We start from the raw sequence: 57,671 nt of genomic DNA, 5'->3' as shown, positions 1-57,671 counted from the left end.
TTGCCGGTGAAGTTGTGGCACGAGGCGCAGTTGAGGCGGAACAGGTCGCCGCCGCGGCCCAGGTCGGTGCCGCGCAGCGATTGCATCGCCAGGCTGCCGTCGGGGTTGCGGGTCACCATCGGACCGCCGCCTATCGACTGCACATAGGTGCCGATCGCGTCGATCTGGGACTCGTCGAAGATCGGATCCTTACGTGGGGCTTGGGCTTCACCGCGCATGGCCGGCATCCGTCCGGTGGACACCTGGAAGTAGACGGCCGCTTCGCCGACACCGATCAGGCTCGGTCCGTGGTCGGGCACGCCCTGCAGGCTGGCACCGTGGCAGGACACGCACGAGGTGTCGAACAGCTGCTTGCCGGTCCGCAGCAGCGCCTCCGAGGACTGGTCGGCCACCGCCACCTGCGGGGTGGGGGTGAGGACCGCGGCTATCCCCCCTGCGACGGTCAGGGCTATCAGCAGCAGCAGGCCACCCGACAGGCGACGCTGTAGCCGCCGCCGGGAACGCTGACTGCGCCGGCTCTGCGGCGCGCTGGCACGCGGCTTACGGCCACGGGATCGGGTGAATCCCAGATTTTTCAACCGATCACTCCTGTCGTTCCTGTTTGGGCCTGTAGGGGACCGCCGGTTCATCGGATGAAATAGATCACCGTAAACAGCGCGATCCAGACGATGTCGACGAAATGCCAGTAGTAGGAGACGACGATGCTGGCGGTCGCCTGCGCGGGGGTGAACTTGCTCATCGTGGTGCGGGCCAGCAGGAAGATGAACGCGATCAGACCGCCGGTGACGTGCAGCCCGTGGAAACCGGTGGCCAGATAGAACACGGTGCCGTAGGCGCTGCCGGGGATCGTCGTGCCGTGCGACACCAGGTGGTAGTACTCGTAGGCCTGGCCAAGGATGAAGAACAGCCCCATGAAGAACGTGATCACGTACCAGCGGCGGAGACCGAAGACGTCGCCGCGTTCGGCCGCGAACACGCCCATCTGGCAGGTGAACGACGACGCAATCAACACCAGAGTCACCGGCACGGCCTGGTAGAGATTCAGCTCGGTCGGCGGCGGCGGCCACTTCCCGCCGGACTGAGCGCGCGCGGTGAAGTACATCGCAAACAGGCCAGCAAAGAACATCAGCTCGCTGGAAAGCCAAACTATGGTGCCGACGCTGACCATGTTGGGGCGATTCAGCGAATGCACCCGCGACGTGATCGCAGTACCCGAAGTCCCCACAGCGCTCGTCACATCCGCAAGTATGACGCTTTGTAGTTGTCGAACTCTACCCGGGGCGCAAATTCAGTTGGCCCGCGTGTTGGCGCGCGGCGACTTCGCGCTCTTTGGGGAACACCACGACGAACGGTGGTGCCCGTGGGACCATCGGCGCGTGGCCATGTCGTCGGATGCTGCTCCCGCCGCGGCCCCGTCGTGGCCGAAGTTGCTGGGCAGGCTGACCGACCGTCAGGACCTGGCTCGGGGGCAGGCCGCCTGGGCGATGGACCAGATCATGACCGCCGCCGCCACACCGGCCCAGATCGCCGCGTTCGCGGTGGCCATGAAGATGAAGGTTCCGACCGCTGCCGAAGTCGGCGAGCTGGCCGACGTCATGCTCAGCCACGCGCGGCCGATGCCCGGCGAGGCGATCCCAGACGACGCCGTGGACATCGTTGGCACCGGCGGCGACGGCCTCAACACCGTCAATTTGTCCACTATGGCCTCGATCGTGGCGGCCGCCGCGGGCGTACCGGTGGTCAAACACGGCAACCGTGCGGCGTCCTCGTTGTCCGGGGGTGCCGACACGCTGGAGGCACTTGGCGTGCGCATCGATCTCGGGCCTGACCAGGTCGCCCGCAGCCTCGCCGAGGTCGGGATCGGGTTCTGCTTTGCGCCGCAGTTCCATCCCTCGTACCGGAACGCGTCGGCTGTGCGGCGTGAGATCGGCGTGCCAACGGTGTTCAATCTCCTTGGGCCGCTTACCAATCCGGCGAGGCCGCGAGCCGGATTGATCGGCTGCGCGTTCGCCGACCTTGCCGAGGTGATGGCCGGGGTGTTCGCTGCGCGCCGCTCGAGCGTGCTGGTGGTGCACGGTGACGACGGGCTCGACGAGCTGACCACCACGACGACGAGCACGATCTGGCGGGTGCAGGCCGGCACGGTGGACAGGCTCAAGTTCGATCCCGCCGGGTTCGGCTTCGCGCGTGCCGATCTGGCGGAGCTGATCGGCGGCGACGCGCAGGCCAACGCGGCCGAAGCGCGCGCGGTGCTGGCGGGGGCGCGGGGCGCGGTTCGAGACGCGGTGGTGCTCAACGCGGCTGGCGCGATCGTCGCGCACGCCGGGCTATCCAGCCGCGCTGAATGGTTGCCGGCGTGGGAGGACGGGTTGGCGCGGGCCAGCGCTGCCCTCGACACCGGAGCGGCCGAACAGCTGCTCGCGCGATGGGTGCGGTTCGGCCAGCAGCTCTGAGTCCCAGTCCCGCACGGCTTGTTCGCCGGCCAGCCGGGCAGAGCGTGCCGAGGCCGCCCACGCCGCCCAGGCGCCGGCAGACCGCAGCGGTGATGCCCAGCCCTCCTCAGCGACCGAGACGATGCGCACCCCCGGTGCGGCCAGCCAGCGCGCAATGAGTGCCGTCTCCTCGACCATCGCGCCGCCGAGCGGTGCCGTCGTCGGCAACACCGCCTGGGCGCCGGCCCGCAGTGCCTCGATCACCGGCATGGGCGGCACCCCTCGGCCGGCGTTGCCCGCAGCGGCGAGCCGACCGTGTCGGATGACGGCGAACTGGTAGCCGCTCTTGCCTTCTGTCCTGTCCGGTTTAGCTGCGATCAGCTCCGGCAGCGCGGACAGCGCGCGCAGCCGTTGGGAGCGCCACAGCGCCTCGATAGCGGCGGCGGTGTGGTCACGCAGCCGCGCGGCGCTCTCGTAGCGGCCAAGCCCGGCCAGCGCGGTCACCTGATCCACCGCCGCTCTCAACGGGGCGTTGTCCAGCCCGTCTATCAGGTCAGCGACGCGCGCCACCGCCGCCGCGTACTGGGTGGGCGTCACGCCGCGGGCGGCGGGGCAGGGCGACACCTCCAGCTCGGGGCAGCCCGGGCCGTGCAGCGCCGAACGGGCCAGCCGCGTGGTGCACGTTCGGAGCCCGGCGAAGCGCGCCAGCAGGGCCGCCGTCTCCGCGGCGTCGGCGCGGCACCGAAACGGACCCACGGCCCGGTCGTGCCGCGGCGCGCGGACCACCGCCAGGCGCGGAAACGCTTCGTCGGTCAAGGCCACCCACCACCAACGGTGCGGGAATCTGGACCGCCGGTTGTACGGCGGGGCATGTGCGGCCAGCAGCCGCAGTTCCCGGACGCCGGCTTCCAAAGAATGCGCGCATTCGACGTGGTCGACGCAGCCGGCCAGCGCGACCATCTCCTTCATCCGGCCGCGCGGGTCGCTGCCGTTGAAGTACTGACTTACCCTGCGCCGCAAGTCAATTGCGGTGCCCACGTAGAGGACTTCACCGGAGGCCGCACGGAACAGGTAGACGCCCGGCCGGTGTGGCAGCTGCTCTGCGAGCACCCGCTTGCGGCGTTGAGCCGGCGTGACATCGGGCAGATACGAGCGCAGTTCGGCGTAGGTGTGGATGCCCTGGTTGCCGACTCGCTCGATGAGTGCATGCAACACATCGACGGTGGCGCGGGCGTCGTCGAGGGCGCGGTGGGTGGGCTGAGTGGCGACGGTGAACAGCCGGGCCAGGGCGGCCAGCCGCACGCTGGGGGCCTCCTCGCGGGACAGCACACGGCGCGCCAGCCGGACCGTACACAGCACGCGTGGCCGCGGCCAGCTGATGTCGCAGCGCTGCGCGGCGGCTCGCAGGAACCCGACGTCGAACCCAGCGTTGTGAGCGACCAGGACGGCGTCACCGGCGAACTCGAAAAACATCGGCAGCACGGCCTCGATGGTCGGCGCGTCGCACACCATCGCGGTCGTAATGCCGGTGAGCTGCACGATCTGCGGGGGGATGCTGCGCTGCGGGTCCACCAGGGTGGCGAACTCGCCGAGCACGACGCCGCCGAGGACCTTGACCGCCCCAATCTCGGTGATGGCGTCGGGGGCCGCTCCCGGGGCGCCGCGCGCGCGTCCGCCAGTGGTTTCCAGGTCCACCACCACGAAGGTGGTCTCCCGCAACGACGCCTCTTCGGCCGCGTCGAGCCCCGCAAAACTCAGCTGAGTCGCGCCCGTCGTCGCCATGGCCGTGACGTTATTCAGCCGGACCGACACCCACCGGTTCCCACGCCGCGGGTACTTGTCGGCGCCTGCCGCTAGCGTTGCGACCGATCGACCGAGCGAGCCGGACGAAGAGAGGATTGACCCGCATGTCCATGTCGCACAGCAGCGGAGCCGACAGCAAGGGCGTCGCGGATCCCGCTCCCGGGGGATCGGTGGTGATCGATTGTGACGACTGCGCGGTGCGCGGTCCGGGATGTCGCGACTGTGTCGTCAGCGTGCTACTCGGGGTGCCCGAAACCCTCCTGCACGACGAGCGTGCCGCGCTCGAAGTGCTCGCCGAGGTAGGTTTGGCGCCGAGATTGCGTCTTGTCCCCATTCATCGCCACAAAAGTTCTGGTGTAGCCTGATTGCGGCGTGCGCCAAAACCCCTGGAACGCAAGGATATTCGTGGTTTCACAGAGATATGACAGAAATCTTTCTATTTTCTTAACGATCCGCTTTGGACAAACGCCGATATCGTTTCGTAACCTGTTTGAGACCTAAACCCCAGCTGGACCGCAATGCGTCTGTCGCGGTTCACGGCCGTTTAAGGAAGCAAATCTTGAAGTTCGACCGTAGGCATCCGGTTGCGCGTTTCATCACGTGTTCTCTCGTCGGGGCGGTAGCGGGCTTCGCGGTGTTATCGGGTGTTCTTTCCGCGAACGTGGTCGCCGATCCTGCCGAGGACGCCATAGCAAAACTCAACGAGCTGTCCCGCCAGGCCGAGCAGACCACCGAGGCGATGCACAGCGCCCAATTGGACTTGAACGCGAAGCTGGCAGTCCAGCAGGCGGCCGACAAGAAGCATGGGGATGACCAGGCCAGCGTGGACGCCGCCAAGGCGAAGCTGGCCATGTTCCAGACCGCGGTCAACAAGCTCGCCGCCGCGACGTACATGGGTGGTGCGACCGACGGCATGCAGGCCATGCTGACGGCGCCGTCGCCGCAGGGACTGATCGACAAGCTGACCGTCCAGCGGGTGATGGCACATCAGATGTCCGCGCAGATGGCGAGCTTCCGGGCCGCTCAGGAAGCGGCCGCCAAGGCCGAGCAGGAGTCCGCCCGGTCCGCTGCCGAAGCCAAGTCCGCCGCCGACAAGGCCGCCGAGGTGGCGGCCGGCCTGCAGCACAAGCAGAGCCAGTTGCAGGTGCAGATCGCCGTCGTCAAATCGCAGTACCTGGCGTTGACGCCGGATCAGCGCACCGCACTCGCCGCCCCCGGGCCGGTTCCCGCGGGCGCACCGGCCGGCGCCCCGCCGGAGGGCCTGCCACCGGGCACGCCACCAGGTGAGGCTCTGCCCGGGGCGCCGGGAGAGGCCCCGCCCGCCGGCGGACTGCCCGGCTTCGTGCCACCGCCCGGCGGGTTGCCCGGCTTCATGGCGCCACCGGGCGGTAGCGGGGACCGTGCGCAGGTCGTGCAGGCGGCGTTGACCCAGATCGGTACGCCGTATCAGTGGGGCGGTGCCGGACCCGGTGGATTCGACTGCTCCGGCTTGGTGATGTGGGCCTTCCAGCAGGCCGGTATCTCGCTGCCGCACTCGAGCCAGGCTCTGGCGCAGGGCGGTCAACCGGTTGATCTGTCAGACCTGCAGCCCGGTGACGTGCTGACCTTCTATTCCGACGCATCACATGCCGGCATCTACGTCGGCGACGGCATGATGATCCATTCCTCCACCTATGGCGTGCCGGTGCGGGTGGTGCCGATGAACTCGTCCGGCCCGATCTACGACGCCCGCCGCTACTGACAGCCTCGACGCCAGCCGGTTTCACCGGTGGCGGACGATGCTGCTGGCCTGTGTCTTTGTCGTTGAGCTGACGGTGGCCGCGGCTGTGGCGGCGCATCCGCAGCACCCTCGCGTCGCCGCGACGCCACTGGTTGTGCGTGATCGCACGGTACGGCTGGTCAACCTGGGTGGGCCAAGCAGCGAGCGGGTGGTGGCCGGCGTCGCGGCGAACATCGGCACCGCCGTCGACAAAGTTGAGTCCTTCTGGGGTGGCGATTGGTCGCCCGTTATTTCGGTGGTCGCCGCGGGATCTGACGATCAGTTTCGTGCAGCTGCCGGCGGAGGATCGGCGGCGCAGTGGGCCGATATCGCGGCCGTGACCGTCGTCGACCGCATCGACACCGCACACCGGGTGGTGCTGGGGGAGCGGATCGTCTTCGCGCCAGGTGCAGCCCGCATGAGTGACTCAGCGCTGCGAATTGTGTTGACACACGAGCTTTTTCATTACGCCGCGCGCGCCGACACCGCCCTGGATGCACCGCGCTGGCTTACCGAAGGCGTCGCCGACTTCGTGGCCCGGCCTAGCACGGCGCTGCCTGCCGACGCGGTAGGGGCGGCACGGCAATTGCCGTCGGACACCGACCTGGACACTCCCGGGTCGCAGCGGTCGCTGGCGTACGACCGTGCGTGGTGGTTCGTCCGCTTCGTCGCCGACACCTATGGGGCAGCCAAGTTGCGTGCGTTCTATCGCGCCGCATGCGGTGTCGGGCACACCGACTGGCTGACCGCGGCGCGTGGCACGCTGGGCATCGATTCGGCCGGCCTGCTCGCGGGGTGGAAGCGCTGGATGGCGGGGTAACTGTTGCCGCGAGAAGACGCAAAAGCACCCATTTCGTGCCGGTTTTGGGTGACTTTGCGTCTGCTCGCGCAAGGACGCGCGGGTCCGACCGGATAGCCTGACGCACGTGAGTCGGGTCCTGCTGGTAACCAACGACTTTCCGCCCCGACGCGGCGGCATCCAGTCCTACCTGGGCGATTTCGTCGGCCGGCTGGTGGACGGCGGTGAGCACACCGTGACGGTGTACGCGCCGCAATGGAAGGGCGCCGACGCCTTCGACGAGGCCGTCAGCTACCCGGTGGTGCGGCATCCCGGCACGCTGATGCTGCCCGTCCCCGCCGTCGATAACCGAATGCGCCGGATGATCGCCGAGCACCGCGTCGATACCGTCTGGTTCGGCGCGGCGGCGCCGTTAGCGTTGCTGGCGCCGCGTGCCAGGCAGGCCGGCGCCAAACGGGTGCTGGCCAGCACGCACGGACACGAGGTGGGCTGGTCGATGCTGCCCATCGCGCGGTCGGTGCTGCGAAGCATCGGCGACAACACCGACGTGGTGACCTTCGTGAGCAACTACACGCGGTCCCGGTTCGCACCGGCCTTCGGACCCGGCGCGGCACTGGAACATCTGCCGCCCGGGGTGGATAGCCATCGGTTCCGCCCGGATCCGGCGGCCCGTGACGAGCTGCGTACGCGCTACGGCCTGGGCGCGCGGCCCACCGTGGTGTGCCTGTCCCGGCTGGTGCCGCGTAAAGGGCAGGACATGCTGGTCCGGGCGATGCCGTCGATCCGGCGGCGCGTCGACGGCGCGGCACTGGTGATAGTCGGCGGTGGTCCGTATTCGGACGCGCTGCACAAGCTGGCCGGCGAGTGTGGTGTGGCCGGCGACGTGACGTTCACCGGCGGCGTGCCGGGCGATGAACTGCCCGCCCACCATGCGTTGGCCGACGTGTTCGCCATGCCCTGCCGCACCCGCGGCGCGGGAATGGACCTCGAGGGCCTGGGGATCGTCTTCCTGGAAGCCTCGGCCACCGGTGTGCCGGTGATCGCCGGCCGCTCAGGCGGCGCCCCGGAGACGGTGCAGCACAACAAGACTGGGTTGGTGGTCGACGGTCGCTCGGTGGACCAGATCGCCGACGCCGTCACCCAATTGCTGTCCGACCGCGACCGGGCCGCCGCGATGGGCGCCGCCGGCCGGGAGTGGGTGACCTCCCAATGGCGCTGGGACACGCTAACAGCGCGGCTGGGCGACCTGCTGCGCGCTTAGCCCGATGCCGACCGGAAACTCTTAAGGTCAGTCTTTTTCGTAGATCGCCTCGATGTCGGCGGCGAATTTCTCGGCCACCACGTTGCGCTTGACCTTCATGGTCGGCGTCAGCTCACCGGTGTCCTCGGTGAAGTCGACCGGCAGGATGCGGAACTTGCGGATCGACTCCGCATGTGACACCTGCTGATTTGCCTGCTTGACCGCCGCGTCTACCTCGGCGACCAGGTCGGGGTCGGTGGCCAGGTCACCCACCGACGCGTCGGTGCCCTTGTGGTTGCGCTGCTTCCAGCCGTCAAATGCCTCAGGGTCGATGGTGATTAGCGCGCCGATAAACGGTTTGGCATCCCCGACGACCATCGCTTGGCTGATCAGTGGGTGCGAGCGCAACTGGTCCTCCAGGACGGCGGGTGCGACGTTTTTGCCGCCCGCGGTGACGATCAACTCCTTTTTGCGGCCCGTGATCGTCAAGAAGCCGTCCTCGTCGACCGAGCCGAGATCGCCGGTCCTGAACCAGCCGTCGGTGAAGGCCTCCTCTGTGGCCTGCTCGTTGTGCCAATAGCCGCCGAACACCACGCCCCCGCGTACCAACAGCTCTTTATCGTCGGCGATACGTAAGCCGTTGCCCGGCACCAGCTTTCCGACGGTCCCGATCTTCAGCGCTTTGATCTGGTTGACGGTGACGGCGGCGCTGGTCTCGGTCAGCCCGTAGCCCTCGTAGATGGTCACCCCGGCGCCGCGGAAGAAGTGGCCCAGCCGTGCGCCCAGCGGCGCGCCGCCCGAGACGGCCGCATGGCAATCGCCCCCCAGGGCCGCCCGCAGCTTCTGGTACACCAGTCGGTCGAACACGGCATGCTTTGCGCGCAACAGCAGCCCGGGACGGCCACCGTCATCGTGGGCCCGGCTCCAGTCGACGGCGGTCTGCACGGCGGTCTTGAAGACCGGGCCTTTGCCGTCGTTGGAGGCGTTCTGCTCGGCGGTGTTGTACACCTTTTCGAAAATCCGTGGCACCGACACCACCACCGTCGGTTTGAACACCGCGAGCATCGGCAGCAGGTTCTTGATGTCGCTGGTAAACCCGACCGTCACCTTGCAGGCGTATGCGGACAACGTCAGGGCCCGGGCCAGCACGTGGGCCAACGGCAGGAACACCAGCAGCCGCTGGCCCTCGCCCAGCAGCGTCGGCAGGCACTCCTGCGTGCCCCGGATCTCGTGCAGCAGGTTGGAGTGTGTGAGCTGGCAGCCCTTGGGCCGACCCGTGGTGCCCGAGGTATAGATCAGGGTCGCCGGGTCATCAGCACGCAGCGCGTCGAGCCGGGCCGTCAACTCGCTCTCGTCGACCGACGCGCCCTGCTCGGCGAGCTGGTCGAGCGCCTTGGGCCCCGCGCCATTGATGTGCAGCACCCGGCGCAGCGCGGGCAGTTCGCCGGTGAGCTCCGTGACCATCGCCGCGTGGGCATCGGTCTCCGCGCACGCCAACACGGCTTCGGAGTTCTGTAGCACCCAGCGCACCTGCTCGGCCGACGAGGTCTCGTAGATCGGCACGGTGACCGCACCCACGGACAGGATCGCCAGGTCGAGGATCGCCCACTCGTAACAGGTCGCCGAGAAGATGGCCACCCGGTCACCGGCCTGCACCCCCATCGCAATCAGACCCAGTGCCGCAGAACGGATTTGGCCTGCCGCCTCGGCGCACGTGACGTCAGTCCACTCGCCGTCGATCTGGCGCTGGTAGATCACGAAGTCGGGGCAATTGCGCTCGTGCTCGAAAACGGCGGCGGCGACGTTGTCGTGCTCGTTGACGGAAAAGCGGGCGGGAACACTGTACTGGCGCACTTCTTTGACCTCGCTTGACCTAGTGAGAGGGTTGCTGCAAACCAGCCTAATGTGCGTATTTCTCCAGCACGGAGACGGTCCTGCGGGTCAGCGGCTCGGTACCTGGAGGCGGGCGGCCCGGATCCGAATCCCGAATGCATACGAGAGTCTCGAAGGTATGTCTCAGCCGGAGGCCGACAATCGGCGTAGTGAGATACCGGCTCCGACGGACGGTGGTCGCCCCTTCGACGACGGTAGCGAAAGTTGGCCTCGCAGATACGTATCCAGGCGGGTATGTGAAGCTGTGGCGATGAACAGCATCCAGGTCGCCGACGAGACGTACGTCGCCGCCGCTGGCGCACGCGTCGGCGCCGCCGTCGCCGACCGGTCCAGCTGGCGCCGCTGGTGGCCCGATCTGCATCTGAAGGTCGTGGAGGATCGCGCCGAAAAGGGGATCAGGTGGACGGTGACCGGCGCGCTGACCGGCACCATGGAGGTCTGGCTGGAACCCGTGCAGGACGGCTTGGACGGGGTGGTCCTGCACTATTTTCTGCACGCCGAGCCGACCGGAGCAGCCGCCTGGCAGCTGGCAAAGATGAACCTGGCCAAAATGACGCACCGGCGACGGGTTGCGGGTAAAAAAATGGCCTTCGAACTGAAAACGACCCTGGAACGGTCCCGCCCGGTCGGAGTTTCTCCGGTAGTTTAACCGGGTCAAGGTTTGGTACGAGTACCGTTTCTGCCGGGAGGCCGGGCGCTCCCGCAGGAGCCGGGGTCGACCCGCTTGCAGGGGGAGTGGGGCCCGCTTGCAAGGGAGAGGGATAAGCCAGGTGGCTGAGAAGACGACGCAGACGATCTACATCGATGCCGATCCGGCGACGGTGTTGGAAGTGATCGCGGATATCGACTCCTACCCGGATTGGATATCGGAATACAAGGAAGCCGAAGTGCAGCAAACAGGCGACGACGGCTATCCGAAAGTCGTGCGGTTTGTGATGGACGCCGGCGTCCTCAAGGACACCTTGGTCATGTCCTACGTGTGGCCAGAAGACCACAAGTCGCTGTCTTGGACGCTGGTTTCCAGCTCGCTGCTGCGCTCGCTTAACGGCACATATCGCTTGGCGCCCAAGGGCTCTGGCACCGAAGTCACTTACGAACTGGCAGTCGACCTGGCCGTCCCGATGCTCGGTTTGCTCAAACGTAAGGCTGAGCGCAGGTTGACCGACACTGCTTTAAAGGATCTGAAGAAACGAGTCGAGGGCTGAGTGATTCCAGTGAATTCCTGGCATCCGCCCCGGCCCGGATCAGTCTCTTCGTCGGTAAGGGCGGGGTAGGAAAATCCACCCTGGCGTCGGCGACCGCGGTCTGTGATGCCAGTGCGGGTCAGCGGGTGTTGGTGGTCTCCACCGACCAGGCGCATTCGTTAGGCGACGTGCTGGGCATCGCGGTGCCGCCGACAGGCGGGGGTGATCCCGTTCGCGTGCTGGCCGATGACCCGGACACCGGCGGTGGCTTTCTCGATGCGCTCGCGTTGGACACCCTGGCCCTGCTGGAGGATCGGTGGCGTGAGGTCGTCGACACTCTGGATCGGCAATTTCCCAACTCCGAGTTGAGCATCATTGCGCCCGAAGAACTTTCGGCGCTGCCCGGTGTCCAGGAAGTGCTCGGGCTGCATGCGGTCGGCGAACTCGCGGCCGCCGGGCGGTGGGATCGCATCGTGGTGGACTGCGCGTCGACCGCGGATGCGTTGCGGATGCTGACCCTGCCGGCCACCTTCGGGCTGTACGTGGAACGGGCCTGGCCGCGGCATCGCAGGCTTTCCGTCGCCGCCGACGATTCCCGGTCGGGGGCGGTGGTGGAGCTGCTGGAGCGAGTCAGCGACAGTGTCGGTGCGCTCAGCGCCGTGCTCACCGACGCTGCCCGGGTGACCGCGCACCTGGTGTTAACCCCCGAGCGGGTGGTCGCGGCCGAGGCAGTGCGCACGCTTGGTTCTCTGGCGCTGATGGGCGTGCGCGTCGAGGAACTGATCGTCAATCAGGTCCTGGTGCGAGACGAGTCGTACGAGTACCACAACCTGCCCGACCACCCAGCCTTCTACTGGTATGCCGAGCGGATCTCCGAGCAACGAGCCGTCCTTGACGAACTCGACGCCGCCATCGGTGACATTGAGCTGGTCATGACGCCGCACATGGCCGGCGAGCCCATCGGCCCCAAGGCGCTGGGCGAATTGCTCGACAGCGCCCGTCGTCGCCGCGGCGCGGCGCCTCCCGGCCCACTGCGCCCTATCGTGGACCGGGAATCCGGGTCCGGGCTGGAGTCGGTATATCGTCTGCGGCTAGCGTTGCTCCAGGTCGATCCCGGGACGTTGACGCTCGGTCGGGTCGACGACGACCTGATCATCGGCGCCGGCGGCATGCGGCGCAGGGTCCGGTTGGCGTCCGTGCTGCGGCGATGCACAGTGTTAGACGCAAATCTGCGGGGTAGTGAACTAACAGTTCGTTTCAGACCAGATCCGGAGGTGTGGCCAAAGTGAGTGGGGCACATCCCGATATTGGTACCGAGTTGCGCAGGCTCGCCCAGGCGATCCTGAGCGGGATCGATCCCGCGGTGCGATCGGCGGCCATGTTGGCATCCGGCGCGGGCGTCGGCACCGGCAAGTGCCAGCAGGTGTGGTGTCCGGTGTGTGCGCTGGCCGCTGTGGTGACGGGCGAACAGCATCCGTTGGTAACCATCATCGCCGACCACAGCGTGGCCCTGCTGGACGTGATCCGCGCGATGGTCGACGACATCAACCGTTCAGCCGATCAACCGCCCGACGGCCCACCCGGCGGCGGTCCCAGCAACGGGGACACGCCGCCCGAAACGAATGGTAAGACTCGCTACCAGCCGATCCCGGTCACTGTCGAAGAGTGATCCCTGGGTCCAGCCGCGTCGAGGTGGTCCCGTCCGTCGCAGATGGGTACAGTTGGCGCTGACGCCGTTGGGTGCGCGGGTGAGAGGGAGGGGCCATGTGGTACTGGCTATTCAAGTACATTCTCCTGGGCCCGCTGCTGTCCGTGCTCGGTCGCCCGAAAGTTGAAGGCCTGCAATATGTTCCGAGTTCTGGTCCGGCGATCCTGGCCAGCAATCACCTGGCGGTCATGGATAGCTTTTTTCTTCCTTTGGTGGTGCGTCGCCGAATTACGTTTCTTGCCAAAGCCGAATACTTCACCGGCACAGGGCTGAAGGGCTGGTTCAGCCGGTGGTTCTTCACCGCCGTCGGCCAAGTACCGATCGACCGCAGCGATGCCGACGCCGCTCAAGCCGCACTCGACACTGCCGAGCGGGTGTTGGGCGAGGGCAAGTTATTGGGCATGTATCCCGAGGGCACCCGCTCGCCGGACGGCAGGCTGTACAAGGGCAAGACCGGATTGGCGCGGCTGGCCCTGCAGACGGGCGTTCCGGTGATCCCGGTCGCGATGATCGGGACCAACGTCGTCAACCCGCCGGGTACCTCGAGGTTGCGATTCGGGCGCGTCACCGTGCGATTCGGCAAGCCGATGGACTTCTCACGTTTCGAGGGCTTGGAAGGCAACCGCTTCATCGAGCGCGCCGTCACCGACGAGGTGATTTACGAACTGATGGGGTTGTCCGACCAGGAGTACGTCGACATCTACGCGGCGACCGTCAAGGACCAGGGCAACCCAGCGGCCGACGCCGCGCGCATTCCCGAGACGGCCGCCGGTTAGCCGACGGTATCGTGACCGACTGGTCCCACGAACCTTGCCGAGATCAAGTCCCGATGAACGTCACGTGGCGGCCGACAGCGTCGTCAGCTCCGGCGTGGGCGACGTCTGCGCGGTCACCCTCGACCGGATGGTGAGTCCGGCGGCGACGATCACGGCCAGCGCCCACCACACGTAGGACATCCCGACGAGTTGACGCCACCACACCGCGGTCCACTCTTTGTGCTTTGGAAGCAAATCGATCGGGCTCCACCTCATCACCGCGATGCCGGCAACACACAGCACCGCCAGCGCGATATTGCGCCGTCGCCAGCCCAAGACCCCCGTCACCAGCAGCGTGGGGAGCACCCATACCCAATGGTGCGACCAGGACACCGGTGAGACCAACAGCCCGAAGAGGGCCACGCAAATAACCGCCAGCACCGGCTCGCCGGCTTGCAGCACGCGTCGCATCGCCCATACGGTCGCGGCCAGCACGACCAGCGCCCCAACCAGCCACAGCACGAAACGTTCGTGTTCCCCCAGCCCGGTCCGGGCGAGTGCGCCCGCGATGTTCTGGTCGGTGTTGAGTGCTGCCGAACCAATCCGGTCGGTGTGGTGCACCGTGGTAGTCCAATACTCCAAAGAGTCGCTCCAGGCCAAGGCGAAACCGATCAGCGTCCCAGCCGCGAAAGAGGCCAGCGTGGTCAGTGCCGCGCGGTTGTCGCGACGCACCAGGAAGTAGAGCAGAAACACCGCGGGTGTGAGTTTCAGCGCTATTGCCAAGCCCATCAGCAGCCCGCGTGGCCACGGCGTGTGCCGCGGAACGCAGTCGGCGATCACGAGCATCATCAGGACCACGTTGATCTGGCCATAGGCGAAGTTCGAGCTGATGGGCTCAAGCCAGATCGACGCCGGCACCACGATGACCACGCTCAGCCACAGCCGGCGCAACCAGGCCGGACCGGACAGCACTGTCGAGGTGGCCCACACGTCAAGCCGGGTCAGCACGATGTCCGTCGAGACAACCAACAACACCAAGCTCAACACCGTGATCGCGACGCTCGCGGCCGGCATGTGCAACCAGGCGAACGGGCAGAAGACGATCGCGGCCAGTGGGGGATAGGTGAAGGGCAGATCCACGATCGGCGTGTGGAACATCACGTCGCCGGCATACAGCGGATGCCCGTCCAGCCAGGCTTGAGCACCCATCTGATAGACGTCGATGTCGACGCGGTAGGGGATGTGACCGAACAACTGCAGTGCCAGCCAGCACAGCGCAGCGGCGGCGACCAGCCACAGGAGGCACCACAGCAACCGTTGTGCGGGTCGACTGCTCGCTATGCGCCCCCGCCATTTACTCATTTCGCAAAACAGCGTAACGGTGTTCGTTGGCCGCCCGCGTAGCGCGGGGCTCCTCCCGACGCGACAGCGACTGATGCGCCCGGCTGTGATTTGCAACGATGCTGGGCCGTTAATATGCGCCTGCGTATCCAAGCAGGACCGACCCAGCAGGCTTTTGGGACAAGGAGGGGCGATGGTAGATGTCGAGCCGTCTACGCCGTTGCCCCACCGCCTGGATGCGCACCCCGACACGGGCCCATCTGATCGCGGCGGTCATCTGGCTCCCGAATCACCGCGGCTGCCCGGGAGTCTCGCGCTGCGCCGCTGCCGGCGTCTGCGGCGCGCGGCGCCGATGGGTGGCGTGGTTGCGGTGCTGGGCGTTGGTGCGGTGCTCCGGCTTTCCTTCCACGGCGCGATCGAGTGGAAGCGCGACGAGCAATGGACGTATTCGCACGCCCAGGAGATGGCGGGGCATGCCGGCAGCTGGCCGGCGATCGGCATGCCGAGCAGCATTGGTCCACCGAACCCAGGCATGAGCCTTTGGATCTTCTCCGGGCTGTTCCGACTGTTCGGCGTCCACTCGCCGCCGGACCTGGCAGCCGCGGTGCAGGTAATGAACGTGCTAGCGCTCGTCGCCTTCGCAGTGTTCGTCCTCGTTGCCGTGCCGAGGGCGCGGCGCGAACCGTGGTTGTGGGCGCTGGGGCTTTGGGCGGCCAATCCGGTGGCGGTCATTTTGGAACGCAAGATCTGGCCGCCGAGCGTGCTGCCGCTGCCGATGGTCGGCATCTTGGCGGCGTGGTGGTATCGCAAACATCCCGCCGGGGCCTTTGCCTGGGGGCTGGTCGGCGCGCTGATGACACAGGTGCACATGGGCGTGGCCTTCCTGGTGCTCGCGCTCGCCGTCTGGACGCTGGTGCACGACCGCGGCGCCTTTCCGTGGCCGGGTTGGCTGGCCGGCAGCGTTTTGGGCGCCCTGCCGGCGATCCCGTGGGGGCTGGCGGTGCTCGGCCATCGCGGCGGGCACGCCCATCTCAGCGCGCCCTCGGCAAATTTCTACGGGAATTGGTTCACGCAGTTCTTCGGCATTGGGACCCAGTACACCTTGGGCAAGCACGATTTCATCGACTTTCTTGCCGGGCCGCGCGTCGGTGGCTTCACGACCTATGCACTGGGAGCCATCGAGGTGGTGCTCGTCGGCGTGGCGCTTGTGGTGCTGGCACGCGCGGTCCGCGCTGCGCTCGGGACCGCTCGCCCGGCCCTGGGGACGATCCTGCTCGGACACAGCCGCGAGACGCTGCTGATCGCGTCGGCATTCTTCGGCTACGGAGGCGTGCTCACGGTGATCACTTTTTCTGGCGCGGACTCCTATCGCCACTACTTGATAGTCATCGTGCCGATCGTCGCCCTCTGGACGGCGATGACGGTGTTGTGGGGCGACCGCGGCGCGGCGCGGCCGTGGGGGCGGCCGATCTTGGTGGTCCTGGTCGTCCTGCAGGCGGCGATGAGCTTCGGCCTTCTCGCGTACATCAACCACAAGGGCGTCATCACCGGCGACTTCGGTACCAGCTGGCGCCTCTAGCTCGCCTGTGCGATCGCCGCGGGGTTGATGGTCGGCGACCCGCTGCGACCGGCTTCGCCGCTCTTGCGATCGCCGATAGGCTGGCCCCCGATGCGCAAAGCCGAGTTAGCTAAACGATGGATATTGTGGTGCGGTTGGCGGCTGCTTCAAGCGGCCGGTCTCGTCGCCATGATCATCTTGGCGTATCGAATGTTCGGGTTCGACCACCGGCCAATTTATCGGCTTGACTTCGACGTATACCGCATGGGCGCGCGGGCGTGGCTGAAAGGTATCGAGCTCTATGGCCCCACCGGCTCTAACAAATTCGTCACCGAACTTGGCACCCCTTTGGCATTTACGTATCCGCCGATCGCCGCAATCATCTTCAGCGTATTCACGATAATGTCGCTGCCCACGGCGAGCGCTCTCTTCACGGCGATTACTTTGGTGCTTCTGCTGTACGCGGTGTATCTGGTGCTCGATTCGCTGGAGGTCTGGCCGCAATGGGCGGTCACTCGGGAGTCCTCGGCCGTACGGCGCGGATGGCTGGCGTTGACAATCACCGGGTTCGCCTCGTTGCATCTAGAGCCGATCTGGTCGAACTTCGGGTATGGCCAGATCAACGTCGTAATCATGACGTTGGCCCTCGCGGACTGTTTGCCGCGACGGACACTGCTGCCTCGCGGGATCCTGCTTGGGATAGCGATTGCCCTCAAGCTCACTCCCGCGGTATTCCTCCTTTATTTCCTCACCAAGCGGGATTGGCGCGCGGCCCGAACCGCCGTCGTCTCATTCGGTGCCGCGACCGCTGTGGGTTTTGCACTTGCATGGCGTGATTCGATCGACTTTTGGACGGGCACCGTCACCAGGACCGCGGGCCGGCTAACCGACCTCAGACTCAACACCAACCAGAACATCCTGAGTTTCCTTGCCCGGCAAGCCCTCCCGGACGCCTTGCGCGGACCGCTGTGGTTGTTGCTCAGCGTCCTGGTGTTGGTTCTGGTGGTATGGGCCGTGCGACATGCTGTCGCGGCCGGATACGACGCATTCGGCGTCGCGTGCGCGGCGTTGCTTGCGCTGCTGATATCACCCGTGTCGTGGTCGCACCACTGGGTATGGGTAGTGCCGGTCTTGATTTCGACGACAGTTGTCGGCTACCGGGAACGTAATCTCGTCCTGCTGGCCGTCAGCGCGATAGGAGTAGCGGTCACCAAATGGTCGCAGATTAAAGTGCTGCCGTCGGGTCATGAATGGTCGGCTCCATGGCGGCTGCAATTGCTGGGCACTTCGTATGTGTGGTGGGCGTTGGCCGTGATCGTGACAATCGGCCTGACGGTCCGGCGGCGAGCCGATTCACCAATTACCTCCGCAGCAGCCGGGTCTGACGACGTCGGCGACACCGACCGCCGCTTCACTCTCGCGTCGTTTCGTGGTCGTCGCGTTGCTCCGCTGGTTCCCGCGCCCGAGGACGCGTGAGAAGCGCCACGACGGCCAACGTCGCAGCAACCGCGGAAGTGCGCAAGAGTTCGTGCGGGAAAACCAGCGTTCGCCATCCCTGCAGGCTCGTGATCACCGCGAGGCCGATCAAGGTGGCGTCGAAGACGGCGTAGAGCCGAAGCGCGACGACGGCTCCGAGCAGAATCAGCAGCGCCGTCGCGACGAGAACCGGCGGCGCCAAGGTGCCGATTTCCGATTGCTCGAAGTTGCCATTCGTCTCCATCCACGCCAGGTCGAGCGCATCGCGCCAGCCGGAAAACGGTCCGCCAAGGTTGCCCGGCTCGTACGACCACGGCCAGGTGTGCAGGCGCGAATGAACGTAGAGATACCACAGGGACAACGCGGCGGGTCCCGCGAGAATCGCGACAAGCTTTATCGACCAACGTTTGTCGCGTTCCCGGCTCTTGGCGTAACGCGCGACCTCCCATCCGAGCAGGCCAACGGGAACCGCGATGTACTGCTCTTTGTCCAAACAGGTGACCGCGATCAATACCGCGGCGACGGTGAATCGTCCACGCAGCCAGCTCACAAAGGAAAGACAAATCAGTGCCGCGCCAACCGTTTCGGTGGTGTCTACCGTGGCCGCGTACAGCAGCCCCGGGCTGACGGCAGGCACGAGACCCACCCATGCGGACTTGCTGTAACTCAGCGCAAGCTGGCTGAAGCCCCACCCCGCGCCGGCCAAACCGAGCAAGCTTAGCACCACGAGCGCCAGCGGCACCGCGCCGGCGTTGCCGAAACTCAGCGCGCTGGCTAACCAGCCGTGCACCGGGTGGCCGTAGCGGTAGGCGGCCTGATCGATCAGAGTGTGGGCGCTTCGCAGCAGCACTGGGTCGCGCGCGATCGCGTAGTAATACGTGCCGTCGTAGTGCCGGGGCGGGGTCACCAGGTCGAACCGTGGGTCGCTCTGGCGAGCCAGCGGTGCAATTCCGTCGTTGGCTGCGATCCCGACGAGCGCCGTCAGACTCACATGGCCGTTCTGTGCGGCGAAAATGCTGAGGCCACCGGCGCACGCCGCCGCGACCCCGCAACACGCGCTGCGCATACGATCCGAGACACCGATCGCCGTTACCAGTCGCAGCACCGGGGAAATCTTGCCACCCTTCGGATCGGTACAGCCTTGACTAGCGCGGCTTCCGCCGTGTCCGGCGATGTGAGCGTAGCTTCTGTGGAGTGTTCCATTGGCTGCAGCACGGCATCGTCGACCGCGGCCGCCTGCCGCTGCTGTGCTGTCTGCTTGCCTTCATCCTGACCTTTTTCGTCACGCGCACCTTCGTGCGCTTCATCCGCCGTCGCGCCGCGGCCGGTCGGCCGGCACGGTGGTGGCACCCGCGAAACATCCACATCGGGTCCGTGCACATCCACCACGTGGCTTTCGGGGTGGTCTTGGTGATGATTTCCGGACTGACGCTGGTCGCGCTGTCTGTGGACGGACATCAGCCCGAATTCGCCGTTGCGGCAATCTTTTTCGGCATTGGCGCTGCTTTGGTGCTCGACGAGTACGCGTTGATCCTGCACCTGTCCGACGTCTATTGGGAGGAAGACGGGCGGACGTCGGTGGATGCCGTCTTCGCCGCGGTTGCGGTGGCGGGGTTGTTGATAATGGGTCTGCACCCCCTGATGTTCTTCCTGCCGATCCGGCACGGCTCCGATCCGCTGATTCCGCACTCGGTGCTGCACGCCCTGGTGATCGGCGGGTTGGTCCTGACGCTGCCGTTGGCGGTGGTCGTCTTGTTCAAGGGCAAGGTGTGGACCGGGCTGCTGGGCATGTTCATCGTTGTGCTGCTGGTAGTTGGCGCTATTCGGCTGTCGCGCCCGCACGCGCCGTGGGCGCGATGGCGCTACACAAATCGGCCGGAGAAGATGCGCCGCGCCCTGGAGCGGGAACGCAAATGGCGCCGCCCCGTGGTGCAGGCCAAGCTCTGGCTGCAGTGCGCGATAGCCGGTACCCCCCGGCTGCCCGACGAGCGCGCCGTTGATGCCCAGCTCGACCAGGATGTGCACCCCGCGCCGCCGCCGGAGGGTACCGAGCCCGCCTTGATTGGCTAGCGTTCGCGGTGGCGAGCAGACACAAGATCGCACGAATCCTGGGCTTCGGCGTGCGATTCCGCCTCTGCTCGCCCCATTAGGCTTTCGGGGTGCGGTACTTCTACGACACCGAATTCATCGAGGACGGCCGCACCATCGACCTGATCTCGATCGGGGTGGTCGCCGAGGACGGCCGCGAGTACTACGCCATCTCCACCGAATTCGACGCCGAACGCGCTGGCAACTGGGTGCGCACCAACGTTCTGCCCAAACTGCCGCCGCCGGCCTCGCAATTGTGGCGCTCGCGCCGGCAGATCCGCGATGACTTGGAAGAGTTCTTCAGTGTCGGCGGCCCCGGGCCGATTGACCCGATCGAGCTATGGGCCTGGGTGGGCGCCTACGACCACGTCGCGCTGTGCCAGTTGTGGGGCCCGATGCCCGGACTCCCGCAGGCGATACCCCGATTTACCCGGGAACTGCGCCAGTTGTGGGAAGACCGCGGGAGCCCGCGGTTGCCGCCGCGGCCGCGTGATGTGCACGACGCGCTGGTCGACGCCCGGGACCAGCTGCGCCGATTCCGCATTATCACGGCCGTCGGTGATGCGGGCCGCGGAGTTGAGCGCTGAGGAGGCGGTCCGCCGGATCAGGTGCCGAGCGGCGTTCGCGCTGATCAGCCGGTTCCGGCGCCCGGTTACCATGGACCGATGAACTGGACCGTCGACATCCCGATCGACCAGCTGCCGTCGTTGCCGCCGCTGCCCGGCGACCTGCGTGCCCGGCTGGACGCAGCGCTGGTCAAGCCTGCCGCCCAACAGCCCAGCTGGGATGCCGACCAAGCGTTGGCGATGCGCACGGTATTGGAAAGTGTGCCGCCGGTGACCGTGCCCTCCGAGATTGTCCGGCTGCAGGAACAACTGGCCCAGGTCGCCAAGGGTGAGGCATTCCTGCTGCAGGGCGGCGACTGCGCGGAGACGTTCGTTGACAACACCGAACCGCACATTCGGGGCAATATCCGCACCCTGCTGCAGATGGCGGTGGTCCTGACCTACGGGTCCAGCATGCCGGTGGTCAAGGTGGCCCGCATCGCGGGTCAATACGCGAAGCCGAGGTCGTCCGATGTCGACGCGCTGGGCCTGAAGTCCTACCGCGGCGACATGATCAACGGCTTCGCCCCCGACGCCGCCGTGCGCGACCATGATCCGTCGCGCCTGGTGCGGGCCTACGCCAACGCCAGCGCCGCGATGAATCTGGTGCGCGCGCTGACGTCGTCGGGCCTGGCGTCGTTGCACCTGGTCCACGATTGGAACCGCGAATTCGTACGGACCTCCCCGGCGGGCGCCCGGTACGAGGCGCTGGCCACCGAGATCGATCGGGGCTTGCGGTTCATGAGCGCTTGCGGGGTGGCCGACCGTAATCTGCAAACGGCCGAAATCTATGCCAGCCATGAGGCTCTAGTGCTCGACTACGAGCGAGCCATGTTGCGGTTGGCCGAGAGCGAGAACGGGGAGCCGCAGCTCTACGACCTGTCGGCGCACACGGTGTGGATCGGCGAGCGGACCCGCCAACTCGACGGCGCGCACGTCGCGTTCGCCGAGGTGATCGCCAACCCGATTGGCGTCAAGATCGGCCCGACGATGACGCCCGAGCTGGCCGTCGAATACGTCGAGCGGCTCGACTCGCACAACAAGCCGGGCCGGTTGACGCTGGTGAGCCGGCTGGGCAACAACAAAGTGCGCGACGTGCTGCCGCCGATCATCGAGAAGGTCCAGGCCACTGGTCACCAGGTGATCTGGCAGTGCGACCCGATGCACGGCAACACCCACGAGTCGTCAACCGGTTACAAGACCCGGCATTTCGACCGCGTCGTCGACGAAGTGCAGGGCTTCTTCGAGGTGCATCGCGCGCTGGGCACCCATCCTGGCGGCATCCACGTCGAGATCACCGGCGAGAACGTCACCGAGTGTTTGGGTGGCGCGCAAGACATTTCGGACACCGACCTGGCGGGCCGCTACGAGACGGCCTGCGACCCGCGGCTGAACACCCAGCAGTCGTTGGAGTTGGCGTTCCTTGTCGCGGAGATGCTGCGCGACTAAGCGACTAGGCGACTAGGGGTGGCATAAGGGTGGCGCGAGCAGACGCAAAAGCCCCTGAAAACGTACCGTTTCAGGGGCTTTTGCGTCTCACCACCCTCATAGCAGGCCGCTGAGGTTGCTGCCGATCGTCCACGCCGCGGTCGCAACCAGCCCGGTGAGCGCCACGACGATCGCCACCCAGATCAGGACCATCCGTCGGGAACGCTGTCGCTCCCAGACGAAGTCGCTCAGTGCGATACCGGCGAAGTGGCCCGAAACCGCTTGGTAATTCTCAGGTTCGGGCCCGAGCTGGGTCGCTGGTGGCGCAGCGGTAGGCTCGCGTGGCATCTGCAGGGTGGGCCTGCGCACCGGCGGCCGGTCCGGCGACGGCCGTTGTGCCAGCGACGGCGGTGGCCGGACCGACGACCGCGGTTGAACCAACGGCGGCGGGGCCGTCGGGCGCTCGGTCATCACGCTGTGGTGCAAGGCGGCCGACCGGTGCTGGGCGGAATTGCGCGGTGCAGGAACCCGAAACGCCGGCAGCGCCAGTTCCTCGGCGATCGCGTCCACCTCACCGGCCATCTCGATGGCGTCGGCGTATCGATCCGCGGGGTCACGGGCGGTCGCGTGCGCCACCAACTCGTCGAATGGCGTTGGGACACCATCGATTACAGCACCGGGCCGGGGCACATCGGTGTCCAGCCGTTGATAGGCGATTGACAACGCCGAGTCGCCTGTGAACGGTGTGCGCCCGGTCAGCAACTCGTAGGTGAGGATCCCGACGGCGTAGACGTCGCTACGCGGACCCGCGTTGCCGTCGCGCACCTGTTCGGGCGACAGATAGGCGGCGGTGCCCAGGATGACGCTCGTCGAAGTGATTCCGGCCGCGGCGACGGCGCGCACCAGGCCGAAATCGGCGATCTTGACGTCCCCGTCGTCGGAGATCAGGACGTTTTCGGGTTTGACGTCGCGGTGCACCAGGCCGGCTCGATGCGCGGCCGCCAGGCCGCCCAACACCGGACGAAGCACCGCGACCACGGCATGCGGGGGCATCGGACCGCGCTCGTCCAGAAGCTCGCGCAAGGTACCGCCCTCGATGAGCTCCATCACCAGAAAGGGGTGCCGGCCATCGTGGCCCTGGTCGTAAACCGCGACCAGCCCGGGGTCTTTCAGCCGGGCGACGGTCCGAGCCTCGAGCTGAAACCGGGTCAGGAACTGGGCATCGCCCGCGTAGCGGGGGTCCATCACTTTCAGCGCGACGGGACGATCGAGCCGAGTATCCAGCCCCCGATACACCGTCGAGGTGCCGCCGCTGGCGATCTTGACCTGCACGCGGTAGCGACCGTCCAGCAAGGCGCCGGCCAACGGGTCGCCCGTGCCTGCTCCAGTCACTGGGCAATCGTAGGGGAGAAGCTGCGCTCAACCTGCACACTCGGCGGCGCAGCAAGTTCTACACTGGCGCAGGTGGGCAGCATTCCCGCCGGCGACGATGTTCTAGACCCCGACGAGCCGATCTACGACCTGCCCAGGGTCGCCGAACTGCTTGGTGTCCCGGTCAGCAAGGTTCAGCAGCAACTGCGCGAGGGACATCTGGTCGCAATACGACGCGCTGGCGGCGTGGTGGTGCCGCAGGTCTTCTTCACCACTACCGGCCACGTGGTCAAGAGCCTGCCCGGGCTGCTGACGATCCTGCACGACGGCGGCTATCACGACACCGAGATCGTGCGTTGGCTGTTCACCCCGGATCCGTCGCTGACCGTCACCCGCGACGGCAGCCGCGATGCCATCAGCAATGCGCGTCCCGTCGACGCGCTGCACGCCCACCAGGCCCGCGAGGTCGTGCGCCGGGCGCAGGCTATGGCGTATTGAGGGCGGGTTGCGGGTCCGTTCGGCGCAACGAGTACCAGGCCGCCAGCCCGCAGGCAGTGGCCAGCGAGAAGTGCAGCCATGAGTACATGCCGTGCGATCCGTCCGGTTTGAAGATCACCATGACCCAGGTCGAGACGCCGGCGATGGCGGCGATGGCCCGGCGGGACTGCGCCAATGGCGCCGCGACGGCTAGCGGCCACGAGTAATACCAGGGCAGTGCGGCGGGGACGAACAACACCACGATCAGCATCGACCATGCGATGCCGGTCAGCGCGGCGCGGTCGTCGCGCCGATTGCGCCACCACACCAGCGGCAGCGACACCACGATGATCACGATGCCGATCAAGCGGGTGACGCGAAGCAGGCCGTAGAAGTCGATCGGGAAGAACCCGCTGACCAGCGCATGGATCAGGTTCGCTGCCGCGGTCGGCACGGTCAGCCAGTTGATGATCTTCACCGAACCGGCCAGCGCGCCCAGCCAGCCCAGGCCGACGCCGGCCACCGCGGACAACACCGCGAATACCACGGCGAAGATCAGCAGCGAGGACGCGGTGGCCGCAAGAAACGCGACTACGGGCGAGTATCCGCGGCGCTCGCGCAGATGTCGCGTCCACACCCAGACCAGGAACGGCAGCGCGAGTCCCGCGGTCGCCTTGACCGCCATGGCGACCGTCAGCAGCACGATCCCCAGCACGTTGCGCCCGGCGAAGGTGAGCGCGATACCGGCGGTCATCAGCCCGACCATCAGCATTTCGTTGTGCACCCCGCCCATCAGGTGGATGAGCACCAGGGGGTTGAGCACACAGATCCACAGCGCGGTGGGCCCATCGGACCCGACGTGGCGGGCCAAGCGGGGAGCGGCCCAGATCAACAGCGCCAGTCCGGGCAGCATGCACAAACGCAGCAGCATGGTTCCGGCCACCACGTTGTCGCCGACGATGATCGTCACGAACTTCGCCACCGAAATGAACGCCGGGCCATAGGGCGCGGTGGTGATCGTCCAGATCGGGCTTACATCGTCTAGCAGGGCGTTCGGATTCCCGACCGGAGCGATCGCGTAGGGATCCAGGCCGTCTCGCAGCAATGCGCCCTGGGCCAGATACGAGTAGGTGTCGCGGCTGAACACCGGCACCGACAGCAGCAGCGGCGCCAACCAGAAACCGGTGGTGGCTCTCATCGTGAACTCGCTGGCTTCGCCGGCCAACACCTGCCGTCCCAGCCGCAGCCACGCGAGCAACATGAGACCCACGCCCGTCCACAGCGCAATGGACGACAGCACAAGTCCATGGCCGAAGCGCAGCCAGGACATGTGCAGCGACTCCAGCAGGGGGTCGTGCTGGCGGATGCTCCCGGCTCCCAGCCCGCCGCCGGTTATCAGCAGCGCGGCGACAAACCCCAGTCGCGCCGGGCCGGCTTGGGTGCTGCCGGCGAACGCTCGAAGCTGTGAAAAACGTTGGTTGGGTGTCTGTTTCGTCGTGTTGGAGCTCTTGGTGGTCATGCGGACCGATTCGTGGCCGCGGCGGCCAGCTCCGACAACCCTGCCTTGGCCCCCTGGTTGATCGGTGCGGCCGCCAGCGTGGCCAACGCCCGTTGGGTGAGCTGCGCGATCCTGTCCTCCGCGGCGGTCAACGCGCCCACCGCCACGATGACCTCGCGCAGTTCGTGCACTTTGGCGTCGGTCAGCTGGGTGCCGATAGAGGTGCGTAACAGGTTGGCGGCCAAGGGATCCGACTTGTCCGCCAATTCCAGTGCCTCGGCCACCAGCACGGTGCGTTTGCCCGATCTCAGGTCGTCACCGGACGGCTTGCCCGTCACCATCGGGTCGCCGAAAACCCCGAGCACGTCGTCGCGCAACTGGAACGCCACGCCGAGATCGGTCCCGAACTGGTGAAAGGTGGCCTGTACGTCGGGTCTGTCCGCGGCGGCGGCCACCCCCAGCTGAAGCGGGCGCGACACCGTGTAGCAGGCCGTCTTGAAGGTGTCGACGGCCAATGCCGAGCCGATCGACTCCGCGCCGCTGAACTCCGCGACGATGTCGAGGTATTGGCCGCCCAGCACCTCGGTGCGGATGTCGGCCCAAACCCGCTGCACCCGACGTTGAGCATCCGATGCTAACGACGCGCGAAACATGATGTCGTCGGCCCATGCCAGCGCCAGGTCGCCGAGCAGGATCGCCGCCGATGTCCCGAATTGCTCGGGCGACCCGCGCCAATTGCGGTCGCGGTGCAGCGCCGCGAATTGAACGTGGGTCGTCGGCCTGCCCCGGCGCGTGGCCGACCGGTCGATCACGTCGTCGTGCACCAGCGCGCAGGCGTGCAGCAGTTCCAGGGCGGAAAACAGCAGCAGCACGCCCGGATCGGGCTCCCGCGTCGTCACCGCGCGCCAACCCCAGTAGGCGAAGGCCGGACGCAGCCGTTTGCCCCCGCTGAGCACGAAGTCCTGCAGGACGGAGACCAAGTCGCCGTAGTCGCTGCCGATGTAGGCCGCCTCGTCACGACGCTCATCCAGATACCGCCGCAGGTGTGCGGTGATGGTGCCGGCCAACTCGACGGTTGCCGCTGCTTCGGATGCTTCCAGGCTCAGCGCGGCGCCCCTTTCTGCTCGGCGTTGCTCGGCTCTGCTCAGGTCTGCCTCTGGTGGGCAGGCCCGACAAGTGTATTCGGCAGGGGTCGAAGAGCCGCCCCTATGCTGTCGTGGGGGCTGGGATCCCAGGCCCTGTTGACGAAGAGGAGTTGCGTGACCCTCAACACCATCGCACTCGAGCTGGTGCCGCCGAATGTGGACGGCGGTCGGGAGCGGGCCGACGACGAAGCCCGCAAGGTGCTGCAGTACTCGGCCGATTCGGGGCTTGACGGCCGGATTCGGCACGTCATGGTTCCGGGAATCATCGCCGAGGACGACGATCGGCCCGTTGCGATGCAGCCCAAGCTGGACGTGCTGGATTTCTGGTCGGTCATCAAGCCGCAGTTGCCCGGTATCAAAGGGCTATGCACCCAGGTCACCGCGTTTATGGACGAGGCGTCGCTGCGGCGACGCCTGACGGATCTGTCCGGCGCCGGGATGGAGGGCGTCGTCTTCGTAGGCGTGCCGCGCACGATGAACGACGGCGAAGGGTCCGGCGTCGCGCCGACCGACGCGCTGTCGATCTACCGTGACGTCGTGGCCAACCGTGGCGTGATCGTAATCCCCACCCGGGACGGCGAGCAGGGTCGGCTCAACTTCAAGTGCGATCAGGGCGCGACCTACGGCATGACCCAGCTGCTGTATTCCGACGCCATCGTGGATTTCCTGACCGAGTTCGCCAGGAACACCGATCACCGGCCCGAGATCCTGCTCTCCTTCGGCTTCGTGCCGAAGATGGAGAGCCGCATAGGTCTGATCAACTGGCTGATCCAGGATGCCGGCAACGCCGCGGTGGCCGCCGAGCAGGAGTTCGTCAAGAAGCTGGCCGGCAGCGAGCCCGAGCAGAAGCGCCGGCTCCTGGTCGACCTGTACAAACGAGTGGTGGACGGGGTCGCCGACCTCGGCTTCCCGCTCAGCATCCACCTCGAGGCGACGTACGGCGTTTCCGCACCGGCTTTCCAGACTTTCGCGGCGATGCTTGCTTACTGGTCGCCCGGCTAGGCCGGCGGCTGGTCCCGTGGTGCGGTGAACCGGGGAGAACGGTCCCGGCCGATCCATGCCAGCAGCGCTACGACGCCGGCGGCCGCGAACGACGCGATGCCCAGCCAGATGCCCGCCCCGGTGAAGGAGCGCGTATTCGGATCGGTATAGCGGGCTTGGGCGGTCATGGTGCTCACCACGCCCGGTTTGAGTTTCCACTGCACGACCTCGGGCTCGACGCGCTCGCCGTTCGTGGATGTCACTACCCCAGGGAAGGCGACGTTGAGTTCGACGTCGGCGTCGGGATCGGTGACCGAGGTCAGGTCCGCTCGGCCCTCCAGGATGACCAGATTGCCGTTGCGGCGCAGCGACAGATTCACGCCCTGGGCGTTGGAGTTCAGGTTGGCCAGCTGGGGCATCTCGGCGAAGGTGACGTCGGAGAACACCGCCTGCGACCCGACATAGCCGTCGCTGTCGTAGTTCGAGACGGCCACCTTCTGGCTGAACGCGAGATTGTTGGTGTCCAGCTGTGGACCGGTGTCCTTCGATGTCTTGGGTTTGGCTGCGGCGATGATCTCCCCGGACACCAGGTCATCAGGGGAGATGGTGATCGAGGCCCTGACCCGCAGGCACCCGGTGGCCAGCGGAACCAGCATCAGCAGCATCAGGATGGCCAATGCCCGGCGCCGCCGCGTCACCGATGCTCGGGACCGTCGGGCTGGGCGGGGGCGGGAGCTGGCGCGCACCAGGTCATCGTGCCAGATCCGGTGTGCCGCTTGGACGAGTCGTCGCCCCTAGCGCCTGGTGTGTTACGCCGGCTGCAGGGGCAGGGCGCGACCCAAGACCGCGAAAGCCCGTGGGTCGCCGGCGAAATGGTAGCCGCGGATGATGTCGGTGAAGCCCAGCCGTCGATACAGGCGCCAAGCGCGGTTGGGCTCACCGGTGGTTTCAGGTGTGGAGAGCAGGACGTTTTGCTCGACGCGGTCGCAAAGCAGCCGGCGAGCCAGCGCCTCGCCGAGACCGCGCCCCTGGGCGCTGGGTGCGATGTGCAGCTCGGTGAGCTCGAAGTAGCTATTCATCAGGCGCGAGATTTCCGTGGGGGCCAGGCCGCCGCGTTGCAGGCCCAGGACAACCTGTTGCTGCCACCACTGACCAGGCGCCCCGGGATAGCCGTAGGCCACGCCGAGCAAGGGTGCATCACTGAGCTCGGCGGCCGACGGCGCTTCGTCGGCCGTTGACTTCCACTCGACGGCGGCCACCGCCTTCCAGCCGAGTCGTCGGGTGTGTTCGAGCCACATCGCCGCGCGCTGGTTCTCTGTGCCGCGGGGGTAGCGCATCGCGTCGACATAGACATCCAGGGCCTCGCCGAGGCGGCGCTCCATGTCGGTCGGCAGCAGATCGATAAGGAATATCGCCAACTCGCGGTGTCCTTGTCAGGTGGGCGACTCGATGGGTTGGCGCCCATTATCGAATGCCAGTGGGCGGTGTTGCCACAAGAGTGATCTGTGGGTCGGCATCGGTTGGCACGGTGGTGTTCCGGCTCGCGGCGGGGGTGCGGCGGCGGGCGGGATAGCCAGGATAGAATCGGCGCCCGAAGCAGTGGTACCGCACAGATTGACCTCGTATCATCTGAGTTAGTTGCTCGCGTAACGGGCATCCGCGTGTTATCGATAAATAACGTGTCAACCCGCCGTCGGCAAGGAGGGACGAATGCCACTCTCCGATCATGAGCAGCGAATGCTCGATCAGATCGAGAGCGCTCTCTATGCCGAGGATCCCAAGTTCGCGTCGAGCGTCCGTGGCGGAGGCCTCCGCGCACCGACCGCACGGCGACGTCTGCAGGGTGCAGCGCTATTTGTCGTCGGCCTCGGGATGCTGGTCTCCGGCGTGGCGTTCAAGGCCACGATGATCGGGAACTTTCCGATCCTCAGCGTGATTGGCTTCATCGTGATGTTCGGCGGTGTGGTGTTTGCCGTCACCGGTCCCAGGTTGGCCAGTAGGCAGGACCACCCGGGATCGGGTTCCGGGGCGTCGCGCCAGCGCCGCACCAAGGGTGGCGGGGGGTCGTTCACCAGCCGCATGGAGGATCGCTTCCGCCGCCGCTTCGACGAGTAAGCGGAGCGCACGCAGACCTCGCGGGGCAGCCTGATGGCTGCCCCACTTTTATACCGGGCGGCCTGATGGCTGCCCCGCTGTTTCGTAGTTGCGCCCACCCGAGTCTGCGGTGAGGGCGTGAATTCTGCGTCGGACGCGAACTGTGCGCAGGCTCGGCGCCAGGATTGCAGGCTCGGCGTCTTGCGGTGTGGTTAGTCGGCCCGTCGAGCCGTCTTGAGGCCAAATCGTTTTTGAATCGAGTCCGGTGGGCTGGCATGTGCCCCACTTCGCCCCACCGACGACAGACCCAGCGGTTTTGCGCCTCTGACATGCGCATTTGCTAGGCCATAGGGCGGGCGCCAACCGGCGTCGCAGGCCAGTCGGGCGAACCCGCGTCGGAGTTTCGGCAAAAAACGCCACACCGAGACATGACAATGGCTAGGAATGGGGTGAAGTGGGGGACTGTGGGGTATGGTGGCCGAAGTGTTTGGGCGAAGTCGGAGCCGCTCGGGACGGGAGGTGAGCTGGTGTTTCTCGGCACCTACACGCCCAGGCTCGACGACAAGGGGCGGCTGACATTGCCCGCCAAATTCCGTGACGCGCTGGCAGGGGGGCTGATGGTTACCAAGAGCCAAGACCACAGCCTGGCTGTCTACCCACGAACGGAATTCGAGCAACTCGCGCGGCGCGCCAGCAAGGCACCACGGAGTAACCCGGAAGCCAGGGCTTTCCTGCGCAGCCTGGCCGCCGGCACCGATGAGCAGCACCCCGACACACAAGGCCGGATCACGTTGTCGGCCGACCACCGTCGCTATGCCCACCTCTCCAAGGATTGCGTGGTGATCGGAGCGGTCGACTATCTCGAAATCTGGGATGCGCAAGCCTGGCACGACTACCAGCAGACCCACGAAGAGAACTTCTCCGCGGCCAGCGATGAAGCACTCGGCGACATTTTCTAAGGCGCATGCCCGTGCATCGTGGCCTCTGCCCGAACCGACCCTGGCGTACTTCCCCAACGCCAGGTTCATAGGTTCGGACAGGGACCTCGGTGCAGGGGCGCCCGCCTTGGAGACCTGGACCCGGGGAGGCGTTGCGGTGGTTGAGAATCCAGACGATTTCGGGCACGCGCCCGTTTTGCTGCAGCGGTGCGCGGAGCTGCTCATCCCGGCACTGACCCGCCACCACCCGGACGGCTCGGACGCGGTTCTCGTCGACGCCACGCTCGGCGCGGGCGGACACGCGGCGCGCTTCTTGACGGAACTGCCCGGCCTGCGCCTGATCGGACTCGACCGCGACCCCGCTGCGCTGGACATCGCGGGAGTTCGCCTGGCGCGATTCGCCGACCGAATCACGTTGCTGCGCACGCGATATGACCGGCTGCCCGAGGTGCTGGCCGAATCCGGCTATGCCGCTGCACAATCCGTCGACGGCGTGCTCTTCGATCTAGGGGTTTCGTCGATGCAGCTCGACCGCCCCGAACGGGGCTTCGCCTACGCTCAGGACGCGCCGCTGGACATGCGGATGGACCCCGACTCGCCACTCACCGCGGCAGAGATCCTGAACACCTACGACGAGACCGCACTGGCCGACATCCTGCACCGCTACGGCGAGGAGCGGTTCGCACGCCGCATCGCCGCGCGGATCGTCCGGCAACGCTCCCGCGCTCGGTTCACCTCGACCGCCGAGTTGGTCGCCTTGCTCTACGAGGCGATTCCGGCTCCCGCGCGACGCACCGGCGGGCACCCGGCAAAGCGCACCTTCCAGGCGCTGCGCATCGCGGTCAACGACGAGTTGGGCTCCCTGCGCAGCGCGATCCCCGCGGCGCTGGACGCGCTCGACGTCGGCGGGCGTATCGCGGTGCTGGCCTACCAGTCGCTAGAGGACCGGATCGTCAAGCGGGCGTTCGCCGACGCCATCGCCTCCCGCACGCCGGCGGGCCTCCCCGTCGAACTTCCCGGCCATGGACCACAATTCGCGTCTTTGACGCGCGGCGCCGAAAGAGCTGGCGCCGCCGAAATCGAACGCAACCCCCGCAGCGCCCCGGCGCGATTGCGGGCCGTGCAACGAATTGGGAAGGGCGATACATGAAGACGAAGCGTGAGGCGCCCAAACGCGGCGGCAGCGGCGATCGTCGAAGTCGGCGCGACGGTGCAGCCCGCAAGAGGACGCCCGCGACCGCCGACGCGGTGTCGTCGCGCCGAACCCCGAAGAATTCGACGCGCGAGCCGCGAGCTTCGCGGTCCGGGAGGTCGGGACCCCAGACCAGTCCGATCACCCGGCCCGTCGAACGGCCGGGCAGGGCCAAGAACACCAGCCAGGCAAAGGCACGGGCCAAGGCGCGGAAGGCCAAGGCGCCCAAGGTTATCCGACCGAAGCTGAGCGAGCGCCTGGCCATCCGGCTGGCGTCCATCGACCTACGGCCTCGCACGCTGGCGAGCAAGGTCCCGTTCGTCGTGCTGGTCATCGGTTCCCTGGCCGTCGGCCTTGGTCTGACGCTGTGGCTATCCACCGACTCCGCGGAGCGTTCCTACGGGTTGAGCCATGCCCGCGAGCGGACGCGGTTACTGCAGCAGCAAAAGGAAGCGCTGGAACGCGATGTGCGCGAGGCGGAATCCGCGCCCGCCCTGGCGGAGGCGGCCCGCAAGCTGGGTATGATCCCCACGCGCGACACCGCCCACCTGGTTCAGGACCCGGGCGGTAGCTGGGTGGTCATCGGCAACCCGAAGCCGGCCGACGGCGTCCCCCCACCGCCGCTGAACTCCAAGTTGCCCGATGAGGTTCCGCCGGCGCCCCCGCCACCGGCGGCGCCTCCTCCGGAGGTGTCGGTGCGGGTGGCCCCGGGACCCAATGATCCTCAGCCGCCCGGCAGGACCGGACCGCAGCAGCTGCTTCGTGGCCCCGACGGCTCGACGACGCTGGGCACAACGGCCCTGCCCGCCCTGCCCGGCCTGGTCGGTGGGCAACCGGTGCCGGGATTGGCACCAGTACCTGGTCAGCCGCAGACGCCGACGGGGTCGGTGCCGCAAGTGCCCCTCCCGGCCCAGGCTCCCGCCCAACTGCCCGTTGCACCGCAACCGGTGCTGCCCCCGATCGTGCCGCAGGCGCCGACCGTGATCGCGCCCCAGGCTCCGGGTAACGGTGAGCAGTTCACCCCGGTCATCCCGACCACCCCGGGCGCGCCGCGGTGAGCCGGGGCGGCGCCCGGCCGAAGCGGCAGGCGAGGGGCTTGCGTCAGCCCAAGGCGAAGGGCGTCCGGGAACCAAAGCGATTCCGGAAAGCCAAGGCGGGCAAGCAATCCAGCCCGGCGCCACGACCCGGTTCCGGTCACTCGGCGAAAGAGCGACGCACCCGGCAGGCGATGCACGTCGGGAGCCGCGGCGCTTCGTTCGTCTTCCGGCATCGCGCCGGCAACGTCGTCATCGTCGCGCTGATTGTGGTGGCGGCGGTGCAGCTATTCATGTTGCAGGTGTCCAACGCCGCGGGCCTGCGCGCCCAGGCCGCCGGACAGCTCAAGGTCACCGACGTCGAAAGGGCGATCCGGGGCAGCATCGTCGACCGCAACAACGACCAGCTCGCGTTCACCATCGAGTCGCGCGCGCTGACCTTCCAGCCCAAGAAGATCCGCCAGCAGTTGGAGGAGGCTAGGAAGAAGACGCCGTCGGCCCCTGATCCGCAGGAGCGGCTGCGCGAGATGGCCAAAGAGATCGCGGGGCGGTTGAACAACAAACCGGACGCCGCGACCCTGCTGAAGAAGCTGCAGAGCGACGAGACGTTTGTGTACCTGGCCCGCGCCGTCGACCCCGCCGTCGCCAGCGCGATCAGCGAGAAGTATCCCGAGGTGGGTTCCGAGCGCCAGGATCTGCGGCAGTATCCCGGCGGATCGCTGGCGGCCAATATCGTCGGCGGCATCGACTGGGACGGCCACGGTTTGCTCGGCCTGGAGGAGTCCCTGGATTCCGCGCTTGCCGGTACCGATGGCTCGGTGACCTACGACCGCGGATCTGACGGCGTCGTCATCCCCGGTAGCTACCGCAACAGGCACAAGGCGGTCAACGGCTCGACCATCCAGCTCACCCTGGACGACGACATCCAGTTCTACGTGCAACAGCAGGTACAGCAGGCCAGGAATTTGTCTGGCGCACATAACGTCTCGGCTGTCGTCCTAGATGCCAAGACCGGCGAGGTGCTGGCCATGGCCAACGACAACACCTTCGACCCGTCGCAGGACATCGGCCGTCAGGGCGATCGGCAGCTGGGCAACCTGGTGGTGTCCTCGCCGTTCGAGCCGGGCTCGGTTAACAAGGTGATCACCGCGTCTTCGGTTATCGAGTATGGCCTCACCAACCCCGACGAGGTGCTACAGGTGCCCGGCTCCATTCAAATGGGCGGCGTCTCGATCCACGATGCCTGGGAACACGGCGTGATGCCCTACACCACCACGGGCGTGTTCGGAAAATCGTCCAACGTCGGCACGCTGATGCTGGCCCAGCGGGTAGGGCCGGAACGCTACTACGACATGGTCCGCAAATTCGGGCTGGGGCAGCGCACCGGGGTGGGGCTGCCGGGTGAGAGTGCGGGGCTGGTGCCGCCGATCGACCAGTGGTCGGGCAGCACCTTCTCCAACCTGCCCATCGGACAAGGTCTTTCGATGACCCTCCTGCAGATGGCCGGCATGTACCAGACGATCGCGAACGATGGGATCCGGATGCCTCCGCGGATCATCAAGGCCACCATCGCGCCCGACGGCACCCGCATCGAGGAGCCGCGGCCCGACGGCGTTCGCGTGGTGTCGGCGCAGACCGCCCAGACCGTCCGCCAAATGCTGCGGGCCGTCGTGCAGCGTGACCCGATGGGCTACCAGCAGGGCACCGGGCCAGCGGCCGCGGTGCCGGGCTACCAGATGGCCGGCAAGACCGGGACGGCGCAGCAGATCAACCCCGCCTGCGGCTGCTATTTCGACAACGTCTACTGGATCACCTTCGCCGGGATGGCCACCGTTGACAATCCGCGCTACGTGATCGGGCTGATGATGGACAACCCGGAACGTAACGCCGACGGCACGCCGGGCCACTCGGCGGCCCCGTTGTTCCACAACATCGCCGGCTGGTTGATGCAGCGCGAGAACGTGCCGCTGTCACCGGACCCGGGACCACCGCTGACGTTGCAGGCCACCTGAGCGCGTTAGCGTCGCCCCGATAGCCGCTAACGGCGCGTTCGGATCCGCTTTTCCGTCCGCGATCGAACGTTGAGTTCGCCGTGGACGGGTGCCGAGTCGCTCCAACGGTGCGCTGCCCCGTACGGGGCAGCGGTGGCGGCATCGCGTCAATCATTCGCCGGCAGTTCGTGCGCGGCGAAACGCCTTCCTCCACGTCGTCGAAGATGTACGTTCCTGGAATGGGGCCGACGGGTTGATCGGAAGGAGCAGGGGTGAACTTTTCGGTGTGGCCGCCAGAGATCAATTCGGTGCTGCTGCTTGATGGACCGGGTTCGGGGCCGATGTTGGCGGCGGCGGCGGCCTGGGACGGGATCGGCAGCGAGCTGAGCTCAGCGGCGAACGCGTTTAGCTCGGTAACTTCCGACCTCACCGGCCAGGCCTGGCAAGGCGCCGGGTCGGCGTCGATGACGAATGTGGCCAGCCAGTACGTGGACTGGCTGGGAGGGGCAGCGGCTCAAGCCGCACAGTCGGCAACCCAAGCGCGGGCGGCGGCCACCTCGTATGAGGCTGCGCTGGCAACAATCGTGAACCCCGGGCTGGTGACGGCCAATCGCGGCCAGCTGATGTCGCTGGTGATCTCGAACCTGTTCGGGCAAAACGCTCCGGCGATCGCGGCGGCTGAGGCTGAATACGAGCAGATGTGGGCTCAGGATGCCGCTGTGATGAGCGGATATCACGCCAGTGCGTCGGCGACGGTCGCGCAGTTGGGGCCGTGGGGGCAAGTGTTGGAAAACCTGCCCGGACTGCCGGGCGAGTTCGGCAAAGCCATCGAAAACGGCTTCGCTCTCGTTGGGGGAGTTCAGCAGACCCCAGCTTCACCGACCACGGTGCTCACCGGGGTGGCCGAGACGCTTTACACCGAGATCTTCGGGGCCCCGGCTGCTTCGCCATTCACGGCGGTGCAGGGCGGGACCTTCACCGGCACACCGTCGCTGGCAACCAGATTGGAAGAAACCGCGCTCTTGCCGGTAAAACCTATCCTGGCCTTGTCGGGACTTGAACCTCAACTTGCAGCGACGAATTCCCCACTTTTGGCGCTGTTCGCCAGCAACGTCCCGCCACTATCACTGGTCATCGGCAACTCCCCGCCCCTTCTGTTGACGGCGCTGCTGGGCGAATCTGTCCAGCAGACGACTTATGACGGGATGACGGTAGTGCAGATCACGCCGGCTCATCCATCCGGCAACTACGTGGTGGCCATTCACGGCGGCGCGTTCATCTTTCCGCCGTCGATCTTCCACTGGGTCGATTATTCGTTAATGGCCTACCAAACCGGGGCGACCTTCGAAGTGCCCATATACCCCTTACTGCAGCAAGGCGGCACCGCCGGCACGGTGGTACCGGAAATGGCCGGCCTTATCTCCATGGAAATCGCTCAACACGGGGCCTCCCACGTCAGCGTGCTCGGTGACTCCGCGGGCGGCACCCTGGCGCTGTCGGCCGTCGAGTACATGGTGAACCAGGGTGAACCCGTACCTTCGTCGATGGTTCTGCTGTCACCTTGGCTAGATGTGGAGCTGACCAATCCCAACATTCCGTTGGTCCAGGACCCCCTGCTCCCTGTGGCGCCCGGGCAACTGATCGGCAAGGAGTGGGCAGGCAATCTTCCTGAGAACAACTACATGGTGAGTCCGCTGTATGGCTCACTCCATGGACTCCCGCCGACGTATGTCTACTCGGGCTCCCTGGATTCACTCGCTCCCGACACGTTGGTGCTCGAGCAAAAAGCCGCGACCCAAGGTGCGCCGATCAGTTTCATCCTGGCAACCGGCCAAATTCACGACTGGATTCTGCTCACTCCGGACGGTTTCCAATACTTCCCGCAGATCGAGCAGGAACTCGGTATCTAACGTCTCACCCTGCTGTCTCCGCGGAAGAGCTAATGCCGCCTTCGGGAGACGATGCGGGCGAAGGGTGAAGCCACCCAGGGTGATTGAGGAGCAGGACGGCCGCCACGGGAGTGCGGTGCCGTTAGCTCACCGTCCCCGGCGGCTGGAATCGTATCGCGGCAGGCGGGACACCCTTAGGGTCCGCGTGTCTAGGTAGGGTGTCATGGCTGGTCATGGCGACCGCGCGACGTTGACGGAGGTGGTGACTGGTGTCGGTGCCAACTGCGCTGCGGCCCAGGGCCGTCACCGGCGCGCGATTGCCTGCGTTAGCCGCCCAGATCGGCGCGGCGCCGCCCGACGGCCCCGTCCCCGACGTCGCCGTCACCGGTGTGACGCTCCGCGGCCAGGACGTGCGGCCCGGTGACCTGTTCGCGGCGCTGCCCGGCGCGATCACGCACGGCGCCCGGTACGCCGGCGACGCGATCGGGCGCGGCGCGGTGGCGGTGCTCACCGACACCGCCGGGGTCGCCGAAATGGGCGCTCGGACAGTGCCCACCCTGATCCATCCCGCACCCCGCAGCGTGCTGGGCGGCCTGGCCGCGACGGTGTATGGGCACCCGTCCGAGCGCGTGGCGGTCATCGGCATCACCGGAACGTCCGGCAAAACCACCACCACTTATCTCGTCGAAGCCGGGCTTCGGGCCGCGGGACGCATCGCGGGGCTGATCGGCACCATCGGCATCCGCATCGACGGCACCGACGTACCCAGCGTCCTGACCACCCCCGAGGCGCCCGCGCTACAGGCGATGCTCGCGGCGATGGCCGAACGCGGCGTCGACACCGTGGTGATGGAGGTGTCCAGCCATGCGCTGGCGCTGGGCCGGGTGGACGGCACCGGATTCGCCGTGGGCGCTTTCACCAACCTGTCGCGCGATCACCTCGACTTCCACCCCACCATGGAGGACTACTTCGAGGCCAAGGCGCTGCTTTTCGACCCAGCCTCGCCACTGCGTGCGCATCAGGCGGTGGTCTGCGTCGACGACGACGCCGGCCGTGCGATGGCCTCGCGCGCCGCCGGCGCGATCACCGTCAGCGTCGCGGGCCAACCCGCCGATTGGCGTGCCGTCGACGTAAAAGCAACGAGCGCCGGGGCACAGGAATTCACCGCCATCGACCCCGCCGGTGTGCAGCACCGGGTGGGTATCCGGCTGACGGGCCGCTACAATGTGGCCAATTGCCTTGTCGCACTTGCGATTCTGGATGCCGTTGGGGTTTCGCCCGAGCGTGCGGCCCCGGGGCTTTTGCAGACGCGGGTTCCCGGCCGTCTCGAGCAGATCGACCGCGGCCAGGACTTTCTCGCGCTGGTCGACTACGCCCACAAGCCCGGCGCGCTGGGGGCAGTGCTGACCACGCTGAGGCGCCCGGGCCGTCGGCTGGCGGTGGTGTTCGGCGCCGGTGGCGATCGCGACCCGGGCAAACGGGCCCCCATGGGCACCGTCGCGGCCGAACTGGCCGACCTGGTGGTCATCACCGACGACAACCCGCGCAGCGAGGATCCGGCGGCGATCCGGCGCGAGATCCTCGCCGGGACAACCGAAGCCGCCTCTGCAGCAGAAGTGGTCGAGATCGGCGACCGGCGCGAGGCCATCTGGCACGCGGTCACCTGGGCGCGTCCCGGCGACGTCGTGGTCGTCGCCGGTAAGGGCCACGAAACGGGGCAACGTAGTGGCAGCGAAGTCCGCCCGTTCGACGACCGGGTGGAACTCGCCCAGGCATTAGAAGCGCTTCGATGATCGACCTCACCGTTGCCCAGATCGCCGAGATCGTCGGCGGCACACTGGCCGACATCACGCCGGAAGACGCGGCACAACGCCGCGTCACCGGGGCCGTGGAGTTCGACTCGCGCGCGATCGGCCCGGGCGGGTTGTTCCTGGCCCTGCCCGGCGCGCGTTCCGACGGGCACGACCACGCCCGGTCGGCGGTTGCGGCCGGTGCCGTCGCGGTGCTGGCCGCTCGGCCGGTCGGGGTACCCGCCGTCGTGGTCGCCCCGCTAAAGGCATCGGATGGCCGGGCGGGGGTGCTCGAGCACGACGCGGACGGGTCGGGTGCGGCGGTGCTGGCCGCGCTGGCCAAGCTGGCCAAGGCGGTGGGCGCCGAGCTGGTCGCGGGTGGGCTGACCATCGTCGGGATCACCGGCTCGTCGGGCAAGACCTCGACCAAGGATCTGGTTAGAGCCGTGCTCGAGCCGTTGGGTGAGGTGGTGGCCCCGCCCGGGTCGTTCAACAACGAGCTCGGCCATCCATGGACCGTGCTGCGCGCCACCCGCGAGACCGACTACCTCGTCCTGGAAATGTCGGCGCGTCATCCCGGCAACATCGCGGAGTTGGCCGAGATCGCCCCGCCGGGCATCGGCGTCGTCCTCAACGTCGGCACCGCGCACCTGGGCGAGTTCGGTTCCCGAGAGGCCATCGCGCAAACGAAATCCGAACTGCCGCAAGCTGTCCCGGAGTCCGGAGCGGTGATCCTAAACGCCGACGACGCGGCGGTGGCCGAGATGGCCGCCGTGACCGCAGCGCGGGTGATCCGCGTTAGCCGCGGCAGCACGGGCGATGTCTGGGCGGGTCCCGTCACGCTGGACGGCTTGGCCAGACCGCGGTTCACCCTGCACGCCAAGGGCGCCCAGGTGGCAGTCCGGCTAAGCGTCTTCGGGGACCACCAGGTGACCAACGCGATGTGCGCGGCCGCCGTTGCGCTGGAATGCGGGGCCAGTCTCGAGCAGGTGGCGGCGTCGCTGGCCGCGGCCGGACCGGTGTCGCGGCATCGGATGCACGTGACCACCCGCGCCGACGGCGTCACGGTGATCGACGACGCCTACAACGCCAACCCGGACTCGATGCGCGCCGGGCTGCAGGCGCTGGCGTGGATCGCCAACGGCGCCGGCCCGGCCGCGGTACGGCGAAGTTGGGCGGTCCTGGGCGAGATGGCCGAACTCGGCGAGGACGCGATAACCGAGCATGATCGCATCGGACGGCTCGCGGTGCGCTTAGATGTGACTCGACTCGTTGTCGTGGGAACTGGGAGGTCGATGAGCGCCATGCACCACGGAGCGGTCATGGAGGGCTCATGGGGCTCTGAGGCGGATCGGAGCGCGGTCGCCGTGCCCGACGCCGGCTCCGCCCTGGCATTGCTGCGTGCGCAGGTCCAGCCCGGGGACGTGGTTTTGGTCAAGGCGTCCAACGCCGCCGGGCTGGGCGCGCTGGCCGACGCTTTTGCGGCTGACAGCGAGAGCGCGCGCCCATGAGACAAATCCTCATCGCCGTCGCCATCGCGCTGGCCGTGTCCATCCTGTTGACCCCGGCGTTGATCCGGATGTTCACCCGGCAGGGGTTCGGCCACGAGATCCGCGAGGACGGGCCGCCCACCCACCACACCAAGCGCGGCACCCCGTCGATGGGCGGCGTGGCGATTCTGGCCGGAATCTGGGCGGGCTACCTGGGGACGCACCTGGCCGGTCTGGCGTTCGACGGCGAGGGGATCTCCACGTCGGGTCTGCTGGTGCTGGGCCTGGCCACCGTGCTTGGCGGCGTCGGGTTCATCGATGACCTGATCAAAATCCGCAGGGCGCGCAACCTCGGGCTGAACAAGACGGCCAAGATGGTCGGGCAGATCAGCGCTGCGGTGCTGTTCGGCGTTCTGGTGTTGCAGTTTCGCAACTCCGCCGGCCTGACCCCGGGCAGCGCGGATCTGTCCTATGTGCGCGAAATCGCCACGGTCACACTGGCTCCCGCGCTGTTCGTGCTGTTCTGCGTGGTGGTCGTCAGCGCCTGGTCCAACGCTGTCAACTTCACCGACGGCCTGGACGGGCTGGCCGCCGGCTGCATGGCGATGGTCACCGGGGCCTACGTGTTGATCACTTTCTGGCAATACCGCAACGCCTGCGTCACCGCGCCCGGGCTGGGCTGTTACAACGTGCGTGATCCGCTGGACCTGGCGTTGATCGCAGCCGCCACGGCCGGCGCGTGCATCGGCTTTTTGTGGTGGAATGCGGCCCCGGCCAAGATCTTCATGGGCGACACGGGATCCCTCGCGTTGGGCGGCGTTGTCGCTGGGTTGTCCGTCACCAGCCGCACGGAAATCCTCGCGGTGGTGTTGGGTTCGCTGTTTGTCGCAGAGTTCACCTCAGTGGTGCTGCAGATCCTGGCGTTTCGCACCACCGGGCGCCGGGTGTTCCGGATGGCGCCCTTCCACCACCATTTCGAGCTGCTCGGATGGGCCGAAACCACCGTGATCATCCGCTTCTGGCTGCTCACCGCGATCACCTGCGGCCTGGGCGTGGCCCTGTTCTACGGCGAGTGGCTGTCCACGATCGGCGCCTGACGTGCTCGCCCCGTTAGTTCCCGGCGCGCAGGTGCTGGTGGCCGGCGGCCGGGTGACCGGCCGGGCGATCACCGCCGCGCTCACCCGGTTCGGCGCGACGCCCACGGTGTGCGACGACGATCCGGCCATGTTGCGCCCCTACGCCGAGAGCGGGGTGGCGACCGTGGATCCAACGATTGCCGAGCGACAGATCGCCGACTATGCGCTGGTAGTCACCAGTCCCGGATTCCAGCCCACGACGCCCGTGCTGGCGTCGGCCGCGGCCGCGGGCGTGCCCATCTGGGGTGATGTCGAGCTGGCCTGGCGGCTCGACGCCGCCGGTTGCTGCGGGCCGCCGCGGCGCTGGCTGGTGGTGACCGGCACCAACGGCAAGACGACCACGACGTCGATGCTGCACGCCATGCTGAGGGCCGGGGGCCTGCGCAGCGTGCTGTGCGGCAACATCGGAGACCCGGTGCTCGACGTTCTGGACGAACCCGCCGACGTGCTGGCCGTCGAGCTGTCCAGCTTCCAGTTGTACTGGGCTCCCTCGCTGCGGCCCGAGGCCGGCGTGGTGCTCAATATCGCCGAAGACCACCTGGACTGGCACGCCACCATGGCCGACTACACCGCGGCCAAGGCCCGGGTGCTGGGCGGCCGGGTCGCGGTCGTCGGGCTGGACGACGTCAGGGCCGCCGCGCTGCTTCCTGCGGCCCCAGCGCCGCTGCGGGTCGGATTCCGGCTGGGCGAACCGGCCGTCGGCGAACTCGGCGTTCGCGACGGGCACCTGGTCGACCGGGCCTTTGCCGACGACCTGCAGCTCCTTCCCGCGGCGGCGATCCCAGTGCCGGGCCCCGTCGGGGTACTCAACACCCTGGCCGCCGCGGCGCTGGCCCGCAGCGTCGGGGTGCCCCCCGAAGCGATAGGGGCGGCGATCTCATCGTTCCGGCCGGGACGGCACCGGGGGGAGGTGGTGGCCGTGGCCGAGGGAATCACCTATGTCGACGACTCCAAGGCCACCAACCCGCACGCCGCCGAGGCGTCGGTGCTGGCCTATCCGCGGGTCGTGTGGGTCGCCGGAGGTTTGCTCAAGGGCGCATCCGTGGACGCTCAGGTGGCCCGAATCGCACCCCGGTTGGTCGGCGCGGTGCTCATCGGCCGAGATCGGGCGGAGGTTGCCGAGGCGTTATCGCGACACGCGCCCGATGTCCCCGTCGTCCAGGTTGTGACGGGCGAGGATGTTGGGATGCATGCGCCTGATGTTGTTTCTGGGTCTTCTGTTGTCAAAGTGGCAAAAGTTAACGATGCCGGCGGGACGCTCGGGGATCGCGTGATGGCCGCGGTGGTGGTAGCGGCCCGCGGCCTGGCTAAACTGGGGGACACCGTGCTCTTGGCACCGGCCGGGGCGTCGTTTGACCAGTTCACCGGCTACGCCGACCGCGGCGACGCCTTCGCGGTGGCCGTCCGTGCGGCGACGCGGTAGGCGGGGGTGGGTAACGCGCTGACCCGGCTGCGGCGCCGGGGCAAGAAAAACGACGCCGCCGTCGCCCGGGCTGACGAGGCGCAGGAACCGGCCGAGACGGACGCATCGGAGGCATCGGAGGCCGCGACAGCGTCGGAGGCCCCGAACGACCCGGTGGACCCCGAATCCACCGAGGAGATAACGGCTCAAGGCGGCCCGCGCACCCGCTTCGGTAGCTGGCTGGGCCGGCCGATGACATCGTTTCACCTGATCATCGCGGTCGCCGCCCTGCTGACCACGCTCGGCCTGATCATGGTGCTGTCGGCCTCCGGCGTGCGCTCCTATGGCGCCGACGGATCGGCCTGGGTGATCTTCAGCAAGCAGGTGCTGTGGACGATCATCGGGCTGATCGCCTGCTATGCCTCGTTGCGGATGTCGGTGCGATTCATCCGGCGGCTGGCATTCGTCAGCTACGCGATCACCATCATCTTGCTGGTGCTGGTGTTGATTCCGGGGATCGGCAACCTGGCCAACGGCTCGCGGAAGTGGTTCGTGATCGCGGGCTTCTCGATGCAGCCTTCGGAGCTGGCCAAGATCGCCTTCGCGATCTGGGGCGCGCATCTGCTGGCGGCCCGGCGCATGGAGCGGGCCTCGCTGCGCGAGATGCTGATTCCGCTGGTGCCGGCCGCGGTCGTCGCGCTGGCGTTGATCGTGGCCCAGCCCGACCTCGGCCAGACGGTGTCGCTGGGCATCATCCTGCTGGCCCTGCTGTGGTACGCCGGGCTGCCGTTGAGCGTGTTCGTCAGCTCGCTGACCGCGGTTTTTGTTGCCGGCGCGATTCTGGCGATGTCCGCGGGCTATCGGTCAGACCGGGTGCGGTCATGGCTGGACCCCGAAAACGACCCGCAGGACACCGGTTATCAGGCCCGGCAGGCCAAGTTCGCGCTGGCCCACGGCGGCATCTTCGGCGACGGCCTCGGTCAGGGCGTCGCCAAGTGGAACTATCTGCCCAACGCGCACAATGACTTCATCTTCGCCATCATCGGGGAGGAACTCGGTCTCATCGGCGCGCTCGGCCTGCTGGGGCTCTTCGGGCTGTTCGCCTACACCGGCATGCGGATCGCGCGCCGGTCGGCCGACCCGTTCCTGCGGTTGCTGACCGCCACCACGACGATGTGGGTGCTGGGCCAGGCGTTCATCAACATCGGCTACGTGATCGGCGTGCTGCCGGTGACCGGGCTGCAGCTGCCGCTGATCTCCGCTGGTGGAACATCAACGGCCACAACGCTTTTCATGATAGGAATCATGGCCAATGCGGCTCGTCACGAACCCGAGGCCGTCGCCGCGCTGCGTGCCGGCGGCTACGACAAGATGAACCGGCTGCTGCGGCTGCCGCTGCCAGAGCCGTATGTGCCGAGCCGTCTCGAGACGTTCCGGGACCGCAAGGGACGCTCGCGCCCGGCCAAGGCGGCCAAGTCTCCGAAGAAGCCCGGTCAGCCCGCCCAGAAGGCCCCACGCAAGGTCTCCCGGAAGCCGGCCCGGCCCGCGCGAACGGCAATACCCCACGCAGTTGATCGCTCCCCCCGCCGATCAGGGCATCATGGATCTGGCCAGCGTTACGCCGGCCAGCGTCATGCACGGCGCGCTAGCGCACTGGAAGGTCAGCGTTACGGGTGAACGACTTGGTCAAGGAACCGGCCGGCGGGCTGGGCGTAAGCCCCCGGTCCGCCGGTGTGGCCTCGTCGTTCCTTGATCCTTTGTCGGTTGTGCTGGCCGGCGGCGGCACCGCCGGGCATGTGGAACCGGCGATGGCCGTCGCCGATGCTCTGGCCGCCCTGGACCCGCGAGTTCGCATCACCGCGCTGGGCACCTACCGCGGGCTGGAGACCAGGCTGGTGCCCGAGCGCGGATATCACCTCGAGCTGATCACGCCGGTCCCGCTGCCCCGAAAACCCGGCGGGGACCTGGCCCGGCTACCGCCCCGAGTGTGGCGTGCGGTCCGGGAAACCCGGGCGGTGCTCGACGTCGTCGACGCCGATGTCGTCGTCGGCTTCGGTGGGTATGTGGCCTTGCCGGCCTACCTCGCCGCCCGCGGGATCCCCGGTGTGCGGCGACGCATCCCCGTCGTGATTCACGAAGCCAACGCGCGCGCCGGGATAGCCAATCGTGTCGGTGCCCGCAGCGCCGACCGGATCCTGTCCGCGGTGCCGGATTCCGGACTGCGACGCGCCGAGGTGGTCGGGGTGCCGGTGCGCTCGACCATCACCGCGCTGGATCGTGCCGCGTTGCGATCCGAAGCCCGCACGCACTTCGGCTTCGCCGGCGACGCACGGGTGTTGCTGGTGTTCGGCGGCTCGCAGGGCGCGGTGTCGCTCAACCGGGCGGTTTCGGCGGCCGCCGCCGAACTGGCCACCGCGGGAGTGGCCGTGCTGCATGCCCACGGGCCCAAAAACACCCTCGACCTGCGCACGCCCGACCCGGGGGATCCGCCCTACGTGGCGGTGCCGTATCTGGACCGGATGGATCTCGCGTACGCCGCCGCGGACCTGGCGATCTGCCGCTCCGGCGCGATGACGGTCGCGGAGGTCTCGGCCGTCGGCCTGCCCGCGATCTACGTGCCGCTGCCGATCGGCAACGGTGAGCAGCGGCTCAACGCGCTGCCGGTGGTCAACGCCGGTGGTGGCATGGTGGTCGACGATGCCGACCTCACTCCGGCCTTGGTGGCCCGCGAGGTGGGCGGCCTGCTTAACGACCCGCAGCGGCTGGCGAACATGACGGCAGCCGCCGCCCAGGTGGGACACCCGGACGCCGCTCGCCACGTCGCCCAGGCCGCTTTGGACATTGCGGCGCGGAGACGAGCATGATCGACGGCCGGTTGCCACCCGAGCTGCAACGGGTGCACATGGTCGGCATCGGCGGAGCCGGAATGTCGGGCGTCGCCCGCATCCTGCTCGACCGGGGCGGGCTGGTGTCCGGGTCGGATGCCAAGGAATCGCGCGGTGTGCACGCGCTGCGCGCGCGCGGCGCAGAGATCCGGATCGGGCACGACGCGTCGTCGCTGGATCTGCTCCCCGGCGGCCCGACCGCCGTCGTCACCACGCATGCCGCCATCCCCAAGACCAACCCGGAGCTGGTCGAAGCACGCCGCCGCGGCATCCCGGTGATCCTGCGTCCGGCCGTGCTGGCCAGGCTGATGCAGGGGCGGACCACGTTGATGGTCAGCGGCACCCACGGCAAGACGACCACGACGTCGATGCTGATCGTCGCCCTGCAGCACTGCGGGCGTGACCCGTCCTTCGCGGTCGGCGGCGAGCTGGGGGAGGCCGGCACCAACGCCCACCATGGCAGCGGGGACTGCTTCGTTGCCGAGGCGGACGAAAGCGACGGCTCGCTGCTGGAGTACACGCCCGACGTCGCGGTGGTCACCAACATCGAGTCCGACCACCTCGACTTCTACGGCAGCGCCGAAGCGTATGTCGAGGTGTTCGACTCCTTCGTGGACCGGCTCGCGCCCGGAGGGGCGCTGGTGGTGTGCACCGACGACCCCGGAGCCGCCGGGCTGGCCGAGCGCAGCGCCGAGTTGGGCATCCGGGTCCTGCGTTATGGGTGTTCGGGAAAGGACCTGGCGGCGACCCTGGTGTCCTGGGAGCAATACGGCACCGAGGCGGTCGCGCACATCCAGCTGGCCACCGACCCGGACAGCCCGCCTGTGCGCGCGATGCGGCTGTCGGTGCCCGGACGGCACATGGCGCTCAACGCGTTGGGCGCGCTGCTGGCGGCGGTCGACGTCGGCGCTCAAGTCGACGACGTACTCGACGGGCTGGCCAGTTTCGAGGGTGTGCGTCGCCGGTTTGAATTGGTCGGGACCTCGGGCGTCGGCGAGGCCCCGAAGTCGCTGGTGCGGGTGTTCGACGACTACGCCCACCACCCCACGGAGATCAGCGCGACGCTGGCCGCCGTACGCAACATGCTCGAGCAGGACGGCGGCGGTCGGTCGCTGGTCGTGTTTCAGCCTCACTTGTATTCGCGCACAAAGGCTTTCGCCGCCGAGTTCGGCAGTGCGCTGGATGCCGCCGACGAGGTGTTCGTGCTGGACGTCTATGGTGCTCGCGAACAACCGCTTCCCGGTGTCAGCGGAGCCAGCATTGCCGAGCACGTCGGCGTGCCGGTGCGCTATCTCCCGGATTTCTCGGCGGCCGCCGAGCAGGTGGCCGCGGCCGCCGGTCCCGGTGACGTGATCGTCACGATGGGCGCCGGCGACGTGACGCTGCTGGGTCCGGAGATCCTGACCGCGCTGCGGGCGCGGGCCAACCACAGCGCCCCCGGTCGGCCCGGGGTGTTGTGGTGAGCGAGCCCAACGACGCCGGGCCCGACGTCGCCGACGACGCGGGGCCCGACCTCGCCGCCGCCACCACCGAGGCGAGCTCCGAGCAGCGGGAGGGTCAGGTCGCGGCGGACCACGCCGAACCCGAGGGGCCACGCCGGCGGGCCCGCCGGGAACGTGCCGAGCGTCGCGCCGCTCAGGCCCGCGCCATGGCGATCGAGGAGGCCCGCCGGGACGCCAAACGACGGGCCGGTGGGCGGATCGTCAACGAGCCCAAACCCGTTGCGCGGGGCGTAGTTCGGGGCTTGAAGATGCTGCTCGCGAGCGTGCTGTTGGTCGTCGTCGCGATCGGGCTTGGGCTGATCCTGTATTTCACGCCGGCGATGTCGGCCCGCAACATCGTCGTCACCGGCATCGGCGCGGTGACCCGCGAAGAGGTCCTCGACGCCGCGGGGATAAAGCCCGGGACGCCGCTGCTGCAGATCAACACCAGCCAGGTCGCCGACCGGGTGGCGGCCATCCGGCGGGTGGCCAGCGCACGAGTGCAGCGCCAGTACCCGTCGGCGCTGCGGATCACCATCGTCGAGCGAGTCCCGGTGGTAGTCAAGGACTTCCCGGACGGCCCGCACCTCTTTGACCACGACGGCGTCGACTTCGCGACGGCCCCGCCACCGCCGGACCTGCCGTACATCGACGTCGACGATCCGGGCCCGAACGACCCGGCGACGAAGGCGGTGCTGCAGGTTTTGCTGACGCTGCGGCCCGAGGTGCTAGCTCAGGTCGGTCGCATTGCGGCCCCCTCGGTGTCCTCCATCACCCTGACCCTCGGCGACGGGCGGGTCGTGGTGTGGGGGACTACCGAGCGTGCCGCGGAGAAGGCCGAAAAGCTGGCCGCGCTGTTGACCCAGCCGGGCAAGACCTACGACGTGTCCAGCCCCGATCTACCGACGGTCAAGTAAGTGGGCCGAGCGGCCAAACCGCGCTGCGGCGCGCTGCCGTGACACGCGACCCAGCGGCCTCCACGCCGGCATGACTCGCTGCGAGCAAATCGAAAATTGCGTGCAACGCGTCGGCGCGCCTGCGCGGTTAGCACCCGCCGTACCCATACGGTTCTGGTTACGCGGAACTACTTGACATAACTCTAACTCTATGGTTGAGGTTGAGGGTTTTGCAAGCAGACACACCGCCGGGAGAACCATCAGGGAGGAAGACGAATGATGACCCCCCCGCACAACTACTTGGCAGTCATCAAGGTCGTGGGTATAGGTGGCGGCGGCGTCAACGCCGTCAACCGGATGATCGAGCAGGGTCTCAAGGGTGTGGAGTTCATCGCGATCAACACCGATGCGCAGGCATTGTTGATGAGCGATGCCGACGTCAAGCTTGACGTCGGCCGGGAGTCCACCCGCGGGCTCGGCGCCGGCGCCGACCCTGATGTCGGGCGCAAAGCGGCCGAGGACGCCAAAGAAGAGATCGAGGAGCTGCTGCGCGGCGCGGACATGGTGTTCGTCACAGCCGGCGAGGGCGGCGGCACCGGCACCGGCGGGGCCCCCGTCGTCGCCAGCATCGCGCGCAAGTTGGGCGCGCTGACCGTCGGCGTGGTCACCCGGCCCTTCTCGTTCGAGGGCAAACGGCGCGGTAACCAGGCCGAAGCCGGCATTTCCGCGCTGCGGGAAAGTTGCGACACGCTCATCGTGATCCCCAACGACCGGCTGCTGCAGATGGGTGACGCCGCGGTTTCTCTGATGGACGCTTTCCGCAGCGCCGACGAGGTGCTGCTCAACGGTGTGCAGGGCATCACCGACCTGATCACCACGCCCGGGCTGATCAACGTCGACTTCGCCGACGTCAAAGGGATCATGTCCGGTGCCGGCACAGCGCTGATGGGCATCGGCTCGGCCCGGGGTGAAGGACGGTCGCTCAAGGCAGCCGAGATCGCGATCAACTCGCCGCTGCTGGAAGCCTCGATGGAGGGGGCGCAGGGCGTGCTGATGTCCATCGCGGGCGGCAGCGACCTGGGCCTGTTCGAGATCAACGAGGCGGCCTCGCTGGTGCAAGACGCGGCGCACCAGGATGCCAACATCATCTTCGGTACCGTCATCGACGATTCGCTGGGTGACGAGGTGCGGGTCACGGTGATTGCGGCGGGTTTTGAAGCCAGCGGTCCCGGCCGCAAGCCGCTGGTAGGCGGAGTTGAGACCGGCGGGGCGCATCGGATCGAGTCGGCGAAGGCCGGCAGGCTCTCCTCGACGTTGTTTGAGCCGGTCGACGCCGTGAGCGTGCCGGTGCACACCAACGGTGCGACGCTCAGCATCGGCGGCGATGACGACGACGTCGACGTGCCGCCCTTCATGCGCCGCTGAGGTGCCCGGTGACTGCGACACGTCGCATGCCTTAAGGATTCCGGATACTGGGCATGTGAGCGTGCGCGTCCGGCGGGTGACGACCACCCGGGCCGGAGGTGTGTCGCCGCCGCCGTTCGACACCTTCAACCTGGGCGATCACGTCGGTGACGACCCGGCGGCGGTGGCCGCCAACCGAGCCCGGCTGGCCGCGGCCATTGGCCTGCCCGGCGATCGGGTGGTGTGGATGAACCAGGTCCACGGCGATCGGGTCGAGGTGGTCGACGGACCGCGTGACGGTGCTTTCGACGACACCGACGCGGTGGTCACCCGAATGCCCCGACTGGCGCTTGCCGTCGTGACGGCCGATTGCGTGCCGGTCTTGATGGCCGACGCGCGCGCCGGCGTAGCCGCGGCCGTCCACGCCGGCCGCGTCGGCGCCCAGCGGGGTGTGGTGGCGCGCGCGGTGGAGGCGATGGTGGGCCTGGGTGCCCACGTCGGCGACATATCGGTGCTGCTGGGTCCTGCGGTCAGCGGCCGCAATTATGAAGTGCCCGCCGCCATGGCCGATGAGGTCGAAAAGACGCTGCCGGGCAGTCGCACCACCACCTCGCGCGGGACACCGGGCCTCGATCTTCGGGCCGGAATCGCTTGTCAGCTGCGCGGTTTGGGCATCACGTCGATCGACATCGATCCGCGCTGCACGGTGGCCGATCCGTCCTTGTTCAGCCACCGCCGGGATGCGCCGACCGGGCGGCTGGCGTCGCTGGTCTGGATGGAGTGACGGCCATGGCGGTTGGTCTGTCGGACCCGGGATCAAGCGGGAGTAACCGCGAATCGGAATTGACCCATGCGTTGGCGTCGCTGCGATCCAGGCTTGCGATGGCCGCCGAAGCCACCGGCCGCAATGTCAGCGAAATTGAACTTCTCCCCATTACCAAATTCTTTCCAGCAACCGACGTTGCGATTTTGTCGAGATTGGGTGTTAGGGCGGTTGGCGAATCGCGAGAGCAAGAAGCTTCGGCGAAAGTGACCGAACTCACTGCGCTTTTGACGGGGTCGGCGCACACGGACTCGCGGACCATGCACTGGCACATGGTGGGCCAGATCCAGCGAAAGAAGGCCCGATCGCTGGCGCGCTGGGCGCACACCGCGCACTCGGTCGACAGCCCGCAATTGGTGACCGCGTTGGATCGCGCGGTGACCACCGCCCTGGGCGAGGGCCGTCGGGAAGATCCGCTTCGGGTCTACATCCAGGTCAGCCTCGACGGCGACGTGTCGCGCGGTGGCGTTGACCTCACGGCGTCGGGCGCGGTCGACCGGGTGTGCGACCAGGTCGAGCAGTCGCAGAGCCTGGAACTGATCGGGTTAATGGGCATCCCCCCGTTGGATTGGGACCTCGATCAGGCGTTTGAGCGGCTGCGATTGGAGCACCGCAGGGTACTGAAATCGCACCCGAATGCGCTGGGATTGTCCGCGGGTATGTCGAACGACTTGGAAATTGCCGTCAAACATGGTTCGACGTGTGTGCGTGTCGGTACCGCGCTATTGGGCCCGCGCCGGTTACGGTCACCGTAATTAGTCACTGTAGTCACACCTTCATCACAGACAACAGAAATCCCAGGGGCTAGAAGGGGTCACACGCAATGAGCACACTGCACAAGGTCAAGGCCTACTTCGGGATGGCTCCGATGGAGGACTACGACGACGAGTACTACGACGACCGCGCCCCCTCCCGCGGTTTCCCTCGTCCTCGATTCGACGACGGGTATGGCCGCTACGAGGGTCGCGACTACGAGGATCCCCGTGGCGATCTTCGCGAGCCGGACTACCCGCCGCCCAGCAGCTATCGCGGCGGCTACGCGGATGAGCCGCCGCCCTTCCGGGGCCGCGAGTTCGACCGCCCCGAGATGGGACGCCCGCGCCTGGGGTCGTGGCTGCGCAGCGGCTCCACCCGCGGCGCGCTGGCGATGGACCCGCGCCGGATGGCGATGATGTTCGAGGAAGGCCACCCGCTGTCGAAGATCACCACGCTGCGGCCCAAGGACTACAGCGAGGCCCGCACCATCGGTGAACGGTTCCGGGACGGCACCCCGGTCATCATGGACCTGGTGTCGATGGACAACGCAGACGCCAAACGGCTGGTCGACTTCGCGGCCGGCCTGGCCTTCGCCCTGCGCGGCTCGTTCGACAAGGTTGCGACCAAGGTGTTTCTGCTGTCGCCCGCCGACGTCGACGTATCTCCCGAGGAACGCCGCCGGATAGCCGAAACCGGCTTCTACGCTTACCAATAACGCAAACGCTCACCGTCTAGCCCGGTTGTCACTAGGTGACCGCCGGGCTCGGCGCTTTCTGGGAGGACGTCACAAGATGTGGGCCGGCCCCCGGAGTCGGTAGGCTGGCTGCGAGATGTTGGCCGCGCGCTATGCGGGCTACCACAGGTTCATCGGTAAGGTCGGGGCTTCCAATTGCTGGTGCTGTTTCTTCACATCCTTGGTTTGGTGCTGTTCGTTTTCTGGCTCCTGTTGATCGCGCGGGTGGTCGTCGAGTTCATCCGCTCGTTCAGCCGTGACTGGCGTCCCACCGGCATCACCGTGGTGATCCTGGAGATCATCCTGTCGATCACAGATCCGCCGGTGAAACTGCTGCGTCGGCTGATCCCGCAACTGACCATTGGCGCGGTCCGCTTTGATCTGTCCATCATGGTGCTGTTGTTGGTTGCGTTTATCGGCATGCAACTGGCTCTGGGGGCCTCCGCCTGAGCGTCTGAAGATCATCGGCCACGGTTCGGCGACGGTTTTGATGCGGTCGGATTTCGGAGCTAAGGATTTCGATTTCATTTCCCTTAAAGTCTGAAATCGGTCCTTATTTATTGGTCTAATCGGCAACCGCCGAGTCTGGTGTGACAGGATGGACGGCAGTTGCACAACGGCTACCACTCCGTTCTACACTTTCCAGATCGTTTGACAGGAACTCGAGGGGAAAACAATGCCGCTTACACCAGCCGACGTCCATAATGTGGCGTTCAGTAAGCCGCCAATCGGCAAGCGGGGCTACAACGAAGACGAGGTCGACGCTTTTCTCGACCTGGTGGAGAACGAGCTGACGCGGCTCATCGAGGAGAACTCCGATCTGCGCCAGCGGATCAACGAGCTGGACCAGGAGTTGGCCGCGGGTGGCGGCGCCGGTGCAGGTGTCGCTGCCCAGCCGACCCAGGCCATGCCGGTCTTCGAACCCGAACCCGAACCTGTCAAGCCTCCACCCGCACCCGTCGCCCAGGCACCCGTCGCCTCGGCCGGCACCACCGAGGAGCAGGCCTTGAAGGCCGCTCGCGTGCTGGGTCTGGCCCAGGACACCGCCGACCGGCTGACCAGCACAGCGAAGGCCGAGTCGGACAAGATGCTCGCCGATGCCCGCGCCAACGCCGAGCAGATCATCAGCGAAGCCCGGCACACCGCTGAGACCACGGTCACCGACGCCCGGCAGCGTGCTGACGCCATGCTGGCCGACGCGTCGACCCGGTCCGAAAGCCAGTTGCGCCAGGCGCAGGAGAAGGCGGACGCCCTGCAGGCGGACGCCGAACGCAAGCATTCCGAGATCATGGGAACCATCAACCAGCAGCGCACGGTGCTGGAAGGCCGCCTCGAGCAGCTGCGCACGTTCGAACGTGAGTACCGCACCCGGCTCAAGACGTACCTGGAATCCCAGCTCGAGGAGCTCGGTCAGCGGGGATCGGCGGCCCCGGTCGACTCCAGCGCGGACGCCGGCGGGTTCGACCAGTTCAATCGGGGTAACAACTAGTCCAGCGGCGCGCCGAACTCCACGGCTGACACGCAGTGGTAGGTTTGGCAGTCGCCGTCGGCTGGAGGATGCGCAATGCTGATCATCGCCCTGGTGTTAGCCGTTATCGGGCTCGTCGCGTTGGTGTTCGCCGTGGTTACCAGCAACGAGTTGGTGGCCTGGGTGTGCATCGGTGCCAGTGTCCTGGGCGTGGTGCTGTTGATCATCGACGCGGTACGCGAACGGCAGCGACGTGATGCGGGCGACGAAGACGAAGAAGACGAAGACGAAGACGAAGATGAGGCAGCCGGGGACGACGAGGACGAGGACGCCGTCGACTACCCGGAGGAAGCGCCCAACGAGGACGAGTCGGACGATACCGTCACCGACGAATCCGCAGAGCCGGCGGAGTCGACCGTACCCGCCGATAAGAGCGGCGAAGAGAACGCCAAATAGCGTCAGACGGTCGGTGTGGCCAATAGGTCGCGCACCTCGTCGTCGCTGACCTGGCGAAAATCGGCATACACCTCTCCGACGGCATCGAAGACGATTGGGCTACTGACGCTCACCACGTCCTCGGCCTCCCGCGCGAGCTCGCGGCACGCTGACGGCGGCGCGACGGGAACCGCGACGACGATCGATTTCGGGCCTTCTGCCCGCAGCGCCCGGACCGCAGCCAGCATGCTGGCACCGGTGGCGACCCCGTCATCGACCAGGATCACCGTCTTGCCGCGTGCGTTGGCCGGGGGGCGGCCACCCCGGTATGCGTGCTCGCGTCGGCGGAGTTCGACCGTCTCGCTCTCGATCACCTCGCGCACCTGCTGGTCGGTGATGTGCAGGCTGGAAACCACGCTGTCGTTCATCACGAGCCCACCGCCGCTGGCCAGTGCGCCCATGGCCAGTTCGCTCCACCGCGGCACCCCGAGTTTGCGCACCAGGAACACGTCCAGCGGGGCGTGCAGTGCCGACGCGACCTCCCAGCCCACGGGCACGCCCCCCCGCGCCAGCCCCAGCACGAGCAAATCGTTCGCGTCGCGGTATGCCGCGAGTTGCCCCGCCAGGACGCGGCCCGCCTCGCGGCGGTCGTGGAAGGTGCGCATTGCGGTGCGCCTTAGAAAGCCACTCGGTGGGTTCATGGTTGTCTCGCTCAGCCTACGACGCGGGGCCGGCACGTTAACAACATCTTTCACGCTGCTTTACAACTTCGGTGCCGTGGCCAAGATCGTCGGCGACACACCAGGCAAATTGTGCCCGAGGGGGACTCGGCCACCTACGACACGGGTTGAGATTTTTCAGCTGAGTCGTTGACCAGCGATCTCACGGCTGGTGAAGGGATGTCCGGATACCTGGTGGTGACCTCGAATGGTTCGACCAGGTGCCGACGTGGTGATGCCGGGTGTCGTTAATTCCTTTGATTCCACCACGCGTTGATCCGGGTAGCTACGAACTTGAGTTGTCGCCGTTTCGTTTCTGACAACCGGCGCGCGATCGTCTCACCCATGATCGCCACGGCGACGACGAACCGCGGGACGTTTCCTGTAGCAGGGACCATCGCGAGCACCCATGGCGGCACGGTCTCGCCGCCGGCGACAGCATGTGAGCGATCCTTAACGGCGCGGACCGGCTATCGCACCGCACCGGTACCGTCCATGATTCGCACCGGTAGCGGTTTACCCAGCGGCTCCGGATCGCGCGTGCGCGTCAAGAAGTCGCGGCTCTCTATTACGCGGTCGAATCGTTCCCCAACCGCCGCGCGGTAGCGCGAGTCGATCACGACAAGTGGTGGATTGGCTAGTCGGGAGAGCAGTTCCTAAATACCCTCACACCGGTAGTTGATCGGCGTGTACGGCACGGCTGCACGCGCCGAGGCGAAGGCCAGAAGCGGTTGTAAGACCCCGCCAACACCGACATACGCAACGTGCTGGGCACCCGAACCAGTGATAATTGCCGCCGCGGGATCGGAGAGGTCGCTCAATTCGGCGGCAGTGAGCCGAACGCCGTCGCTCACGACGGCGATCCTGTCGGGATCACTCGTCGCTGCCATCTCGAGCAGCCGCGAAATGCTCACCGGGGAAATCCTTCCAGCTCCTGGTCTAAGCCATCTTGACCCCGAATGCACCAACAACCATGGCGTTCGCCGCAAATCAGGTTTCCGCCTAGGAAGCGGTCTGTGACAGCGGCAATGACCTTTACGACCGCGGGAGCGCAAGCACTTGCTCGCTCAAGATGTTTTTCATCACCTCGGTGGTGCCCGCGGCGATCGTGCTCGAGCGGCTGAAGAGCAGAGCATCTGTGGCGGCCGGTGCAAGCCCGCTGGCGGCTGCAGCGCCGCGGAGGTCGAAAATTAGCTCTGCATACTGTTGATCTACCTGACTCCAACTGAGCTTCACCAACGACTGTGCCGGACCCACAGTGCCCGCGCCGATCTCTGCGATCGATCGTTCGGCGAGTAACCCAAGTACTTCGGATTCGACGTAGAGACGCAATAGGTCGTCACGGCGATAGGCGGGGACGGTGCGCATGTGCTGTCCTGTCACGTTTCGCACCTGTGCACGGGTTCGCATCGCCAGCATCATCGCCGCGGCGCGCTCATGGGCCAGGGTGCTCATCGCGGCTCGCCACCCGTCGTCGAGCGGACCGAGCAGCGCCGTCCGAGGCAACGACACGCTGTCGAAAAACAATTCGGCGAACTCCGCGCCTCCATTCAGTTGCATGATCGGCGCCACCGTCACACCAGGAACGTCCAACGGCACAAGAAACAGCGACAAACCGCGGGGGGATCGACCATTGCTGTCTACCGGAGTCGTACGAGCCAAGACCAAGCACTGGTCGCCTTCGGCGCCGTGCGATGTCCACACCTTCTGGCCGTCGAGGACGAAGCCATCGGAGCCAACGCTCGCGCGGGTGCGGAGGCTGGCGAGGTCGCTGCCGGCGCCGGGTTCGCTGAACCCTTGGCAGAACAGCAGTTCGGCGCTTCGGATGCCAGGCAGATACTGTTTCTGTTCAGGCGATCCCAAATGCATGATCGCGGCCGCGACCGTGTTGACACCAATGAATCCGGCGATCTGTGGTGCTCCGGACTCACTGAGCGCGGCTTCGCACGCAACGTGGGTCGCCAGGTTCAGTGCGCGACCGCCATATTCGGCTGGCCAATCGAGGCCCACCCACCCGCCGATGTCGAGTTGGCGCTGCCAGGCGCGGCTCGCCGCGAAGTCGGTGCGCTCACCGTATTCGGCGCGGAACCGCGGCAGGTGCGTGTCGAGAAAGTCGAGTAGCTCGTTGACGATCGACTGATCGTGACCGCTCACCGGCGAGGCTCTTTCGGCAACCCCAACACCCGTTCGGCGATGATGTTGCGCTGTACCTCGGACGTGCCGCCACCGATGAGCAGACCGAATGATTCGAAATAGTCGTAGATGTCGGTCTCGCCGGCCAGTACTGCGAACTTGCGGATTCGGTGGTTTAGCTCAGTGGCGATCAGTTTCAGGGCGCTGCTGGCCGGTCCCGGTTCCTCGCCGTGCTTCTGCTCGGACACGCTTTTATAGAGCAGCGCGCGAGCGACGTTCACGTCGTCGGCCAGCTCAACCAGCTGCTGCCGTAACACGATGTCGTCGGCGTACGTCTCGGCAAGCTCAACGACCACCCGTTGCAGACCGATGACCGTGGCCGCGAACGCGGTGCTTCGCTCGAACAACAGCGTCGTTGTCGCGACTTTCCACCCCTGCCCGAGTTCCCCGAGGACATTTTTTAACGGAATACGCGCGTCGTCGAAGAAGACTTCACAGAATTCCGGTCGACCGGTGATGGCGGTGATCGGGCGGATGGTGATGCCAGGCGTGCGCATATCCGCAATCACGTAGGTCAGGCCGCCATACCGGTCGGAGGGGTCTGTGCGCACCAGCAGTTCGCACATGTCGGCGTGCTGAGCGCGGGTGTTCCACCGCTTCTGGCCGTTCACGACCAGATAGCCATCGTCGATGATGGCGCGGGTGGTGATTGACGCCAGATCCGAACCGGCACCAGGCTCGGAGAAGCACTGTGCGAACAGCAGATCACCGGTGAGAATGCCCGGCAACCAGCGACGGCGCTGCTCTTCGGTGCCTTCGGCGATGATCGTGGGGCCCGCGTGGGACAAGCCGACAAAGAATGGCTCACCGCCAAGTCCACCGGCGCGCTGATGCTCCTCGTGAAAAATCAGTTGCCGCAGCGGCGATGCACCTTGGCCGCCGTACTCAGTCGGCCAGGCTATCCCTGCTAAACCGGCCTGGGCCAGGCGCTTCTGCCACTGACGCTGGGCGGCAACGTAATCGACGCCCACATCGTCGCCCACGGAGATAGACGCGGGAAGTTCAGGGCCGGGGTTCGATGCGAACCACTCACGAAGTTGCACGCGAAACTCAGTGTCGCTCACCGCTATCGGTGCGGGCAATGGATCCGTCGCCATGGTCACAGTTCCTGAACGAGCTTCGCAACCTCGTCACGGTTGACCTTGCCGGTCTCATGGCGCGGAATTGCGTCTACGAACACGACGCGGCGGGGAAGTTCGTAGGCGGCCAGGCAGGCCCGGAGGGCTTGCCGGATCGCCTCGCCGTCACCCGTGGCGCCGCGGTGCAGCACAACAGCAGCGACTGGAACCTCACCCAATCGTTCATCGGGTATGCCCGCAACTGCAGAATCGGCAATCTCCGGCAAGTCGTTGAGGGCCGCCTCCACCTGCGCGGGATAGAT

52 protein-coding genes and 2 pseudogenes (1 of these 54 running past the window's edge) are annotated in these 57,671 nt (G+C 67.0%); 38 read left to right on the top strand and 16 right to left on the bottom strand.

All coding sequences use genetic code 11. The annotated features are described in order from the left end of the window. Window positions 1-578, bottom strand: partial view of a cytochrome c gene (locus JO236_RS07655; protein ID WP_293326880.1) — the 5' portion only. It extends 295 nt beyond the left edge of the window; the window shows 578 of its 873 coding nt (coding positions 1-578); the start codon lies at window positions 576-578; the stop codon falls past the left edge of the window. A 47-nt stretch (window positions 579-625) separates the two neighbouring features. Then, complete coding sequence (locus JO236_RS07650; RefSeq protein ID WP_293326878.1) at window positions 626-1,237, bottom strand: cytochrome c oxidase subunit 3; 612 nt, start codon at window positions 1,235-1,237, stop codon at window positions 626-628. A 145-nt stretch (window positions 1,238-1,382) separates the two neighbouring features. Between JO236_RS07650 and trpD the strand changes: the two genes are divergently transcribed. Beyond that, complete coding sequence (gene trpD / locus JO236_RS07645; protein WP_293326897.1) at window positions 1,383-2,453, top strand: anthranilate phosphoribosyltransferase; 1,071 nt, start codon at window positions 1,383-1,385, stop codon at window positions 2,451-2,453. Here the strand turns inward: trpD and JO236_RS07640 are convergent. Further along, window positions 2,391-4,214 (bottom strand): annotated as a pseudogene (locus JO236_RS07640) (DEDD exonuclease domain-containing protein); the annotation flags it as partial. The gene trpD and the pseudogene JO236_RS07640 sit on opposite strands and share 63 nt — an antisense overlap. A gap of 131 nt (window positions 4,215-4,345) precedes the next feature. Between JO236_RS07640 and JO236_RS07635 the strand changes: the two are divergent. The 4 genes from JO236_RS07635 to pimB all read left to right on the top strand — a co-directional run bounded on the left by JO236_RS07635 (window position 4,346) and on the right by pimB (window position 8,054). Further along, window positions 4,346-4,600 carry a hypothetical protein gene (locus JO236_RS07635; RefSeq protein WP_293326895.1) on the top strand — a complete coding sequence of 85 codons (255 nt, stop codon included), beginning with the start codon at window positions 4,346-4,348 and terminating at the stop codon, window positions 4,598-4,600. 194 nt (window positions 4,601-4,794) lie between these two features. Beyond that, a complete protein-coding gene (ripC, locus tag JO236_RS07630) occupies window positions 4,795-5,976 on the top strand; it encodes a peptidoglycan hydrolase RipC (RefSeq protein WP_293326876.1) in 1,182 nt (393 codons plus the stop codon). 40 nt (window positions 5,977-6,016) lie between these two features. Then, on the top strand, window positions 6,017-6,814 hold the full coding sequence (locus JO236_RS07625; RefSeq protein ID WP_293326893.1) for a hypothetical protein: 798 nt from the start codon (window positions 6,017-6,019) through the stop codon (window positions 6,812-6,814). Between the two features lie 106 nt (window positions 6,815-6,920). Continuing rightward, window positions 6,921-8,054, top strand: a complete 1,134-nt coding sequence (gene pimB / locus JO236_RS07620) for a GDP-mannose-dependent alpha-(1-6)-phosphatidylinositol monomannoside mannosyltransferase (protein WP_293326873.1) — start codon at window positions 6,921-6,923, stop codon at window positions 8,052-8,054. 27 nt (window positions 8,055-8,081) lie between these two features. On the opposite strand, the gene JO236_RS07615 is transcribed toward pimB, so the two are convergent. Beyond that, window positions 8,082-9,887: an AMP-dependent synthetase/ligase gene (locus JO236_RS07615; protein WP_293326871.1), complete on the bottom strand. Its 1,806-nt coding sequence runs from the start codon at window positions 9,885-9,887 to the stop codon at window positions 8,082-8,084. A gap of 289 nt (window positions 9,888-10,176) precedes the next feature. Between JO236_RS07615 and JO236_RS07610 the strand changes: the two genes are divergently transcribed. From JO236_RS07610 to JO236_RS07590, 5 genes are all read left to right on the top strand, one after another. Beyond that, window positions 10,177-10,575 carry a polyketide cyclase / dehydrase and lipid transport gene (locus JO236_RS07610; RefSeq protein ID WP_293326869.1) on the top strand — a complete coding sequence of 133 codons (399 nt, stop codon included), beginning with the start codon at window positions 10,177-10,179 and terminating at the stop codon, window positions 10,573-10,575. A gap of 121 nt (window positions 10,576-10,696) precedes the next feature. Further along, the gene (locus tag JO236_RS07605) at window positions 10,697-11,131 is read left to right on the top strand and encodes an SRPBCC family protein (protein WP_293326867.1); all 435 of its coding nucleotides are present in this window, start codon (window positions 10,697-10,699) and stop codon (window positions 11,129-11,131) included. Between the two features lie 17 nt (window positions 11,132-11,148). Continuing rightward, window positions 11,149-12,399 carry an ArsA family ATPase gene (locus JO236_RS07600; RefSeq protein WP_293326890.1) on the top strand — a complete coding sequence of 417 codons (1,251 nt, stop codon included), beginning with the start codon at window positions 11,149-11,151 and terminating at the stop codon, window positions 12,397-12,399. Further along, entirely contained in the window at window positions 12,396-12,779 is a 384-nt protein-coding gene (locus JO236_RS07595; protein WP_293326865.1) for a hypothetical protein, read from the top strand. The genes JO236_RS07600 and JO236_RS07595 overlap by 4 nt, the downstream gene beginning before the upstream one ends. Before the next feature lie 95 nt (window positions 12,780-12,874). Next, window positions 12,875-13,594, top strand: a complete 720-nt coding sequence (locus JO236_RS07590; protein WP_293326863.1) for a lysophospholipid acyltransferase family protein — start codon at window positions 12,875-12,877, stop codon at window positions 13,592-13,594. 60 nt (window positions 13,595-13,654) lie between these two features. Here the strand turns inward: JO236_RS07590 and JO236_RS07585 are convergent, their stop codons facing one another. Then, a complete protein-coding gene (locus tag JO236_RS07585) occupies window positions 13,655-14,935 on the bottom strand; it encodes a glycosyltransferase 87 family protein (protein WP_293326861.1) in 1,281 nt (426 codons plus the stop codon). Window positions 14,936-15,107: 172 nt separating this feature from the next. Here JO236_RS07585 and JO236_RS07580 point away from each other — a divergent pair, with 172 nt between their 5' ends. After that, window positions 15,108-16,493 (top strand): hypothetical protein, encoded by a 1,386-nt coding sequence (locus tag JO236_RS07580; protein WP_293326859.1) that lies wholly within the window; start codon window positions 15,108-15,110, stop codon window positions 16,491-16,493. Between the two features lie 168 nt (window positions 16,494-16,661). Next, window positions 16,662-17,948, top strand: a complete 1,287-nt coding sequence (locus JO236_RS07575; protein ID WP_293326857.1) for a glycosyltransferase family 87 protein — start codon at window positions 16,662-16,664, stop codon at window positions 17,946-17,948. Here JO236_RS07575 and JO236_RS07570 read toward each other — a convergent pair. Continuing rightward, window positions 17,884-19,053, bottom strand: a complete 1,170-nt coding sequence (locus JO236_RS07570; protein WP_293326854.1) for a hypothetical protein — start codon at window positions 19,051-19,053, stop codon at window positions 17,884-17,886. The genes JO236_RS07575 and JO236_RS07570 overlap by 65 nt on opposite strands. Before the next feature lie 89 nt (window positions 19,054-19,142). On the opposite strand from JO236_RS07570, the gene JO236_RS07565 reads away from it, so the two are divergent. From JO236_RS07565 to JO236_RS07555, 3 genes are all read left to right on the top strand, one after another. Continuing rightward, window positions 19,143-20,018 (top strand): hypothetical protein, encoded by an 876-nt coding sequence (locus tag JO236_RS07565; RefSeq protein ID WP_293326852.1) that lies wholly within the window; start codon window positions 19,143-19,145, stop codon window positions 20,016-20,018. Between the two features lie 89 nt (window positions 20,019-20,107). Beyond that, on the top strand, window positions 20,108-20,623 hold the full coding sequence (locus JO236_RS07560) for a polyadenylate-specific 3'-exoribonuclease AS (RefSeq protein ID WP_293326850.1): 516 nt from the start codon (window positions 20,108-20,110) through the stop codon (window positions 20,621-20,623). A gap of 78 nt (window positions 20,624-20,701) precedes the next feature. Beyond that, window positions 20,702-22,090, top strand: a complete 1,389-nt coding sequence (locus tag JO236_RS07555; protein WP_293326848.1) for a class II 3-deoxy-7-phosphoheptulonate synthase — start codon at window positions 20,702-20,704, stop codon at window positions 22,088-22,090. A 96-nt stretch (window positions 22,091-22,186) separates the two neighbouring features. Here JO236_RS07555 and JO236_RS07550 read toward each other — a convergent pair whose 3' ends face one another. Then, entirely contained in the window at window positions 22,187-23,461 is a 1,275-nt protein-coding gene (locus JO236_RS07550; RefSeq protein WP_293326846.1) for a protein kinase domain-containing protein, read from the bottom strand. Window positions 23,462-23,533: 72 nt separating this feature from the next. Here JO236_RS07550 and JO236_RS07545 point away from each other — a divergent pair, with 72 nt between their 5' ends. Further along, complete coding sequence (locus JO236_RS07545; RefSeq protein WP_293326844.1) at window positions 23,534-23,938, top strand: Rv2175c family DNA-binding protein; 405 nt, start codon at window positions 23,534-23,536, stop codon at window positions 23,936-23,938. Here the strand turns inward: JO236_RS07545 and JO236_RS07540 are convergent. Continuing rightward, the gene (locus tag JO236_RS07540) at window positions 23,925-25,436 is read right to left on the bottom strand and encodes an alpha-(1->6)-mannopyranosyltransferase A (RefSeq protein WP_293326842.1); all 1,512 of its coding nucleotides are present in this window, start codon (window positions 25,434-25,436) and stop codon (window positions 23,925-23,927) included. The two genes, JO236_RS07545 and JO236_RS07540, sit on opposite strands and share 14 nt — an antisense overlap. Beyond that, window positions 25,433-26,482: a bifunctional (2E,6E)-farnesyl/geranyl diphosphate synthase gene (idsA2, locus tag JO236_RS07535; RefSeq protein WP_293326840.1), complete on the bottom strand. Its 1,050-nt coding sequence runs from the start codon at window positions 26,480-26,482 to the stop codon at window positions 25,433-25,435. Before idsA2 ends, JO236_RS07540 begins: the two co-directional genes overlap by 4 nt. Before the next feature lie 192 nt (window positions 26,483-26,674). Between idsA2 and JO236_RS07530 the strand changes: the two genes are divergently transcribed. Next, a complete protein-coding gene (locus JO236_RS07530) occupies window positions 26,675-27,562 on the top strand; it encodes a mycobacterial-type methylenetetrahydrofolate reductase (protein WP_293326837.1) in 888 nt (295 codons plus the stop codon). Here the strand turns inward: JO236_RS07530 and JO236_RS07525 are convergent. Beyond that, complete coding sequence (locus JO236_RS07525) at window positions 27,559-28,206, bottom strand: LppM family (lipo)protein (protein ID WP_293326888.1); 648 nt, start codon at window positions 28,204-28,206, stop codon at window positions 27,559-27,561. The genes JO236_RS07530 and JO236_RS07525 overlap by 4 nt on opposite strands. A 144-nt stretch (window positions 28,207-28,350) precedes the next feature. Next, on the bottom strand, window positions 28,351-28,959 hold the full coding sequence (locus JO236_RS07520) for a GNAT family N-acetyltransferase (RefSeq protein ID WP_293326835.1): 609 nt from the start codon (window positions 28,957-28,959) through the stop codon (window positions 28,351-28,353). A 292-nt stretch (window positions 28,960-29,251) separates the two neighbouring features. Between JO236_RS07520 and JO236_RS07515 the strand changes: the two genes are divergently transcribed. The 21 genes from JO236_RS07515 to JO236_RS07415 all read left to right on the top strand — a co-directional run bounded on the left by JO236_RS07515 (window position 29,252) and on the right by JO236_RS07415 (window position 53,399). Beyond that, complete coding sequence (locus JO236_RS07515) at window positions 29,252-29,656, top strand: DUF3040 domain-containing protein (protein ID WP_293326833.1); 405 nt, start codon at window positions 29,252-29,254, stop codon at window positions 29,654-29,656. 506 nt (window positions 29,657-30,162) lie between these two features. Continuing rightward, window positions 30,163-30,594, top strand: a complete 432-nt coding sequence (mraZ, locus tag JO236_RS07510; RefSeq protein WP_293326831.1) for a division/cell wall cluster transcriptional repressor MraZ — start codon at window positions 30,163-30,165, stop codon at window positions 30,592-30,594. Then, entirely contained in the window at window positions 30,569-31,723 is a 1,155-nt protein-coding gene (gene rsmH, locus JO236_RS07505) for a 16S rRNA (cytosine(1402)-N(4))-methyltransferase RsmH (protein ID WP_293326829.1), read from the top strand. The genes mraZ and rsmH overlap by 26 nt, the downstream gene beginning before the upstream one ends. After that, complete coding sequence (locus tag JO236_RS07500) at window positions 31,720-32,823, top strand: hypothetical protein (RefSeq protein WP_293326827.1); 1,104 nt, start codon at window positions 31,720-31,722, stop codon at window positions 32,821-32,823. Before rsmH ends, JO236_RS07500 begins: the two co-directional genes overlap by 4 nt. After that, window positions 32,820-34,811: a peptidoglycan D,D-transpeptidase FtsI family protein gene (locus JO236_RS07495; RefSeq protein WP_293326825.1), complete on the top strand. Its 1,992-nt coding sequence runs from the start codon at window positions 32,820-32,822 to the stop codon at window positions 34,809-34,811. The genes JO236_RS07500 and JO236_RS07495 overlap by 4 nt, the downstream gene beginning before the upstream one ends. A 263-nt stretch (window positions 34,812-35,074) precedes the next feature. Further along, window positions 35,075-36,700 (top strand): PPE family protein, encoded by a 1,626-nt coding sequence (locus JO236_RS07490; protein WP_293326886.1) that lies wholly within the window; start codon window positions 35,075-35,077, stop codon window positions 36,698-36,700. Between the two features lie 245 nt (window positions 36,701-36,945). Further along, entirely contained in the window at window positions 36,946-38,472 is a 1,527-nt protein-coding gene (locus JO236_RS07485; protein ID WP_293326884.1) for a UDP-N-acetylmuramoyl-L-alanyl-D-glutamate--2,6-diaminopimelate ligase, read from the top strand. Then, window positions 38,469-39,980, top strand: a complete 1,512-nt coding sequence (locus tag JO236_RS07480; RefSeq protein WP_293326823.1) for a UDP-N-acetylmuramoyl-tripeptide--D-alanyl-D-alanine ligase — start codon at window positions 38,469-38,471, stop codon at window positions 39,978-39,980. Before JO236_RS07485 ends, JO236_RS07480 begins: the two co-directional genes overlap by 4 nt. After that, window positions 39,977-41,056: a phospho-N-acetylmuramoyl-pentapeptide-transferase gene (gene mraY / locus JO236_RS07475; protein WP_293326820.1), complete on the top strand. Its 1,080-nt coding sequence runs from the start codon at window positions 39,977-39,979 to the stop codon at window positions 41,054-41,056. The genes JO236_RS07480 and mraY overlap by 4 nt, the downstream gene beginning before the upstream one ends. Window position 41,057: 1 nt before the next feature. Then, complete coding sequence (gene murD, locus JO236_RS07470; RefSeq protein WP_293326818.1) at window positions 41,058-42,518, top strand: UDP-N-acetylmuramoyl-L-alanine--D-glutamate ligase; 1,461 nt, start codon at window positions 41,058-41,060, stop codon at window positions 42,516-42,518. Between the two features lie 6 nt (window positions 42,519-42,524). Beyond that, on the top strand, window positions 42,525-44,174 hold the full coding sequence (gene ftsW / locus JO236_RS07465) for a putative lipid II flippase FtsW (protein ID WP_293326816.1): 1,650 nt from the start codon (window positions 42,525-42,527) through the stop codon (window positions 44,172-44,174). Continuing rightward, complete coding sequence (gene murG, locus JO236_RS07460) at window positions 44,171-45,361, top strand: undecaprenyldiphospho-muramoylpentapeptide beta-N-acetylglucosaminyltransferase (protein ID WP_293326814.1); 1,191 nt, start codon at window positions 44,171-44,173, stop codon at window positions 45,359-45,361. The genes ftsW and murG overlap by 4 nt, the downstream gene beginning before the upstream one ends. Next, window positions 45,358-46,845, top strand: coding sequence for a UDP-N-acetylmuramate--L-alanine ligase (murC, locus tag JO236_RS07455; RefSeq protein ID WP_293326812.1), 1,488 nt, complete (start codon window positions 45,358-45,360; stop codon window positions 46,843-46,845). Before murG ends, murC begins: the two co-directional genes overlap by 4 nt. Continuing rightward, window positions 46,839-47,780 (top strand): cell division protein FtsQ/DivIB, encoded by a 942-nt coding sequence (locus JO236_RS07450; RefSeq protein ID WP_416362185.1) that lies wholly within the window; start codon window positions 46,839-46,841, stop codon window positions 47,778-47,780. The genes murC and JO236_RS07450 overlap by 7 nt, the downstream gene beginning before the upstream one ends. Before the next feature lie 258 nt (window positions 47,781-48,038). Further along, window positions 48,039-49,184 carry a cell division protein FtsZ gene (gene ftsZ, locus JO236_RS07445; RefSeq protein ID WP_293326808.1) on the top strand — a complete coding sequence of 382 codons (1,146 nt, stop codon included), beginning with the start codon at window positions 48,039-48,041 and terminating at the stop codon, window positions 49,182-49,184. Window positions 49,185-49,239: 55 nt separating this feature from the next. Then, window positions 49,240-49,947 carry a peptidoglycan editing factor PgeF gene (gene pgeF / locus JO236_RS07440; RefSeq protein ID WP_293326806.1) on the top strand — a complete coding sequence of 236 codons (708 nt, stop codon included), beginning with the start codon at window positions 49,240-49,242 and terminating at the stop codon, window positions 49,945-49,947. 5 nt (window positions 49,948-49,952) lie between these two features. Further along, on the top strand, window positions 49,953-50,741 hold the full coding sequence (locus JO236_RS07435; RefSeq protein ID WP_293326804.1) for a YggS family pyridoxal phosphate-dependent enzyme: 789 nt from the start codon (window positions 49,953-49,955) through the stop codon (window positions 50,739-50,741). A gap of 68 nt (window positions 50,742-50,809) precedes the next feature. Further along, the gene (locus JO236_RS07430; protein ID WP_293326801.1) at window positions 50,810-51,457 is read left to right on the top strand and encodes a cell division protein SepF; all 648 of its coding nucleotides are present in this window, start codon (window positions 50,810-50,812) and stop codon (window positions 51,455-51,457) included. A gap of 177 nt (window positions 51,458-51,634) precedes the next feature. Further along, window positions 51,635-51,925: a YggT family protein gene (locus JO236_RS07425; RefSeq protein ID WP_293326882.1), complete on the top strand. Its 291-nt coding sequence runs from the start codon at window positions 51,635-51,637 to the stop codon at window positions 51,923-51,925. Window positions 51,926-52,151: 226 nt separating this feature from the next. Continuing rightward, complete coding sequence (locus JO236_RS07420; protein ID WP_293326799.1) at window positions 52,152-52,964, top strand: DivIVA domain-containing protein; 813 nt, start codon at window positions 52,152-52,154, stop codon at window positions 52,962-52,964. Between the two features lie 75 nt (window positions 52,965-53,039). Further along, window positions 53,040-53,399: a hypothetical protein gene (locus tag JO236_RS07415; RefSeq protein WP_293326796.1), complete on the top strand. Its 360-nt coding sequence runs from the start codon at window positions 53,040-53,042 to the stop codon at window positions 53,397-53,399. A 2-nt stretch (window positions 53,400-53,401) separates the two neighbouring features. Here JO236_RS07415 and JO236_RS07410 read toward each other — a convergent pair. The 5 genes and pseudogenes from JO236_RS07410 to JO236_RS07390 all read right to left on the bottom strand — a co-directional run. Beyond that, a pseudogene (locus JO236_RS07410) lies at window positions 53,402-54,079 on the bottom strand (phosphoribosyltransferase); the annotation flags it as partial. Between the two features lie 674 nt (window positions 54,080-54,753). Next, window positions 54,754-55,011, bottom strand: a complete 258-nt coding sequence (locus tag JO236_RS07405) for a hypothetical protein (protein WP_416362184.1) — start codon at window positions 55,009-55,011, stop codon at window positions 54,754-54,756. 121 nt (window positions 55,012-55,132) lie between these two features. Continuing rightward, window positions 55,133-56,251 carry an acyl-CoA dehydrogenase family protein gene (locus JO236_RS07400; RefSeq protein ID WP_293326794.1) on the bottom strand — a complete coding sequence of 373 codons (1,119 nt, stop codon included), beginning with the start codon at window positions 56,249-56,251 and terminating at the stop codon, window positions 55,133-55,135. Next, window positions 56,248-57,273 (bottom strand): acyl-CoA dehydrogenase family protein, encoded by a 1,026-nt coding sequence (locus tag JO236_RS07395; protein WP_293326791.1) that lies wholly within the window; start codon window positions 57,271-57,273, stop codon window positions 56,248-56,250. Before JO236_RS07395 ends, JO236_RS07400 begins: the two co-directional genes overlap by 4 nt. 116 nt (window positions 57,274-57,389) lie before the next feature. Next, window positions 57,390-57,671: AMP-binding enzyme (locus JO236_RS07390; protein ID WP_416362183.1), on the bottom strand; the 282-nt coding region annotated here is incomplete at its 5' end.

The sequence above is a fragment of the Mycobacterium sp. genome (assembly GCF_019247635.1).
Lineage (GTDB): Bacteria > Actinomycetota > Actinomycetes > Mycobacteriales > Mycobacteriaceae > Mycobacterium.
This window is presented reverse-complemented; position numbering and strand designations above follow the sequence as displayed.

What these genes read in the sequence shown, in the direction of transcription:
- trpD (WP_293326897.1), top strand. Translation starts at nt 1,383, where the DNA reads ATGTCGTCGGATGCTGCTCCCGCCGCGGCCCCGTCGTGGCCGAAGTTG.
- JO236_RS07635 (WP_293326895.1), top strand. Translation starts at nt 4,346, where the DNA reads ATGTCGCACAGCAGCGGAGCCGACAGCAAGGGCGTCGCGGATCCCGCT.
- JO236_RS07610 (WP_293326869.1), top strand. Translation starts at nt 10,177, where the DNA reads ATGAACAGCATCCAGGTCGCCGACGAGACGTACGTCGCCGCCGCTGGC.
- JO236_RS07590 (WP_293326863.1), top strand. Translation starts at nt 12,875, where the DNA reads ATGTGGTACTGGCTATTCAAGTACATTCTCCTGGGCCCGCTGCTGTCC.
- JO236_RS07585 (WP_293326861.1), bottom strand. Translation starts at nt 14,935, where the DNA reads ATGAGTAAATGGCGGGGGCGCATAGCGAGCAGTCGACCCGCACAACGG.
- JO236_RS07580 (WP_293326859.1), top strand. Translation starts at nt 15,108, where the DNA reads ATGGTAGATGTCGAGCCGTCTACGCCGTTGCCCCACCGCCTGGATGCG.
- JO236_RS07575 (WP_293326857.1), top strand. Translation starts at nt 16,662, where the DNA reads ATGATCATCTTGGCGTATCGAATGTTCGGGTTCGACCACCGGCCAATT.
- JO236_RS07555 (WP_293326848.1), top strand. Translation starts at nt 20,702, where the DNA reads ATGAACTGGACCGTCGACATCCCGATCGACCAGCTGCCGTCGTTGCCG.
- JO236_RS07540 (WP_293326842.1), bottom strand. Translation starts at nt 25,436, where the DNA reads ATGACCACCAAGAGCTCCAACACGACGAAACAGACACCCAACCAACGT.
- JO236_RS07525 (WP_293326888.1), bottom strand. Translation starts at nt 28,206, where the DNA reads ATGCTGCTGATGCTGGTTCCGCTGGCCACCGGGTGCCTGCGGGTCAGG.
- JO236_RS07515 (WP_293326833.1), top strand. Translation starts at nt 29,252, where the DNA reads ATGCCACTCTCCGATCATGAGCAGCGAATGCTCGATCAGATCGAGAGC.
- rsmH (WP_293326829.1), top strand. Translation starts at nt 30,569, where the DNA reads ATGAAGCACTCGGCGACATTTTCTAAGGCGCATGCCCGTGCATCGTGG.
- JO236_RS07500 (WP_293326827.1), top strand. Translation starts at nt 31,720, where the DNA reads ATGAAGACGAAGCGTGAGGCGCCCAAACGCGGCGGCAGCGGCGATCGT.
- JO236_RS07480 (WP_293326823.1), top strand. Translation starts at nt 38,469, where the DNA reads ATGATCGACCTCACCGTTGCCCAGATCGCCGAGATCGTCGGCGGCACA.
- mraY (WP_293326820.1), top strand. Translation starts at nt 39,977, where the DNA reads ATGAGACAAATCCTCATCGCCGTCGCCATCGCGCTGGCCGTGTCCATC.
- murC (WP_293326812.1), top strand. Translation starts at nt 45,358, where the DNA reads ATGATCGACGGCCGGTTGCCACCCGAGCTGCAACGGGTGCACATGGTC.
- ftsZ (WP_293326808.1), top strand. Translation starts at nt 48,039, where the DNA reads ATGACCCCCCCGCACAACTACTTGGCAGTCATCAAGGTCGTGGGTATA.
- JO236_RS07435 (WP_293326804.1), top strand. Translation starts at nt 49,953, where the DNA reads ATGGCGGTTGGTCTGTCGGACCCGGGATCAAGCGGGAGTAACCGCGAA.
- JO236_RS07430 (WP_293326801.1), top strand. Translation starts at nt 50,810, where the DNA reads ATGAGCACACTGCACAAGGTCAAGGCCTACTTCGGGATGGCTCCGATG.
- JO236_RS07420 (WP_293326799.1), top strand. Translation starts at nt 52,152, where the DNA reads ATGCCGCTTACACCAGCCGACGTCCATAATGTGGCGTTCAGTAAGCCG.
- JO236_RS07415 (WP_293326796.1), top strand. Translation starts at nt 53,040, where the DNA reads ATGCTGATCATCGCCCTGGTGTTAGCCGTTATCGGGCTCGTCGCGTTG.